Origin of the sequence: Brevibacterium aurantiacum (assembly GCF_007558825.1) — a bacterium.
Taxonomy (GTDB): domain Bacteria; phylum Actinomycetota; class Actinomycetes; order Actinomycetales; family Brevibacteriaceae; genus Brevibacterium; species Brevibacterium aurantiacum_A.
In genome coordinates, this window is the sequence record NZ_VLTK01000004.1 from 228068 (window position 1) to 284358 (window position 56291).

Consider the following 56291-nt stretch of genomic DNA (forward strand, 5'->3'; position numbering starts at 1 on the left):
ACGACTCTGACTGCGCCATAATTGGGGCCATGGCCTCTTCTGCTCTTCTCGACATCGTCACCGGATTCGGTGCCAGGGATGAACGGATCGTCCACGTGCGCGATATTCCACAGCGGTTCGAACATGAGTCGGACTGGCCGGAGTGGATAGATCAGGAGCTCAAACACGCCTGTCATGCCATCGGCGTCGATCGGCTGTGGGACCATCAGCGTGAGGCAGCACAGGCGGCGAGGGACGGTTCCGACGTCGTCATCGCCACTCCGACTGCTTCGGGGAAGTCCTTGGGGTTCTGGCTGCCGGTCCTCGAATCAATTCAGAGCACCCGTGCGAAGCTGCGCACCTCCTCGGCGATCTACATCGCACCGACCAAGGCTTTGGCCGCTGATCAGTTGGCGAATCTGGAGAAGCTCATCGTCCAGGGCATGCGGCCTGCGACCTACGACGGGGACACCTCCCAAGCGTCGAAGGACTGGGCCAGACGGCATGCGAACATCATCTTCACCAACCCGGACATGCTCCACCGCGGGATCCTGCCGCAGCACGAACGGTTCGCTCGGCTATTCAAGTCGCTGCGCTTCATCGTCATCGACGAGGCCCATCGCTACCGGGGAGTCTTCGGCTCCCACGTGGCACTGATCCTCCGTCGCCTGCTGCGCATCGCTGCGCATTATGGGGCTCACCCTGTGGTCATCGGAGCGTCGGCGACGATGGCGAACCCGGATGAGGCGTTCTCCAAGCTCACGGGACGCGAAGTGCACGCGGTGAGCCAGGATTCGTCTCCCCGCGCCTCGGGCAGCTTCGCTCTCTGGGAGCCACCGGTCTCACCCGGCGGCGAGCGCCGCAGCGGCCTTGTCGAAGCGGCAGATATCCTCACCGACGCAATGTGCGCGGGCTATCGTTCGATTGCGTTCATCGCCTCCCGCCGCGGCACAGAAGCATTGGCGTCGACCGTGCGTGACCAGGTCGGTCAGGTCGACGACTCGTTGAGGGACAAGGTCGCGGCCTATCGCGGCGGCTACCTTGCCGAGGAGCGCAGACTCCTCGAGTCGGCACTGCGATCAGGACGCCTATTGGCAGTGGCATCGACGAATGCCCTTGAGCTCGGGATCGATATCTCGGGCCTCGACCTCGTCATCATCTCCGGGTGGCCCGGAACCCTGGCATCGCTGTGGCAGCAGGCCGGTCGTGCGGGACGTGCAGGACAGCGGTGGATGGCCGTCTTCATCGCCCGTGATGACCCGCTGGACACCTATGTCGTGAACCATCCCGAGGTCATCTTCGATGCTCCCGTCGATGCTGGTGTCATCCATCCCGGCAATCCGCATGTTCTGGGCGGGCACCTGTGTGCCGCAGCCGCCGAGGTGCCGCTGACGAAGTCGGACCTCGTTCACTTCCCCGACAACTCCGCCGAGGTGCTCGCTGACCTGGTCGAACGAAAGCTCCTGCGCGCACGACCCACCGGGTGGTTCTGGGCGAAGGAATCGTCGGCGGCGGACATGTCCGACATCCGTGGCAGCGGGGGTGGACAATTCCGCCTCGTCGAGGCCAGCACGGGTGCGCTGTTGGGCACCGTCGACGAGTCCGGTGCTTTCACTGGAGCTCATCCCGGTGCGGTCTATACGCATCAGGGCGCCGACTTCATGGTCCTCGACCTTGATCTCGAGGATCATGTGGCGCTGGTCGAACGTGCCGAGGTCGACTACACGACGCAGGCCCGGTCCCAGACCGAGATCGACATTGTCGACACCGATCAGCAGCGGACTCTCTCCTCCGGTGTGTCCGTGCACAGCGGAACGGTCGATGTGAAGGACCATGTCATCGCCTACCGGATGCGGGCCAAGCGCGGTGGGGCGATCATCGCCGAACACGAGCTCGATCTGCCCGAACGCACCCTGCAGACCAAAGCCGTGTGGTGGACGATTCCGCAGACGCTGTTGGACGAAGCCGAGATCGTCCATGCCGACCTGCCCGGTGCCGTCCACGCAGCCGAGCATGCCTCGATCGGTCTTCTGCCGCTGTTCGCCGGCTGCGACCGGTGGGACATCGGCGGCGTCTCCACCGCCCTGCACGCTGACACCGGCATGGCCACGGTCTTCGTCTACGACGGACTCGCCGGTGGGGCCGGGTTCGCCGAGCGCGGCTACGAGGTCATCGAAGGATGGCTGGCAGCGACACGTGATGCGATCGCCGCGTGCGAATGCGTAGACGGCTGCCCTTCGTGCGTACAGTCACCAAAATGCGGCAACGGCAATGAACCGTTGGAGAAGGATGCGGCTCTGCGGTTGCTGCGCACCGTCCTGGACTGACAATCTCCGTCGATTCTGACCACTCCGTCTATTTCCCGGCCACGGCCTTTTCCTTCACCTTCGGCAGCGGGCCGGGGATGTCGACCTCGACTTGAACATATGCGCTCTGCTCCGACATTGAGGCTCGGCAGTCATTGACGACTGCGCCGTTGCGCTTCGCGACCTCCTTGGCAATGTCACAGGGATCGCCGGTGGCGAGTCCGCGAACGGCGTCGGCTGCCGCGAGCACCGAAAGGTCGGCGGCACTCTGCGCTGTGCTGTGGGCTGCGAAAGCTTGACTGAGGCCGCCGACAGCGGTGACGAGGACCAGGATCATCGAGCACAGCCCGACCACGATGGTCGTCACGACAGTCTGCCTGAATGGGGCTGGCCCAGGGCCTCGCCGGCAGTGGAGCGACTTCCCTCTGTTCGCGCCGTCGCTGCTGCTTCGACTTCGCTGAGGAAGATGATCGCTGCGGGGAGTTCGATGGTGACGGTCACCGTCGAATATCCTCCCTCGGAGCGGACCAACACCTCGGACGCATTTCCAGCGTGCTTCTTGGCTTCGGTGACGACCGCTGCCTGAGGTTCACCGCGGGCGATCTCTCGGGCGGCAGATCGGGCTGCGTCGAAGGCTCTCAACTGGGAGAAGCCGACGGCGGCTGCCCCTGTGACTACGATGATGAGAAGCACGATGGCGGGCATGACCACAGCGAATTCGGCGGTGGCCGTTCCCGCATCCCGGTGCTGCTTCTGTCTCCGTGGGTCACAGGAGCATCCGATCGCCATGTCAGGCTCCGAGCCCGAGGGCGGTCTGGATGACGCCGGTGACGAGTTCTTTGATCGGTTCCGATTTCAGGATGACGACCAGAAGCGCCGCGAATCCGCAGGCAGCAAGGGTGGTGATCGCATATTCTGCGGTCGTTGCCCCCGCGTCGGGACCCCAGGGTTCTGGAGTGCCATCCTCTCCCCGGAATTCTTCACCGTCGTTGGCACCTGCAGCAGCATCCGCATCGGTGCCGGTGCCGGTGTTCGACCAGGCGCCGGTGCCGTAGTACGGGCCTGTTCCGGCCCAATCGACATCGCTGATATCAACGCTTCGCGCCTGACCCCATTGCGGGTAGGGTGGCCCGTCACAGTCAGTCTGCTTTGTCTCTATGCTCATAGTCTCCTCCTCGTTGAAGCCCTCTTTCGCGGTCTGCGATGAGAGTTTCAGTGTTGGATGAGACGAGGATTCACGTCCAGAGTTCACAATCAGGCTGTGGAAACAGGTTCAGCGTCCACAGCCGAAACGCACACGAGTCGAGGCCGATTCCACAGGTTGAAGCACACGAGTCAGCCCCGGCCGGCCCACTCCTCTTTGAGTATTGCCATGAGGACCTCGTCGTGACGACGACCGTTGAAGAATACAGCCTCACGGCGACGTCCCTCTTCGACGAATCCGGCCTTCGTGTACGAAGCGATGCCGCGGGTGTTGAACGCCCATGTCTGCAGCTCGATACGATTGAGTCCCAGCTGCAGGAAGCCGTATTTGATGCCCAGACGCACGGCATCGGAGCCATAGCCGCGACCGTGGAACTCGGGCCCGAGGACGATGGCCAAGGTGGCGGACTGATTGATCGAATTCCGACCGAAGAGTGTCACGTGACCGACGAATTCCTCGGTCTCGAGCAGCTCGATGCTGAATCCGACCGCATCGGTGTCCTTGTTCGCGCTCCACAGTGCGAACTGTTCGGACACCCCGCCCTCGGGACGCGGCAGCACCGTGTGGTTCTGCAGGACCACGATCGAGGGATCAAACCACCACTGTTCGAGGTAGGGCAGATCCTCCTGCTGCAGCGGACGAAGCCTGACGTGCCGACCCGTGAAGAGCTTGTCGGCGTATTCTTCGGCTTGTTCGACGTTGGACAGTTGATTGAAGGGCGTAACCGGTGCCATCCCCCGACCTTACCAAGGCCAGCTGAACGGTCGGTCGACAATCACTCACGACAGTCAGTACGCGTGGTCGACCCATGGGTCAGAGGTGCTGTCAGAAGAAGACAGTTCTCAGGTCCGACAGCAGCGAAATGACCACGGGGACGACCGAGAGCAGCAGAAAGGCTGGGAGGATGCAGACCCCGAGCGGTACCACGAGTCTGACGCCCAGAGCGGCCGCCGCCTCCTGCCTGCGCCTGCGGGACGAGTCCCGCAGCTCCTTCGCCACGGACTCGATGAGTGGTGCGGGTCCGACGCCTGTGTGTTCGGAGAATTCGAAGACTTCCAGGACCGGGGTGAGTCGATCATCGTCGGACAGGTCTTGGCCCCCGATCGTCATGGACCGCGAGATTCGCCCAAGCCCAGACCTGTCGCCTGTCGCCTCGGCGGTCAATGCCAGAGCAACCGGGATCGGCAGGCCGGAGGTGAGGCAGATTGCCACGAGATCGAGGTCGAAGGCGAGCAGGTCATCGACCACCCGAGACTGGTCCTTCGAGTCCAGCTGCGAATCCCGCGGGGACGCCTCGACACCGCTTTGCCATCGTTCGCTCCGACCGTTCAGCAGGCGTCGCAGCCGCCCGTCGGATCTGCCCGACCACAACAGGACTCCCATCGCGATGAACACTCCCATCAGGACTGTGGTCATATCGATCAGCGCTCCGCCCGAGCCATCATTCGTCGCATCCACCAGCGCCCGACGAGATAGAGAGCGAGACCGCCGCCGATGCTCAGCCGGCCAGGAAGTCCTGAGATCAATTCACCGGGTTGGACGCCGATGAGCAACCCGAGACCGACCCCGATCAACGGCAGCCAACTGAGGACTCGGACTGTCGCTCGAGGCCCGGCCATCGCTATACGTCTCTCCCGATCAGCATCGAGGGCACTGCGCTGTGCCTTGGCATAGCGGAGAATCATGTCGGCCGCGGGTGCACCGGAACGCTCCGACACGGTCCACACCGATGACATTCCGGCGAACACTTCGGCGGCAGCAGGTGACAATGCTGCACCCCTTGTGGCAATGGCTCGTCCAGGTTCCTCGCCCAAGGAGATCGCACGAGAGATCGGTGCCAATTGCGCGTTCTGCCGACTCAGGGTCGCCATCACTGCCTGCGGAGTCATTCCCACCTTGAGCAGATGCGCACAGTTCTCCACGGCCGCGATGGCCCACAGCTTGTCGTGTTCGGGTTCATCTTTGGTCTGTCGTCCACCTCGGCGAGAGTCGTCCCTGAACGTTCGAGTGCGGAGCAGATCCTGCAGTCGCGATGCCGGGTCAAGCGGTGCGCTGAAGATGATGCTCACGGCCACCAGCACGGCGATGGCGGTGATCATCAGGCAGCCTTCTGCTCGAGCACTGCTTCGAATCGGCTCAGGGCTCGACGGTTGAAGGTGCCCTCGGACAGTGGGGCTGGTCGGCCCCAGACGGGTTCCATTGTCACTCCGCTGCTGCTCTCCCGGGTGGGAATGGCCAGTTCTGTGATTCCTCGGTCGGCTCCAATCCGGCGCAGGTGGATGACGAGGTCGATTGCCGTTGAGAACTGGGAGAACACGGCCTGTGGGCTCATGTTCGCCAATGCACCCAGTGCTGCCAGGCGGCTGGGAACGGCTTCGGCTGTGTTCGCGTGGATCGTGGCGCTGCCGCCCTCGTGGCCGGTGTTCAGCGCGGTGAGCATGTCCCTCACCTCGGCGCCTCGACACTCTCCGACGACGAGGCGATCGGGCCGCATCCGAAGGGCGTTTCGAACGAGGTCCGTCAGCGTCACTTCACCGCCGCCCTCGACATTGGCCTGACGTGCGGCGAGCTGGACCACGTGGGAGTGTCCGACGATGAGCTCTCGGGAGTCCTCGACGATGACGATGCGGTGCTCTGTATCGACAAGGCCCAGAAGCGCGCCGAGGAGGACCGTCTTTCCGGTTCCGGTGCCGCCGGAGATGAGGATGTTGGCTCGGGATCGGACCGCCGAGATGAGAAGTTCGTGCACTTCTTCGGGGATGAATCCGCCGGTGAGCAGCTGGTCGAAGGTGAAGCCGGCGTGCCGAGGAACTCGGAAGGAGATCGTCGTGTGCTCACCGGAGATCGGTGGAACGATCGCATTCATACGTACCCCGTCGGGCAGCCTGACGTCGACGAACGGACTCGAATCATCGAGACGGCGGCCGCCCAGAGCCGCCAAGCGCACAGCCAAAGACCGCACCTCGTCCTCAGAACCCAAGGACAGGTCGAGAAGGTGGGGTCCCGTTCCGGTGTCGGCGAAGATCTCACGTGGTCCGTTGACGAACACATCGGTGGTGTCAGCGACTTCGAGCACTGATTGGAGGGGGCCTGCTCCGGAGAGCTGCGCGGACAATCGGTTCACGAGTTCGAGGAGAGCGCTGGAGCCGAGCACCCGCCCGGTGCGTTGAACCGCCTCGGCGACGGCAGCTGTGGTCACCGGCCCCGGATTGTCGAGCAGGGTCTTGCGGACCTCTGCCACGAGTGAGGCGTCGAGCCATTCGCTCATTCCACCCACTCCCCCAGAAGCCGGTCGACGAGCTTTCCCAGTCGTGCCCCGCCGGGGATGCCCTCGCCCCGGTCGACGGCGGCGGACAGGCCACGATCGTCACGGATGCTGCCGGCGAGGTCGAGTCCGATGGATTCGGCGAGGAGCTCGGCGTCAAGACCTCCGGCGCCGGTGTCGCGAACGACAAGACGGACGTCGGGATGGGACTGGGACAGGCGTTTGGCGACTTGAGACGCTGCGACTGCGGACCGGACCCGTGCCGGGGAGACGAGCAGGACGTGATGGCAGCGACGAGTCCACTGTGGTGGGGCGTGGCGAGGCAAGTCGACGATGACGAGTTCGAACGCCTGTCCGGCAGCTGCCAGGAAGTCGTCGAATACGTCCGGGTCGAGGTCAAGGATGTCGTCGCGGCCCCACGACAGGATGGCCAGACCGTCGTGCCGGGGCAGCGCCTGACTCAGCGTCGAGGGTCGAAGCTGTCCCCGTGATGCGCTGAGATCGGCCCAACGCGGGCCCGGAACCTGTTCCGCCCCGAGCACCAGATCGAGTCCACCGCCCAGTGGATCGGCGTCGACGAGGACCGTGCTCACATCCGGTCCGGCACGGCGGGCGAGAGCGCAGGCAAGCACTGAGGCGCCCGCTCCTCCACACCCGGCGACGACACCGACAGTGACGCCGGGGGCCACCGGCGGTTCGACGGCTGCGATCATGCGTCCGCTCAGCCACTCCGCGGCCGAGGGCAGAACCGCCAACTGTTCGACGCCGAGGTGGGCCGCTCGTTTCCACGCCGAGCTGGGTTCGTCCCCGTCGAGGACGACGAGGATGCGGTTCGCATGGTCAGTGGCCGGAGCTTCACGAACATCCTCGCCGAGGAGAATGAGGGAGGCGTTCTGCCAGCCGCCAGAGTCCGGAGGCAGGACCTTGAGTGAAATGCCGATGCTTTCGGCGACTCGTGCGCATTCGTCGGTGATGGCGCCGAGGTCGGTGATGAGTGCTACCTGCATGGAGTCAGCGTGGACCGCAGCAGGTCCTGACGACAGGTCCACACGATGGGCTGTGGACAAAAGACGGAAGGGGCGGCTCCTGTGCACTCAAGTCACAGGAGCCGCCCCATCTCAGTCGACGTGAGCATCTCGCATGGTCAGAACCCTCTCGGGCACAGTCTGACAGCATCTGCCCAGGTGGTCAGACGAGGTGTGCTCGGACCGTCGTCCACAGCCCGAGCACACGAGTCGACCGTTTTGGTCTCAGCCCCGCTGGACACCTTCGGTGTTGCGCAGGAGTCCTTCGCGACCATCTGAATCGCGAACCTTGAACCACGAACCGTTGTCCTCGAGACCGAGGAACCAGTCTCCGGGGTAGATCGTGAACACCGGCATTCCGGTGGTCGCGTCCACGGCTTCGCGCGGTTCGGGAACGGCGAACCAGAACGCCTGGATCACGTTCTGGCCAGCGCCCTGATCGGACTCGTCCTGGTCGGCATCGTTCTGGCCATGACCCGAGCGGTCCTCACGATCGTCCAGACCCGTGGCCGGTTGAACTGCGCTTTGGACGACAGTTTCCTCTTCGTCGATAGCGAAGGAGTTCGACGAGCCGGTCGCTGCTCCGAACTGTGGAGCCGAAGGCGCGTCCCCGGCGTTATCTCCGCCGCGTCTTCTCGCCTCTCCGGTGTCCGAGCCGTTGTTGCCGTGTGCGTTGTTGCCATAGTCGGCCACCGGCACATACTGCGTCGGTTCGTCAGCTTCCGGGTGGGTGGTACGTTCCGCAGCCGATTCCGCACCACCAGTCGCACCTGTTGCAGCAGCGCCGGCAGCACCATCTGCGGGGGAACCGCTGACGACGGTGGCATCGTCGTCCGAAGCCCCTGTGCGCGGCTTCTCGGTGCCAGCCTCGCTTCCACGGGCCTCGTCGGCGGTCGTGCTTCTCTCGCTGCGTCCGGCGTTCGCCGAAGCGGTTGAGTCAGCTGATTCGCCCGAGACGGCCGAAGCGGTTGAGTCAGTTGAGTCGTCTTCCGGCTTCAGCGCAACCCCTTCGGAGGCACGAACGTTGGTGTCCGATTCGTGAGCGTTGACCTTCGAGGCGAACGAGCTGCTCTCCGCAGGAGACGCGGAGTCCCCCCTGTCGCTGACCGCTTCACGATCGGCGGTTTCGGTCCGGTCGGGGCCACCTTCTGAACGCTCGGCCTGACCATCGGCCCGTCCCTCAGCTGTTTCGGATTCACCAACCGAATTGGGCGCGGCATGGCGTCCGCGACGTCGTTCTGATTCCGACTTCGATTCAGATTCCGAGCTCGCTGAGGCTGCTCCGGCGACAGCGGTACCGACTCCGAGTGCGCCCGCGCCTGCGACGGCAGCGGTCGTGCCCGCTCCCGACGAGTCGTGGTCGGCGCTGTCGGATTTCGACTCGGTGGTGCCCCGGCTGTCCGCGCCGGAGCCTCTCTCGTCACGGGAGTCGCTTCGTTCATTAGAGTCGCCGGTGCTTGAGCCGTCTGCAGGCACGGGAGCCTGAACTGCTGTTTCGCCGTCGTTGCTCCACGGCGATTCCTCACGCTGAGCACCGAACCCGAAGGTCTGCGTCGGTTCGCTCTGCGTGTGCTGGGGATCCTGTGAGTCTTGGGCCCCCAGGTAGGTCTGGCCTGACCCTGTACTCTGAACCGCCTGGTCCGCCGAGCCATCGACAGCCGTTTCAGAATCGAAAGACGACTCCTGCGCTTGCTGCTCCGGCGGAGCATACGGGCTGTCCTGTTCTGCTCCGATGGGCTGACCGAACTGGTCCTGCCCATCGGGTCGACTGAACTGGTCCTGCCCAACAGGCTGGCCATTCTGTTCTGGCGCAGCGAAGTGGCCTGGCTGGTTTGGCTGGCCGTACTGGCCTGGCTGGCCGTACTGTCTGTGCTGGCTGTTCTGGTCCACTCCACCTGGCTGGCCTGGTCCAGCTTGCTGACCTGAGCCACCGAACTGGCTCTGTCCGCCGAACTGACCCGGTCCGCCTTGCTGACCTGGATGTAGGGGTGCCCCTGGCTGACCCTGCGAACCGATCGGCCCGTTGGGCTGACCGCCGTAGGGTGCGCCGAATCCGCCTGGGCCGTTGTGGGCGCCTGGCACGTTCGCCACAGGAGCTGGATGCGGTGCGCGCTTGCTCACGGGGCGTGCCTTCGGATGTGCGGGAACATCATCGCGAACCGCGAATTCCCTGCTGAAGAAGGGAAGCATGGTGAATACGCCCGCGAAGAAGGCGATCAGAGCTGCGAGGAAGGCAAGATACGCACCGACGTGCCAGAACTGGACCGACGTCAGCAGGTGGACGAAGGCAAAGGTGAACGCAGCGCCGGAGAGAACCGAGATTGCCTGATCAAGACTGAGTGAACCGACCTTGAGTCCACCGTTGCCGAATTTGCTGACGAAGACTGCCGCCACAATCAACCAGATTCCGAACACGTCGAATGTCAGGGTGCCCATAGCGTCGATGGTCCAATGCCACAGCGACACCGATACGAACCCATCGCCCTTGAACGGCACGAAGAGGACAACCAGTGAAAGGAGTCCTGCACAGAGCAGGAACAGATCGCGCAAGGTCAGCGGTCCGAGAAGACCCGGGCCGCTGCGCGGACTCTTCTGAGCTGCTGGACCTGCGGAACCGAACTGACCCGGCGCTGACCCCTGAGTGCCGGGAGCGGAACCATAGGGACCCGGTGCCGAACCATAAGGTCCTGGGCCTCCTGGCCCGTAAGGGCCTGGACCAGTGTTCTGCGGACCTGGAGCTGGGCCCGAACCGTATGGTCCCGGCACCGGCACTGAACCATAAGGGCCGGGGCCTGAGTTCTGTGGGCCTGGTCCCGAGCCATAGGGACCGGGCCCTCCCGAGCCATAGGGACCCGGTCCACCCGAGCCGGCAGGACCGCCGCCGTACCCACCGGGCCCGGAGGACTGAGATTCAGGTCCTGCACCGAAGGCAGGTCCCGATCCATGTGCCGCCCCTTGGCCGAACTGTGGTTGGCTGTTCGGGCCGGGGTTCTGCGCGTGCGGATCATGCCACTGCTGTGGTCCTGATCCAGTGGGGTGCTGCGGCGAACTCATCGATTGCTCCAGTCGCTCTTGGGGACAGGGTCGTCAAACTTCATGTGTCTGTCTGGTTTCCATCCTGACAGACTCCTACCCCATCCTTGCAGAACAGGAACCCCTGCGCACTCCTTCTCTGCCGCCTGTCCGGCACAGTCGAATCTCCGCATCCGTCTCCCCCGGGTACCGCTCGGCGCCAGAAGTGTGTCATATAGCACAGCCTCTGAGTGATTGCTACCCCCGGACACCACCGTTCATCGCACGGACGACGGTGCCCCTGGGCCCCGCCTCGGGTATACAGTGCAACTAGAATTTTCGATCCATCAAAGAAGCCGGAGGGAAAAATGACCGACAGCACAGCAGAATCCGAAACTTTTGCCCCACCTGAAGAGTTCGTTGCTGCCGCCAATGTCAAGGCCGACGAATACGAGCGTGCCGATGCCGACTACCTGAGCTTCTGGGCCGAGCAGTCTCGTGACCTCGTCGACTGGAATGAGGACTTCGGAGAAGTACTCGACTGGACCAACCCGCCATTCGCGAAGTGGTTCATCGGCGGCAGAATCAACGTGGCCTACAACTGCCTCGATCGCCATGTCATCGCCGGCAACGGTGAGCGCATCGCCATCAACTTCGAAGGGGAACCCGGCGACTCCCGCTCCTTCACCTACGCGGAGCTGCTCGCCGAAGTGTCCAAGGCAGCCAACACTCTCGCCGACCTCGGGATCAAAGCCGGAGATCGTGTGGCCATCTACCTGCCTATGATTCCCGAAGCGATGATCTCCATGTTGGCCTGTGCCCGCCTCGGCGCCGCCCATTCAGTGGTCTTCGGCGGCTTCTCCGCTGATGCGCTGCGCTCACGCATCATCGATGCCGAAGCACGTGTGGTCATCACCGCCGACGGCAGCTACCGTCGTGCCAAGGCCACCAGCCTCAAACCGGCAGTGGACGACGCCCTGTCACACGGTGACACCCCCGTCGAGACTGTTCTCGTGGTGCGCCGCACGGGTCAGGACGTCGAGATGGTCGAAAGTCGGGACCAGTGGTGGCACGAGACGGTGGAAACCGCGAGTCCTGTGCACGAGTGCGAATTCTTCGACTCCGAGAACCCGCTGTTCATCCTCTACACCTCCGGAACCACAGGTAAGCCGAAGGGCATCCTGCACACTTCGGGCGGCTACCTCACCCAGGTTCTGTACTCGATGAAGGCCGTCTTCGACATCAAGCCCGAATCCGATGTGTTCTGGTGCACAGCCGACGTCGGCTGGGTCACCGGACACTCATATGTCACCTACGGACCGTTGGCAGCCGGCGCCACCCAGATAGTCTACGAGGGCACTCCTGACACGCCCCACCAGGGACGCTGGTGGGAGATCATCGAGAAGTACAAGGCAACGATCCTCTATGCCGCTCCAACGGCGATCCGCACATGCATGAAGTGGGGTGAGGAGATTCCAGCGAAGTACGATCTCTCCAGCCTGCGTCTGCTCGGCAGCGTCGGCGAACCGATCAATCCTGAGGCTTGGCGCTGGTACCACCGCGTCATCGGCGGTGAGCGCTGCCCAATCGTCGACACCTGGTGGCAGACGGAGACGGGCTCGCACATGATCGCTCCGCTTCCCGGCGTGATGTCGACGAAGCCAGGCTCTTCGCAGCGTCCTATCCCGGGCATCTCCGTCGATGTTGTCGACGATGAGGGCAACAGCCCAGCTGGTCCGGAGGGTGGGCTCCTCGTCATCCGCCAGCCATGGCCGTCGATGCTGCGCGGTATTTGGAAAGATCCCGAGCGTTTCAAAGAGACCTACTGGTCACGGTTCGAGAACACCTATTTCGCGGGCGATGGCGCCAGGCGCGATGAGGACGGGGACATCTGGTTCCTCGGCCGTGTCGATGACGTGATGAACGTATCCGGGCACCGTCTGTCGACGGCCGAGATCGAGTCATCCTTGGTTGCTCACCCCTATGTCGCCGAGGCGGCGGTGGTCGGAGCAGCGGACGATACGTCCGGTCAGGCTGTCGTTGCCTTCGTCATCGTGGGCAACGATGTCGAGGACTCCCCAGAGATCTCCGAAGAGCTGCGTCAACATGTCGGAAAGGACATCGGGCCGATCGCGAAGCCGAAGAAGGTCCATGTCGTATCCGAACTGCCGAAGACCCGCTCCGGCAAGATCATGCGCCGCCTGCTCAAGGACGTCGCCGAACACCGCAAGGTGGGAGACTCCTCGACCCTGGCCGACTCATCGGTCATGGACCTGATCGAAGAATCGGTGGCGAAGAACTGACCGTGCCCTGAGACGAACCCGCCGGTGAGAACGGATGATCGCACAGAGCCGTTCCGTATTCATCCGGCGGGTTTTTCTCGTTTTACTGGCCGCATTTCTTTGGTCACCACGCGCGTTCAGACTACTCTTAAGAAAGATTGTCCAAGTTTTTGTCGATAGGAGCACTCATGGCTGAGAGGTCGATCAGCGAACTGATCAAAGGCATCGGCGACGATTCCAAAGCGATCGCCGAGGAAGAAATTGCGCTGGCCAAGGCTGAAGCCACAGCCGGTGCGAAGAACTTGGGCATCGGCTCGGCACTTGCCGTCGTCGCCCTGTTCTTCCTGTTCTTGTCATCGTTCATGGTGATTTTCGCCGGGGCCGCCGCATTCCACGAGGGCCTGGGATGGCCATGGTGGGGCAGCTTCCTCATTGTCTTCGGCATCCTTGCGGTGCTCGCCATCATCCTCGTGCTGATTGCTCTGCCGTTGTTCAAGAAGGGCAACCCGGTTCCGGGTACGGCGATCGGTTCGGCCAAGTCGTTGCTCGCGTCGGTCAAGCGTGCGGTGAAGAATCCCTCCGGACCGCGATACTGACAGATCTCGCAACTGAGAACTGCGGAATAGTTCCACACTCGGTGGCGTCGGGCTCAGCCCGACGCCACCGCTGCATTCACGCCCGGGGCCAATCACCCTCGACCGCTTCACCACTGGTCTCAACGCCTTTTGGCGATCCGCTCCTTCGCTTCTCTCAGAGTCTGACGCTCCCGCTTACGCGCCTCGGCAAGCACCTTTTGCGCTTGCCTGACGGCTTTCTGTGATTCGCGGTACTTCTTATCGGCCGCAACTTCTGGATCATCGTCGGTCACGACCGACTGCTCGACTCCTGAGGTCTCCTCAACAGGCAACGTCGCCCCAGAAACCGAAGATTCACCTGCCTCCGAGGCGGTCTCCGCAATCATCCCTGCCGCAGCTGAAGGTCCATCGCCTCGCTCGCGGCTGACTCTGTCAATGTATTCGGCCAAGCCATCGAGCCCACACTCGAAACCGAAAGCAAATGGATCAGCTTCGGAGGTGAAGACACCTGCGTCGATGGCACGGCGCAGCGAGGGGTACCCATCATCGGTGATGACAGCATCGAAGAGCTGAGATTCCTGTTGCGCAAGCTCGGAATCATTCAGACCAGTGGCGCGCTTCTGATCCTCGTACCCTGCGAACACGGTGCCCTTCCACCGGGCCGCGCCGGTGACGAAGATCGAGACGGCAATGCGTTCGTCCTGTGTGAGTGGAGTGTCGTGAAGAGCCTCAAGGCTCGCGTCCAACCACGCAGAGCTGTTGGGTGTGATGGGACTGCCCATGATCGACAGCGACAGTAACCACGGCTGCGTCAGGTAGACCTGTGACTGGGCTTCGTAGAGTTCTTCCAGTCGGGTGCGCCAATTCTCCACCCCTTCTGACTCCGGTGGCAGCCCTGTCGCTTCCTCCTGCATGAGAAGCAGCAGATCGTCCTTGGCGCTGACATACCGATAGAGCGACATCGGCGTGTAACCAAGGCGTTTCGCGACCGCCGACATCGACACCGCCTGGATGCCGTCGTTATCGGCGATCTCGATGGCAGCATCGACTATTCGCTCGACACTCATCTCGCGCTTAGGCCCACGCTGTGGTGTTGCGGCCACGCCCCAGGCCAGTGCGATTCCGCGTGGAAGCTGCTCGATCGGGTCTTCTGTACTCATCTGCCCAGCTTATATTGTGTACGGCATATATTGCGTGTTACTGTCATATACAGTTGCGCACGTACACAGTCAGCTCCACTCAGGACCTCCGAGAGGCACAACATGAAACGCACAATGACGTCAGCCGGCCCGGGCGCCGAAGCGACAGCTTCCGCAGCGCCCGCCACAGCTATCGAGTTCTCTGGTGTTCGCAAAGGCTTCGGCAAGAACCCGGTGCTCCAGGGGCTGGATCTCCAAATCAGCCAGGGTGAAGTCTTCGCCTTGCTTGGCGCGAACGGGGCTGGAAAGACCACATCGATCAACATCCTCACCACTCTGATACGTCCGGATTCGGGCACGGTCCTCGTCGGGGGGATCGATGTGGCCGACGAGCCGAATGAGGCAAAACGGCGTTTCGCTGTCACTGGGCAGTCGGCGGCTGTCGACGAATATCTCTCGACACGGGAGAACCTCATCCTGTTAGCACGCCTGTCGGGGCTCTCGCGCCGGGAGGCGAAGGTCAGAGCCTCACGGCTGGCCGAGCGTTTGAGCCTGACCTCATTCATCGATACGAGAGTTGCCGCACTCTCCGGTGGCATGAGGCGCAGGCTCGATCTGGCGCTGAGCCTGGTGGTGCAGGTCGATGTGCTGATCCTTGACGAACCGACAACTGGATTGGACACTCGTTCGCGTCGCGAGCTGTGGGACGAGGTGAAGGAGCTGGCAAAGGGCGGCACGACCGTCTTTCTCACCACTCAGTACCTTGAGGAAGCCGATGCCTTGGCCGATCGAATCGGCCTACTCGATCGCGGTCGTCTGGCTGGGCTGGGCACGCCGACAGAACTCAAGGCGAAGGTCGGTCAGGGAATGGTGGCCGTCCACGACAATCGTGGCACGACCGTCTCACAGTTGCCGACCACCGGAACCGTACGCGATATCTCTTCCGTCTTGGCAACAATCGAGCCAGAGTTCGCCGAGTCCTCGGTCAGCCTCCGCCACCCCAGCCTTGACGACGTCTTCCTCTCGCTCACCGCCCCCGGCCCATCCGCCGAACCTTCACAGACAGGAGAATGATCATGACCGATATTGCAGAAGCGTCACTGACAACGAAGTACCCGTCGCCTGCTCGACGACGAACCCCTCCTCGAGGCATCAATACTGAGTTGGCGCTCATCGGTCGCAGTCTTCGTCATGCCACTCGGGACGTCGAATCCATGCTCATGGCAGTCGCACTGCCGGTGATGCTCATGCTGATGTTCACCTTCGTCTTCGGTGGAGCTATCGACCCGAGCGGAGACTACGTCAACTACATCGTTCCCGGAATCATTCTCACGTGCGCAGGGTTCGGCGCGGCTTCAACGTCACTGTCCGTGGCCAACGACATGACTTCAGGTTTCATCGACCGACTCAGAACGATGCCAGTCCGATCAAGTGGGGTGATCACGGGACATGTGGTGGCGAGCGTGGTGAAGAATCTGCTCGCCACTGGCATCGTCTTCTCAGTAGCAGTGTCGATCGGTTTTCGCCCATCGGCTGACGTGGCGGAATGGGTGGCCGTCATCGCCCTCATCACTCTCTACATCTTCACCATCACATATCTGTTCGCGGCGATCGGCCTGGCCGCCAAATCAGCGGAGTCGGCGAACGGCTACGGATTCGTTCTGCTGTTCCTGCCATATGTCTCGAGCGCATTCGTCCCGGTTGAAACGATGCCCGGATGGCTGACCTGGTTTGCCGACAACCAACCGATCACCCCGATCATCGATGCACTGCGAAGCCTGCTCGTCGGTACCAGCATGGGCAACTCAGCCCTGCTTTCGGTCGTCTGGTGCCTGGCCATCCTGGCAATCTCCATCGTGTGGACGGCTCAGCTGTTCAAGATCAAAGCCGGTCGACGCTGACAGCTGCACGCATCGATGGCGTCGGGCTCAGCCCGCCCTCGGGGCGAGAAGCAACGGCCTCAGAAGTCGATGTCTATGTGTGCGTCACGATCCCAGTCCCCGGCCCAGCCGAGGTGGTCGAGAGCGAAGTCGAGGATTCCTGCGGTGAAGCCCCACACCTTGAGCACTCCGACGTCGAAGGCCGGTGTCGTGATCTTCAGGTCCGGCCGGGAGAACGTCCCTCGATTGGCCGGTGCCACCAGATCGGCAGCAGAGACCCGGTAGACCGAGTACGACTCCGCCTCGTCCATCACCCGCACGACTCCGGGCTGCGCCCAGTACCCGATGACAGGCGTGACCTGGAACCTGCTGACGGGAATGTAGAGCGGATCCATCTGACCGAGAACATCGACCGTCGACGGCACGATGCCGGCCTCCTCCTGAGCTTCACGCAGGGCTGCGGAGACCAGGGAATCGTCTTCGGGGTCTCGTCCGCCTCCGGGAAACGCCACCTGTCCGGGATGATTGCGCAGGGTGCTCGCCCTCTGCAGCAGAACGATGTCGACGTCGTCGACTCCGAAATCCGCCAGACGTGATGATTCGGCACGGCCGGCATCTGTGCGCGGCTGACCGCCCCTGCCGAAGAGCATGAGGACGGCCGCGTCACGCACCGATTCGTCACCCGGCATCGGTGCCCGCCTGAGCCACTCGGGCGAACCATTCGATGCCGCGAGATTCTCCAGCTGCGTGCGCAGGGTCTCATCGTGCGAAACGGAGTCCTGCCCGGTCGACGCCTGCACCGCAGCGCCTGGCCCCACCGGGGGATGCTCACATGCTTCGGCGCTCATGCCTGGGGCGCCATTTCGAATCTGAGCATCGCCCGCGCCTTCTCCGGATCGAGTTCCCCGACCCCGAACGAGGGGCACAATGCCATCAACGGGCACACTCCGCAGGCTGGTCTGCGCGAGTGGCAGATCCGTCGTCCGTGGAAGATGACTCGATGGGAGAGCAGAGTGAGTTCCTTCTTCGGGAACAGCGCCGCGATGTCGTGCTCCGCCTTGACCGGGTCTTCCTCCTCGGTCCATCCGAGTCGGCGTGCCAACCGTCCCATGTGCGTGTCGACGGTCAGGCCCGGGGTGTCGAAGGCGTTGCCGAGGACCACATTCGCGGTCTTCCGTCCGACTCCTGCAAGCTTGACGAGTCTGTCCAATGAGTTGGGGACCTCACCGTCATAGGTGTCGACGAGTTCATTGGCGAGTTTGACGATGTTACGGGCCTTCGCTCGGTAGAAACCGGTCGAGTGGATGAGTTCCTCGACCTCGATCAGGTTGGCCACCGCGAGGCTGTGAGCATCAGGGAAGACGGAGAACAGCCCCGGTGTCACCGCGTTGACCCGGATGTCTGTGGTCTGTGCAGACAGGACGGTCGCAATCAGGAGCTGGAATGGGGTCTCGAAGTCGAGCTCGCATTTCGCGTTCGGGTACACCTCGGCGAGGATCCGATGAATCTTCCTTGCGCGTCGGGTCTTGCCCAATGAGGTTTCCTTGGCGAACTTCCGCGCGCTCTTCTCTGCCACCGTCAACACGACTCACCATCTTAATCCGTGCCCTGCGTTTCCGCAGTGGCGCCCCTCACATCGCCGAGGTAGCTCTGCAGTCGCCCGTCGAACGGGGTCGTCCGTACGCAACCGTGGCCCACCTCGGCGAGGGTGGAGGAAACGCCAGCAAAACCCCTTGTTTTGCACTAATGCCGCAAACTCCCGCGCCTTTGCTGGTATCAGCACCGTTGACCAGGTAGATTTATCTGTGATTACCACGACAAGGAGGACACAGTGGATATTGAAGTTGTGCGGGGCGCCACGCTCTTCGCAGGTTTGGACGATGAAGCCACAAGCGCATTGATGAAGTTCATGAACCCGCGGAGCCTCCGTCGGGGAACCGTGCTCTTTCACGAGGGTGATGCCGGTGACGAACTCTATATCGTCTCCAGCGGCAAGCTCAAGATCGGCCGCGAGTCCTCCGACGGCCGCGAGAATCTGCTCTCGGTTATCGGGCCGGGCGAGATCATCGGTGAGCTCAGCCTCTTTGATCCGGGCCCACGTTCCACCTCCGTCACTGCTGTCTCTCAGTCCGAGCTGCTCAGCCTCAAGCATGAGGACCTCACGACGTGGCTCGATGAACGCCCGCGGGCCGCAATGAACCTGCTCAAGGCTCTGGCACAGCGACTGCGCCGCACGAACGAGACCGTGGGCGACCTCGTGTTCTCCGATGTTCCCGGTCGCGTCGCCAAGGCACTGCTGGACCTCGCATCTCGCTTCTCGAAGCCGGCACCGGACGGTGTCCTCGTCGCGCACGACCTGACGCAGGAAGAGCTCGCGCAGCTCGTCGGCGCCTCACGTGAGACCGTGAACAAGGCCCTGGCCGACTTCGCAGCTCGTGGCTTCATCCGCCTCGAGGCTCGTTCCGTCGTCATCCTCGACATGGAGCGCATGCGCAACCGCGCCCGCTGATCGGAATGTCAGGCGGCTGATGCCGGACCACTGAATTCTCAGTCATCGAACGCCCAGGCACACATCGTTGCCTGGGCGTTCGTGCGTCTGGCGTTGTGCGCCCTGCCTACGAGTGGTCGGGTCGAGTCACGACTGATCGTCGGGAGCGAGGACTCCGAGGTAGGCCAACTGGGCGCGCACGATCTGCTCGGCGGCACCGCGGACGCTCGGATCAACGTCGTGATAGACGATGTCGCAGACGTCTGTGGCGCTCGTGGCTCCCTGCGCCAGTGCCGCTCTGACCTGCTCGATGCGTTCGAGTCGGTGGCTGCGGTAGTACTCGAGCACCTGGGCAGGGGATTCGATGCTGGGACCGTGTGCGGGCTCGAAGATCGAATATGCCCCCTCATCGAGCAGCTGAAGGAGCCGGTCCAGGGAATTGAGGTAGTCGCGCAGAGAGCCTTCCGGGTGGGTGACGATGGTCGTCCCCTCCCCCAGGACCGTATCGCCGCTGTAGAGCACGTGGCCGTGGATGAGACAGATGCTGTCCATCGTGTGCCCCGGAGTCGCGATGACCTCCATGACATCGGCTGTGTCAGTGCCGAATGCGATCATGTCACCATCGGCCACAGGAGGTGTCAGACGGCCGAACTTCTCGAGGACCGCGTACACGGGCACCTCGGGTGCCCACTGTTCCACACTGCCGAGCATCTCCGAGTGATCGGCATGCTGATGAGTGAGGATGATGGCCGACAGCTTCCTGTCGCCGAGCTCAGCGAGGAATTTCTCACGGTGTTGCGTAAGTTCGGGGCCAGGATCGATGAGCGCTGCTGTGGTGTCGTCCGCCGAGGTGATGACATAGGTGTTGGTGCCCGTCAGCGTCATCGGGGATGGGTTGTTCGCGCGGATCCTCATGATTCGTCGGTCTCCTCTTCGCCGCTTTCGGCGTTGTTGTCATCGTCACTCAGCGTCAGGAATCCTGGGCTCTGGTCGTTCTCGTCGTCACCGACGGCTATCGCGTAGTCACGTAGAGTGCCCTTGCGGTAGAGGTCGCGTCCGGGGTGGATGACGACGCGCCATTCGCCGTCTTCATTGGTGACCTCTGGTCGCAGCGGATGCAGGTCGCGGACCTGGGCCATGGCCGCTCCCACGCTTGGGACATCTATCAGACTCTCAGCGATGATGCGAGTGCTCGCACTGATCTTGTCGGGATCTCCTGCTGCCTCAGCGAGGATCTCCTTGGGCCGTTTCCACCCTCCCGAGGTCTCATTCGGCGAGAGGAAGTCGACGTTCTGCCCGAAGGGCACTGCGGCCACAAAATAGGTGGTGTCGAAACGGTGCAGCTGAGTCGCCGTGTTGATCCAACGCAGCCAGGGTTTGCAGAGGTCCGGACGCAGCTTGAGATCACGTTCGCGCAGGATCTGGGACCAGGAGATCTCATTGGAGAACAGCCGTGCCCGTGTTCCGCGCCAATCCGTCTGGGGCGCGGCGACGATGTCACGATCGACGTCTTCGGCCAGCAGGACACCGGTCGCAGCGAACGAGATGCGTGCCGCGGCCGAGAAATGGTGCAGCGCCCGTGACTTGTTCTCGATGCTCAGAGTCCTTGCGCAGCGCGCCGAGTTCCATCCGGCCAGAGGCAGATTGCGCAGGTCGCCGGGGCGCAGGTTGCTGACCGGGTAGGACAGGCGGTTGCGGTCGTCGATTCCCCGAGCATCGAGCTGCCTGGTGATGAAGGTTTCCAAACCTTCCAGGGAGTCCCTGATCAACACGATCGCCGAGGCGGGGCGTGGAGCCTCTGGGACCGGGAACCGCCCGTCGGACTGCCATTGGTCCAAGAACCAATGCAGCTCCGACGAGACGGGCAGAGAGCGTCCGCTAAGCGGCATCGTCCTCAACCTCGACGATGACCTCGACCTCGACTGGAGTGCCGAGAGGAAGAGTGTTCACTCCCACTGCACTGCGCGTGTGCTGGCCGCGGTCGCCGAAGATCTCACCGTAGAGTTCGGAGACTCCGTTGATAACCGATGGCTGCTGTGTGAAGTCATCTGCCGAGTTCACGAACCCGGTCACCTTGACGACGCGCACGATCTTGTCCAGGTCCCCGATGACGCCGGCAATTGCGGCGAGAGCATTGAGCCCTGCAGTCCGTGCCAGGTCGTAGCCGGTCTCGAGGTCGACGTCGGAGCCGATGTGGCCGGTCGCCGGGAGTTTCCCGTCGACGACGGGCAGCTGGCCCGAGGTGTAGACGTAGTTGCCGGTGCGAAGCGCCGGGACATAGACGCCAGCGGGAACGGCGACAGCGGGCAGGGTGAGACCGAGTTCAGCGATGCGGTCTAGGGTCTTCGACATGGTTGGTCCTTCGACGAGGGTATTGCAGGTCAGGTGAGAGCCCATACTCTGATGCGTCAGGCTTGTGGTACTTCAGGGCACTGTTGTGTCAGGCTTTGGGACGCTTGAGGTAGGCAACGAGTCCATTGTTATCGGGGCCCGGGACAACTTGGACAAGCTCGTAGCCGTCTTCGCCCCACTGGTCGAGGATCTGCTTCGTTGCGTGAACGATGAGCGGCACGGTGACGTATTCCCACTTAGTCATGATTCTCCTTGAGTCTCTGTGTGCCCGAGTCCCCGATGCGTCATCGGAACGAGCGTCTGCATGAACCGACAGCCGATCGTTCTGCAGGAGTGCGACCGGCTAATCACTGTCGTTGCCAACCCTAGCCGAGAACCCGTGCACCTACCGCCAGCCATGCCACAGTGTGAACATCGCTGACAGACGAGAATGGGGTGGGGCGATCATGATGATCGTCCCACCCCGCTGTCTCTCAGGCTCTGTCTGACGTCCGGTGCTCAGTTGCCGCCGAGGCCCGGCGCTTCGCCGCCGCCGTTGCCGCCGCCGTTGTTTCCGCCACCGTTGCCGCCGCCGGTGCCGCCGCCGGTGCCGCCGCCGGTGCCGTTGTTTCCGCCGCCGGTGCCGCCTCCACCACCGGTGCCTCCACCGCCGTTGCCGCCGCCGGTGCCGTTGCCACCACCGCCGGTGCCGCCACCACCGGTACCGCCTCCGCCACCGGTGCCACCGCCGCCCATGTACTTGCTGCCCGGCTTAGGGAATCCGGTGTTGCCCTTCGTCTCCTTGACCGCGTCATTCATATAGGCCTGCCAGGTCTTACCGGAGATCGTGGCACCGTAGACGTGTCCGCGGACAACTCCCTCGCTGTTGTTTCGCCAGTCACGTGTTCCTGCCGGGTCACCGGTCCAGACCGCAGTCGACAGTGTCTTCGTGAACCCGAGCAACCAGGTGTGGCCGACGTCGAAGTTCGTCGTACCGGTCTTTGCACCTGCTGGTGCTCCGATCTTCAACTGGGTTGTGGTACCGCCGTTGAACGTCTGTGTCAGAGCGTAGGCGACGCCCTTGGCCACCTCTTTGTCGAGGACTCGCTTACAGCCCTCTCCCGGCACGTCGATGTTCTTGCCTGAGCGGTCCTTGATGGAGACGATCGGCTTCGGGCCGCAGAACTCGCCCTCGTTCGCGAAGGTCGCGAATGCCGCGGCCATTGCAATCGGAGTTGTCTCCGTCGTGCCCAGAATCGAGGATGGCGACAGGGCCTGGATGAAGCCCGCCTCGTTCTTGAAGTCGAGCTTCTCGCCGCTGCCGTAGCGAATTCCAAGGTCCATAGCGGTGTCCATGACCTTGCACATATTGAGCTGGTTGCCCATAGCCGCATAGCCGGTGTTCACGGACTTCTTCGTGGCTTCCAGCGCGGTCATCGAGCCCTTGCCTTCACCGTCGCCGGCGTTGTTCGGGTCCCAGTCACCGCCCATGTTCGGACAGCCGTCATACTTCCAAGAATTTGCAGGGAAGTTGCGCTTGGTAGCGTTGACCGTGGCGTTGAGCCCGCGACCGGATTTCAGCCACGTGGCCAGCACGAAGGGCTTCCATGTCGAACCGACCTGGAACCCGCCACCGCCGTTGTGCTTCCTATCGACCGTGTAATTGATGCTGGTCTTCTTGTTCTTTTCGTTCTTTTTGACCTCGCCGACCGTGTATTCACGGTTCTCAGCCATGGCGATGACCTCGCCCGTGCCCGGTTCGATCGTGACCAGGGCGTGTCCGGCGCCGGATGGATCGCCCACAGGAACACGCTTTTTGATCTCCTTGTCAGCGATCTTCTGAATGTCTGGGTTGAGGCTGGTCTTGATCGTCAGCCCGCCCCGCTGCAGGAAGGCGAGGCGCTCGTCGACGGTCTCGCCGAAGGTATCATCATTCTTGATGACGTTTTCGACGTAGTCGCAGAAGAATTCTGCGTTGCTCTTGGCCGAGGTGCAGCCGTTCGGTGTCTCATGCAGATCGAGGTCGAGGTCGGTCTTCACCGCCTTGTCGTATTCCTTCTGAGTGATGTGCTTGTATTTGAGCATCTGCCCCAGCACGGTGTTGCGGCGCTTCTTCACCTGATCGGGGAAACGCTGCGGGTTGAAGGCCGAAGGGTTCTGCACAATGCCGGCGAGCATCGCCGACTGCTCGATATTCAGGTCCTTCGCGTCGATGCCCCAATACTTATGAGCGGCGGCCTGCACGCCGTAGGCGTTGGGCGAACCGGAGTAGTTGTTGATGTTCATGTAACGGTTGAGAATGTCCTTCTTGTCGTACTTCTTCTCAACTGCCACTGCGAGTTTGGCTTCGCGGAGCTTACGCGCATAGCCGGCCGTGCCTTCCGACTCCTTGGCCGCTGACACGCCCTCCTTGTCCGCTTCGGCATGGGCGTTCTCCGCCAGTACGTTCTTCACGTACTGCTGGGTCAGTGTGGATCCGCCCTGCGTTGTCGAGGACACCATATTGTGCACCGCTGCACGCGCGATGCCCTCGATATCGACGCCGCCGTGTTCGAAGTACCTGTAGTCCTCGACCGCGATCGTCGCGTCCTGCATATGATCTGAGATCTCGTCGAGAGGCACCTCGACTCGGTTCTGCCAGTAGAACTCCGCAATCTCCGAACCATCGGAGGCGAGCATCGTCGACTTCTCTCCCAGGTCCTGGATCTCCAGGGTCGCGGGGAGCGAATTGAAGATCTCGACGGCACTGTTTGCACTGGCAGTAGCTACACCGACTCCGGGGATGGCAAGACCTGCGGCGACGATTCCCGCCACCGCGCTCACGGCGACGAATTGGAGAAACGCGCCTGTCTTGGTCGGATTCGGATTTGACTCAGGAGACACCATGAAACCAAGTTTAGCTAATCCGACTTGTGCAAATTCTCAAAAATCGTTGAGAACGTCAGACTCCAGGGACGAGAGTCAACAGGCTGACCTCGGGACGGCAGGCGAAACGCACCGGTGAGAAGGGCGAGAAACCCAATCCTGCGGAGATTTCGACGAGAGATTTTCGATAGGGAAACAGGCCCCTCGCGCGTGTCCGATCGAGGTCGCAGTTCGTCACCGGCGCGCCCCAGAAGGGCACCCGGATCTGTCCCCCGTGAGTATGCCCAGTCATGATGAGGTCAGCACCCGCCGAGGTGAACGCCTCCAGCGTCCGCGAATAGGGCGCATGAGTGACGCCGACTTTCACCCCAGCTTCAGAATCGAACCGAGGGTAGTCGAAGGCATCAGGGCCGCGGCCCTGACCGTCGCTGGGCTGGATCCGGTCACGGTCGATGTGGGAGTCCCCCAGGCCGCAGAAGTCGATGCGCGTCCCACGGATCATCAGAGTCGCCTCGGCGTTATCGAGGAAACGCCATCCGCGGGTGCTGCTGGGCGTGTCACCAGTCGACGTGAAGCTGACTGTCTCGTCTCTGGCCTCGAACCCGCGGATCAGGGCCTTCACGTCGAGGTCGGGCTGCGTGCGGTGCTTCACCTCGGAGGGAGACCGCAGGTAGCTGGCTGGGTTCTTCGCCTTGGGTGAGAAGAAGTCGTTGGATCCGAGGACGAAGACGCCGGGTACATCGAGTAGTCCATCGAAGACGTCGAGGACAGTGGGCACGATGTCTGCAGAGAGGTTGTCCCCGGTGTTGATCACGACGTCCGGTTCCAGTCGTGTCAGCGCCTTGACCCAAGCGGCTCGGTGCTTCTGCCAGGGTGCCAGATGCAGATCGGAGACGTGCAGCATTCGGATGCTCTGTGCACCGGCCGGCAGGATCGGCAAAGTGTGGCGGCGGACGGCGAAGAGGTGCGGTTCGATGACCGCGCCCCAGATTCCAGCCGCCGCGGGGACTGCAAGGGCGCCGGCGAATAGTGCACGTTTCTTCATTCGTCCAACTCTAGTCGGCCTCGGAGTCCCGGCCTGGACCCGGCCCCGCAGTGCCGTCAAAGCACCTCAGGCAGGGAACGCGACCGGCTTGTCGTGTTCATCGGCGGCACGGGCCGTGCGGCGACGATGCAGATGCTTCATCCGGCGCCGCCCCACGAGCCGGCAGACGAGGTAGATGAGGAAGGAGATCGTCGTGACGAATGGGCTGATCGGCACCACCGGCGAGCCCAGTGCGATGAGGATGCCGCCGACTGAGGCGGTGACCGCGAAGATGACGCTGAACACCGGCACCCACACCGGGGAGGCCGAGAGCTGGGTGGCCGCCGCGGCCGGAGTGATGAGCAGAGCCAGCACCAGAAGGACGCCCACGACCTGCACGCTCAGTGCCACGGCCAGGCCGAGGACGAGCATGAAAACGATCGTCAGACCGGACACCGGCACCCCTTTGGCACGTGCCACCTCGGGGTCGAGGCTGGCGAACATGAGCGGTCGCCAGATGACGGCGAGCACGAGGAGCACGATCAGCGAGCACACGACGAGCGTCATGATCTGGCCCGGGGTGATGGCCACGATCTGCCCGGTCAACAGGCCGAATTTGCTGGCGGCACGCCCGTCGTAGAGGGCGAGGAACAGAATAGCTAGGCCCAGCCCGAAGGGCATGAGCACACCGATGATGGCGTTCTTCTCCGAGGCTTTGGCCCCGCCGATGCCGATGATGAGCGCGGCGATGATTGAGCCGATGATGGACCCGCCAACCACGTCGAATCCGATGAGCAGGGCAAAGGCGGCACCGGCAAACGAGAGCTCGGAGACACCGTGTACGGCGAAGGGAATGTCGCGGGCCATGACGAAGACGCTGATGAGGCCGCCGACGACACCGAGCAGTCCGGCGGCGATGAGCGAGTTGGTCAGCAGCGTCACCAGTTCGCCGTAGTCCTCGAAGGTGAACAGGCTGCCGAAGATCTCCTGAGCCGACATCAGATCGCGCCTCGTTCCATGCTCATCTCGTCCTCGTGGACGTGGTGGTCCACGCATTCGGCTTCGCCGCCGACCACGATGAGCCGACCGCCGACCCGGACCACTTCGACCGGGGAACCATAGAGCCGGGTCAGCGATTGGGTGGTCATGACTTCGGCGGGGGTGCCGACGAGGAAGTGGCCGCCGACGATGTAGAGGACGCGGTCGACGTAGGGCAGGATCGGGTTGATCTCGTGGGTGACGAAGACGACTGAGGTGTTGCGTTTGACTCGCTGCTCATGAAGCAGGTTGGCAACGACCTTCTGGTGGTGGATGTCCAGAGACAGCAGCGGCTCGTCACAGAGAAGCACCGAGGGGTCGTTGGCCAGGGCCTGAGCTACGCGCAGACGCTGCAGCTCACCGCCGGACAGGGTCCCGGCTGGAGCGTCCGCGTAATCTCGAGCGCCGACGGATTCGAGGAGTTCATCGACCTGCTGACGGCGGCGCTTCAGAAACCGCCCGGGTCCCCAACGGTGTCCGTCGATGCCCATCCGAACCAGATCGCGACCCCGCATCGGGGTGTGTTGGTCGATTCCGCGTTGCTGGGGGATATAGCCGATGGCCGAGTTCCCTGAGTGGACATTCCGACCATTGATCTCCGCCGAGCCGGTGGACAGCGCATGCTGGCCCAGCAGCACCTTGAGCAGCGAAGTCTTTCCTGTCCCGTTCGGGCCCAGCACCGCCACGAACTCCCCCGGGGCGACGTCGAGGTCGAGGTCGTGCCAGAGCACACGCTCTCCGAATCGCAGCTCGGCATCGCGCAGACGGATCACCGGAAGGTGATCGGCGGATGCGGTCTGCCCGGGAGAAACGTCGGAATCAGTGGCCATTCTCAGTGTTCATGTCCTTCGAGCGCAGTGGAGATTTCGGTGATGTATTCGCCCATCCAATCCGCGTAGTGCGCATCGGCCGGCATCGTCTCGCCGAGGTCGACGACCGGAACATCGGATTTCTCAGCCGTGGATTTCAGCTGCTCTGCCTGTGGACCTGCCGCTTGAGTATTGTACCCAAGCAGCACCGCCTCGCCCGAGGAGATCTGCTCCTCGGCCTTCTTCAGCACCAGAGGCGGCACGTCATTGCCCTCTTCCACCGCTTCGAGGAACTCATCGGAGGTGATGTTCTTCAGTCCCATATCCTCGAACAGCCACAGCGGCACGGGTTCGGTCGCAGCGACCTCATCACCTTCATGCTTTGACTTGGCGTCATCGATCTGCGAACGCAGCTCCTCGAGCGTCTTCTTGTATTCGTCTGCGTTGGCTGCGAAGTCATCCTTGTGTTCGGGCGCAGCCTCGCCGAGGTGGTTCGCAACCTCGTCGACGAGCTTCGTCATTGTGGGGACGGAGTACCAGAGGTGCTCGTTGAACTCCCCATGTTCGTGATCATGGCCCGCTTCTTCGCCATGATCGTGACCTTCGTCGTCGTGCTCATGGCTGTGGGCCTCTTCATTGCCGTGCTCGTCGACGTGGCCGCCACCGTGGGCCTCTTCCTCTCCATGGTCATGAGGCTCGTTGCCGACGTCCTCGGATCCAGGCAGACCTGAGATCGAAACTGTGTCGATGGTGTCGACCTCGGCGTCCGAGGCTTCAAGCATCGTCGTCATGAACGAGTCGTATCCCCCGCCGTTCTGGACGACCAGATCGGCCTTCGACAGTTTCAATCGGTCCTGGGTCGTTGCCTCGTAGGAATGCGGGTCCTGATTCGGGTCGTCGATGACCGCCGTGACCTTTGCGAAGTCTCCTGCCACCTGGGACACGATGTCGGAGTAGACATTGGTCGACGTCACAACTGAGAGATCGGCGTTCTCGGAGTCCGCACCGGACGCACCACCCCCACATGCGCTCAATGCGAGAACAACAGTGAGGGCAGCAGCACCGGAGGCAATGCCGAGTCGCGAAGAACGCATGGTGGGCCTTTCAGAGAGTGGTCGGTGATCAATGAATCAACCACGGTCACGATACTCAGCCTTAGCTTCGGCCACTAATATAAATATTTATATATAGCAACGTGTTTATGTGTCCCCGTCACGCTCGCTCCACTCCGAGTTCGAAGACCTTCCGGCAACGCCGAACGCCCGAGAGCAAGGCTCTCGGGCGTTCGGTTCGGCTATCCGACTGCTCAGGCCGCCTGTGACTCGACCTTCTTCGCCAGCAGCGCGGCGATCTGCACCGTGTTCAGGGCAGCGCCCTTGCGCAGGTTGTCGTTGGACACGAACAGGACGAGTCCCTTGCCTGTCGGGGCAGACTGGTCGGCGCGGATGCGGCCCACGAAGCTTGCATCCTTGCCTGCCGCCTTCAGCGGTGTGGGCACGTCATCAAGTTCGACGCCGGGTGCCTCAGCGAGCACCTCGGTGGCCTTGGCCGGGGTGATCTCGGAGTCGAACTCTGCGTGGATGCTCAGGCTGTGCCCGGTGAACACGGGAACGCGCACGCAGGTGCCGGCGACGAGGAGATCCGGCTTACCGAGAATCTTGCGGCTCTCGTTGCGCAGCTTCTTCTCTTCGTCGGTCTCGAGCTCACCGTCGTCGACGATAGACCCTGCCATCGGCAGGACGTTGAATGCGATGGGCTCGACGTAGTTGTCCGGCGCAGGCAGGGTCACGGCGCTGCCGTCGCGAGCCAGCTTGCGGGAATCTGCAACCCCGGCTTCGAGCTGACCGGCGAGTTCCTCGACGCCGCTCAGGCCCGATCCTGACACTGCCTGGTAGGTGCTGACGATGAGCCGCTTGAGTCCTGCGGCGTTGTCGAGCGCCTTGAGGACCGGCATAGCGGCCATCGTTGTGCAGTTCGGGTTGGCGATGATGCCCTTGGCCACCGCGTCGATGGCCTCAGGGTTGACCTCGCTGACGACGAGTGGAACCTCAGGGTCGGATCTCCAGGCCGAGGAATTGTCGACCACGGTGACTCCGGCCGCGGCGAAGCGCTCCGCCTGCGCCCGGGAGGTGGCTCCACCGGCAGAGAACAAGGCGATGTCGAGTCCGCTGGGGTCCGCCTCGGCGGCGTCTTCGACGGTGATCTCCTCACCGTTGAACGTGATGGTCTTACCCGCGGACCGCGCCGAAGCGAAGAGCCTCAGACTGTTGATCTCGAATCCTGGGTTGTCTGCCAGCAGGTCGAGCATGACGCCGCCCACCTGACCTGTTGCTCCGACTACTCCGATATTGACGCTCATCGTCCGGTACCTCCGTAAACCACTGCTTCGTCGTCTTCACTGTCGAGTCCGTACGCGGCATGCGCGGCGCGGACTGCGTCGTCGAGAACGTCTGCCCTCGTGACGACGCTGATGCGGATCTCCGAGGTGGAGATCATGTCGATGTTGACCTGGGCTTCGCTCAGCGCTTCGAACAGGATGGCGGTCACCCCGGGGTGAGAGCGCATGCCCGCACCGACGACTGAGAGTTTGCCGATCTGGTCGTCGTAGCGAACCTGGTCGAAGCCGATCGAGGCCTTCACCGCGTCGAGGGCCTCGAGCGCCTTAGCACCATCGTCCATCGGCAGGGTGAACGAGATGTCGGTCTTGGCCGGTTCTCGTGTGGAGATATTCTGCACGATCATGTCGATGTTGATCTCTGTCGCAGCCATGGTGTTGAAGATCTCGGCGGCTTTGCCAGGAACGTCGGGAACGCCGACGATCGTGACCTTGGCCTCCGAGCGATCATGGGCGACTCCGGAAATGATTGCCTGTTCCATGTTGGACTCCGTTTCTGATTCCGCTGCCGGGGCCTTCGCTCCCCGTGTCGGCCGGAAGGCTTCAGGAATGGGTGAGTCAGTCACCCAGGTGCCTTGCTTACGTGAGAATGAGGACCGCACGTGCACCGGCACGTTGTAGCGGCGGGCGTATTCGACGCACCGGAGCATGAGGACCTTGGCGCCCGAGGCCGCCATCTCCATCATCTCCTCGTAGCCGATCTCATCAATCTTGTGCGCGGTCGGCACGATGCGAGGATCGGCGGTGAAGACACCGTCGACGTCGGTGTAGATCTCGCACACGTCAGCATCCAGTGCTGCTGCGAGGGCTACCGCGGTAGTATCCGATCCGCCGCGTCCCAGTGTGGTGATGTTCTTCGCTGTCTGGCTGACTCCCTGGAATCCAGCCACAATGGCCACGTATCCCTGGTCAAGTGCCGAGCGGATTCGGCCTGGCGTGACGTCGATGATGCGCGCCTTGCCGAACTGCTCGTCGGTGATGACACCGGCTTGGGAGCCTGTGAATGACTGTGCTTCCTCGCCGAGGTTGGCGATCGCCATGGCAAGAACCGCCATGGAGATGCGCTCACCGGCAGTGAGAAGCATGTCGAGCTCACGGGCTGGGGGCATCGGAGAGACCTGTTGGGCCAAGTCGATGAGATCGTCGGTGCTGTCTCCCATGGCCGACACCACGACAACAACTTCGTGACCGGCCTGACGGTTTTCGACAATTCGCTTGGCCACCCGCTTCACCGATTCCGCATCGGCTACCGAGGACCCGCCAAACTTCTGGACGACTATGCTCACTGCAGTCTCTTCCTTATCGCTGATAAGTTCCGTGCCGGGCGATCGATTCCATGCTTCCAAACATGGTTGTCTCGTGCTTGCATCGATCAGAATTTCAGCCGTGTCGGCTCCCCGGCACCTCGACCATTGTATGAGGTCGGCCGTTTCACTTCACCTTCGCCCGTCATTCAGACACTGCTCAGGTTCCCGGGCTTTGCTTCGTGGATCCGCTGAGATCCCCGAGCTGTTGACGATCTCGACCCCTCAAGCGACGACGTGCTCTGCTCGTCTCAGTCGGGTCGAACGTTGACGGTGAACAGGTCCCCGGGCTGGCAGTCCAGAACCTGGCAGAGTGCGATGAGTGTTGAGTATCTGATGGCCTTGGCCCGGTTGTTCTTGAGAACTGAGAGGTTCGCCAAGGACACATCAACAAGCTTCGAGAGCTCAGTCAGACTCAGACCCCGCTGAGTCAGCAGCGAGTCAAGGTGACAGACGACGTGTAGTGATTCGAATTCCTCGACCATCAGACGAGACCGTCCAGCTCTTCCTGGGCCTTCTGTCCCGACTTGTAGCACCTGCGCAGCAGCTCGATCCCTCCGACGACGCCCAACAGTGTGAACGCCAGTACGGTCGTCACACCGGGACCGACATCATCGGCGATATCGAGGTCTCGTGAGACCATGTTGCTGCCCAGCACCATGGCGCCGAAGTACACCAGGCACCCGACAGCGATGAAACTCTCGAGCACTCCGAGCGCTGTGATCGAACGGCCGGTGAACGGGTCACCTTTGGCGATGTCTCTGATGATGGGAACGATCGATATCGCTGCAACTATGAAGGTGAGGATCAGAGTGATCTTCGCAATGAGAAGGAGCACCAACGTCGCGGTGGCCAGATCTGTGGTCGCCACCGTTATCTGTGTCAGACCGCTCAGCGTGGCATCCGCCCCCGGAAAGTCGAGCGTGGCCACAGCCTCCGACTCGAACTCCAGCGGCAGCGTGATCTTCTCGTGGACGAGGTCGGTGATCAGCTCCGTCACGGCATAGATGACGTAGAATCCGATCGCCAGTCCGACCCAGAGTTCGTATCCAGTGCCGAATGCCTTCCGCTTGGCAGCCTCGTCGGGCAGTTCACCCTGCCTGTTTCCCTGTGTCATGATTCTGCCTTCCTTCTTCGGCGAACCTCTCAGAACCGTCAAGCAGTAGACTTCGAATTCGCCGTCTCGACCTGCGACTTCTTATCGTTTCTCGATATATCGATAAACAATATACTTCACGATAATCGATAAGGTGTCAATAGGACGGTCGATACTTTCTCCCGCAGCAGGAGAAGCTCGGCAGAGACAGTTCAGTCCATTGCGCGGCGACCGGAGAAGGCCCGTCCGAGAGTGACCTCGTCGGCGTATTCAAGGTCCCCTCCGACGGGCAGTCCCGAGGCCAGCCTGGTCACGGTGACTCCCAAAGAGTTGAGCAGCCGCACGAGGTAGGTGGCTGTGGCTTCACCCTCGAGGTTGGGGTCGGTGGCGATGACACATTCCTTGACCTCACCGTCCTGCAGACGCGGCATCAGCTCTTTGATGCGCAGATTGTCGGGACCGACTCCTGCCATGGGATCGATCGCGCCGCCGAGGACGTGATAGAGGCCCCTGTATTCGCGGGTGCGTTCGATGGCGACGACATCCTTCGGCTCCTCGACGACGCAGATCATCGAACGATCACGACGCGGATCCTGACAGACGGTGCACTCTGCCTCCTCAGAGACATTGCCGCAGATATCGCAGAAGCGCACGCGCTTCTTCACTTCGGTCAGGGCCTGAGCCAGGGCGCTGACGTCGGCGGATTCAGATTGGAGAATGTGGAACGCCAGCCGCTGCGCGGACTTCGGGCCGATGCCCGGAAGCTTGCCGAATTCTTCGACCAGGTCCTGCAGGGCACCTTCGTAAACCGCGCTCATACTTCTCTTTCATCAATGATTTCGCCGCCGAGGACGCGTGCGATCACGGCCACGCCGATCTGTGGAGCTTCCGAGACGTCGAGGTCCGTCTCCGGATCATATTCGTCTTCGTCGGCTCCGGGGCGTTGGGGCTGATCATCTGCGCTTTCGTCCACCGCACCGTTTCCGGGCAATGAGCCGTTCGCATCCTGCGGGTACGCGTTTGCTCCGGTCTGGGCCGGCTGCGGTGGGGTGGCGCCTCCGTGCTTCTCGGCCAGAGCAGCGAAACGGGATTTGAATGGCTTCGTGCCCCCATGTCCCTGAGGTCGCGAGGACTGTGCCGATTGAGCCTGCGACTGCGAAGTTGGCTGTGCCGCAGAATCCGACAGTCCCATATCCCCTTCCGCGTAGTCACCGAGGAAGTCGAGATCATCATCCTCTGGCGGAGGCACCACCAGCGCTCCGACTTCCACAGCTCCCGAACCCGCGCTCGTGGACTCGTCGATTGAATCGTTCGACGAACCCTTGCCGCCTGGGGAACCACCGAGGTTCGGGTCGCCAGCGCTCGGCCCATCGTGCCAGGCCGGCTCCTCCCACCGTGGCTGCACATACTCCATCGGTGCGTCCGGTGTCGCCGGTGCTGTGGTGTGCGCCAGTGGATCCATTTCGGATTGCTGATCAGACGCGTTGTCGGAAGGGCCGCTGAAGAAGTCATCGTCCGAGAGATCGGGCACGACGATATCCGAATCCGCCGCTGGCTCGTCTGGCTTCGGTGCCTCCACAGCTGGCTCTTCGATCATCGGCTCATCGGACTCCGATGGTCCCTGGGATTGTGTTGATTCCTCTGGATCTTCGGACGCCGTCGGCTCGTCGACCAGTTGCGCTTGATCAGCCGACCCGGCGAGGCCGTCCGGGCCGGGTTCTCCTTCTGGTCCGGCGTGGCTGCCCGAATCGTCGTAGGCCTGATGGTCGACATCCGTTGGGGCGTCGGGCTCGGAATCAGTCGGTGATTGTGGAGCTTCGTCTGACGCCGGCTGTTCTCCCTCCTCGTCGTCGTCGGACCAAGGACCTTGAGGAGAGCCGCTGGTCTCCCAGAATTTCTCGTGATCAACCTGCGGTTTGTCGACCTCGCGAGTGCCGACGACCGCGGCGACTTCCTGAGGGCTGGGTCGCCTCTGCGCGGGAGCCTGCCCCCGGTTGCCGGCGGCCTCATTCGCCACCGGTGCCGAGGCGCCCTTGCCGCCGGTTCCGCGCCCGGCATCCGCCTGACTCGAATTTCCACCTATACGACCGACGTCGCCGATATCGATGCAAGCTTGGATGCCGAGGACATCATTGATCGCCATCGCCAGCTTCGCTGCGTGGTCTCTCTGCTGGAAGCCCTGGACGGAACCGGCGTTGTTGAATCCGAGATAGACGACACCCTCCGAGTACGACTGCGGGATCGCATTCGCAGCAATGATCGCCCTGGTCAGGCGACTGCGCTTCTCGACTGCTGCGAGGATGCTCGGCCAGGCTCGTCGAATAGCTTCGATCTCGCCGCCGATGTTGCCGGCACCGGCCACGGCGCCGCTTTCCGGAGCAGAGCCAGCATCCGGGGCTGATTCCTGCGGTGGTGCACCGACTTCCGGTTCGCGCTGCACTCGGGGTTCCTGTGCAGCTCGGGCCTGCTCCGCCTGAACAGGAGACGCCGGAGCCTGGTTCTGCGGTGCTGGTTCGACCGCGGGCTCTTGGGAAAGTTCTGTTTCTGCGGCTGCGTTCGCTGACGGTGATGGATCTGGAGTCGAGCGCGGCGGCTCGTTGAGCATGGATTCCGCGGCGACAGCCATTTCGGCGAGGTCGTCGAAATCATCATGTGGTGCTTGGCTTGAGGGCTGCGCTGCAGGCGCCTGCGCAGACTGTGCCGAAGCTGCCTGCGCCGAACTCGACGGAGCAGCTTCTCGCTGCTGGGCACCGGCAACCGGCTGGGCGGTGTTGTCCTGCACTCCATCCTGCGGGGCGGGCGGAATGTTTGCGGCCGTTCCCGATGCGGACATGCCGATCCGGCGTTCTATCCGTTCGACACGGCTGAGCACGGCATCGCGGCTGCGGCCCGAACCGGGCAGAAGAATACGCGCACAGATCAGCTCGAGCTGCAGCCTCGGTGAGGTTGCTCCTGACATTTCGGTCAGACCCTGGTTGAGAAGGTCGGCGGCACGCGAAAGTTCGCCCTGGCCGAACCCTCTGGCCTGCAGAGTCAGTCGTTCGAGGCGGTCGGGAGGGGCCTCCGGCAGGAAGGCGTGAGCGGCTTCAGGAGCAGCATTGATGACGATGAGGTCTCGCGTGCGCTCGAGCAGGTCCTCGACGAAGCGACGCGGATCCTGACCGGACTCGATGACACGTTCGACGGCCCGGTACACCCCGCCGCCGTCACCGGCGGAGAACGCATCGACGATGTCGCTGAGCAGGGAGTCAGGGGTGTAGCCCAAGAGTGCGATGGCTCCGGCGTAGTCGACACCGTCGGGACCCGAACCGGCAATGAGCTGGTCGAGGACGGACAGTGTGTCACGCACGGAACCGCCGCCGGCGCGCACGACGAGCGGCAGCACACCCTTGGCGACCTGCACACCTTCGCGGTTGCACAGATCTTCCATGTAGTTGCCCAGTGCCTCGGGCGGAACCAACCTGAACGGGTAATGATGGGTCCGCGAGCGGATCGTGCCGATGACCTTCTCAGGCTCGGTCGTCGCGAAGATGAACTTGATGTGAGGCGGCGGCTCTTCGACGATCTTGAGCAGAGCGTTGAAGCCCTGCGAGGTCACCATGTGAGCCTCATCGAGGATGAAGACCTTATACCGGTCGCGAGCCGGGGCATAGATTGCACGCTCACGCAGGTCACGGGCATCGTCGACACCGTTGTGGCTGGCCGCGTCGATCTCCACGACGTCGAGGGATCCCGGACCGCCGTTGGCCAGGTCCTCACAGCTCGGGCACTCACCGCAGGGCACAGGAGTCGGGCCCTTGGCACAGTTGAGGCACCTCGCCAGGATCCGAGCCGAGGTGGTCTTGCCGCAGCCTCGGGGGCCGGAGAACAGATAGGCATGGTTGATGCGGCCACGTTCGATCGCGGCCTTCAGCGGATCGGTCACATGCTCTTGACCGATGACCTCATCGAAGGTCTCTGGGCGGTATCTTCTGTACAGTGCGGTGGACACTCTCCTAGCCTAATGCCAACGGCTGACACGACACACGGACCGCTCCTCGACGCCAGGGTGACCTGCAGCCCATCGCCGCGCCCGATGCCCGGTGCAGTCCGTTGTAAGCGGCGGTGTGATCGGGCACGATAGAGGCTATGAGCCACTCCACCCCCGATTCCCCCGACAACTTCCCTGCCGAAAACGACCCTGCGAAGACCTACCGCATCGGACACAAAGAGCGCGACGAAGCGATTGAAGTCCTGCGCGAAGCCGCCGGCGACGGCCGGATCACGGTTGAGGAACTCGACGAGCGCATGGAGAAGGTCCATGCCGCCCGGTTCCCGATCGATCTCGACGAGGTCCTCGCCGACCTCACCACCGATCTGCCCTCTGATCGCTTCCGTCCCGGCTCATCTCTCACTCGATCGACTCCCGCAGGGCAGGCCATCGAGGCAGGAGAGCCATTGGTCATCAAGGCCGGCTGGGAGAACGAGGTCCGCCGCGCCAAATGGCAGGTTCCTCCCTATATTCGGTGTCACCCGACAGGGGCGAACATCGAACTGAACTTCCTCGAGGTCGAGACCGGCCTCGCGGTCATCGATGTCGAAGTCGTCGCCGGCATGGGGTCTGTGATCGTCGTCGTCCCCGATGACTGGGCCGTCAACATCGACTCTCTGTCGAAGTCCTGGGGTTCGGTGAAGTCCGTGGTCAACGCCGTCCCAGAGGGACGCAAGCCGATCATCCGAGTCACCGGTTCGATCGGCATGGGTTCCTTCCGCGCCCGTTTCGCGAATTTCCTTGACCGTCGTCGAATGGCCAAGTGATGGAACCCGGTCTCGGCGCGGTCATCTTCCTCATCCTGTCCATCATAGTGATCGTCAGTGTGGGGGCTTTCCTCGTCTACCGGGTGATGAATCGTTCCGATGCGCACATCGGCTCGCGCCTTCCCAAAGACGAACCCACCGGTGAGGCGGGACCTGAGGACGGCAGGGACTCGCACCGGAATCCTTGAAATCCGTGTCGGGCCATGGTCGACTCGTGACATGGTCGATGTCCGGATCACCTGCATCGAGCCCGACGATGTCGGCGGGCTCACGCGTTGGCACGACCTCATGCGCGCGGCCTACACTGCTGATCGAACCGCACCCTGGTGGCAGAGTCTCGAATCCACCCTCACCCAGTTCGCCCACCCACGTTCGGACAAGGTGGACATCGCACTCCTGGCCCACCTCGGCGAGGAGGCCATCGGCGGAGCGGAGATCAACATCGTCACCGATGCTCCCGCCGATGTCGAGATCGGAGTTGTGCCCGCCCGCCGGCGCCGAGGCCACGGCACCTCGATAGCCGGAGCCGTCGAGGAGCTGCTGCGCGGGCGCGCGGACCTCGTCCAGACCGAGACCTACTGCCCGGAAGGCGTGGCCTTCGCTCAAACCCAGGGCCTGCGCATAGGCAACCAGGAACATCGCCTCCTACTCGACCTGCCGGCCTACCTGCACGAGGATGCGAACCGCTACAAGAACCCGGATGCGAAGTCGCGTCTGACCGCAGCGCCCGATCCTTCCATGTCGATCACCTCGTGGATCGGCGGCTGCCCGGACGAAGCGGTCGAGGATTGGGTGGGGCTGCAGGAACAGATGGACGAGGATGTCCCCGTCGGCGAACTGACTCGCACTCTCAAACATGCCGGTGCGAGCGCGATTCGCACCCATGAGGAGCGGATGGCGCAGCAGGGCTGGATCCTCGTCAGCTCGATCGCGCACATCGACGACGACTTCACCGGCCCCGCCCCTGTCGGCTATACGGAGATCATGGTCTCGGGCCACGAACCGGACATCGTCATCCAGGAGGACACCTTCGTCGACGGTGCGTATCGCGGTCGCGGCATCGGACGCGGACTCAAGGTCGCAAACATGCGCCAGCTCCACGACATCCCGGAGGCCGCCCAGGCTTCATGGGTCCAGACCTACACAGCCACGAGCAACGCGCCGATGCACGCGCTCAACCGGGATCTCGGTTTCTTCCCTGCGGATTCCATGACCGCGCTCGAGGGACGTTTCGACTACAGTTGAGTGTGAAAGTTCCGGCTAACTGAGTGAAGCAGGCACCCGTGTCGTCCAACATCCTCATCACCGTATTGGTATTCATCGTCGTCATCATCATCACGGTGATCATCGTCCGCAGGCGCGCCGCGAGCCGCCGCAAGTTCGACGAGAATGCGGCCGCACCCCGCCGACCGCAGGATCCGTTCGCCCCCGAACAGAACACCGGCGGGGATCCGGAGACGATCAAGGCCGGCGACCTGCTCGAATTCGGCAATGAGAAGTTCTTCGTCCGCGGGACCCTGCGCATCTCCGAGGGCGGCTACGACTGGGCCGAGCACTTCTTCCAGGCAGACCAGTCCGCCACCCGCCTGTGGCTGACCGTCGAGAAGGATCCGGACCTGCAGGTCTCCCGGTGGAGTGATCGCCCCGAGCTCGACATCGAGCCCAAGGCGAAGACCATCACGATCGAGGGCACCGAGTACAAACTCGTCGAGCACGGGACCGCCTCCTACCGCTCCGAGGGCACCACCGGCCTCAATGAGAAGGGCGGCGTGGACTATGTCGACTACGAGTCCGATGACCACAAGCTGCTCGCCTTCGAACGCTTCGACCACGGCCGTTGGGAAGTGAGCACCGGCGAATCGATCCCGGTCGGCTCCTTCACCATCTATTCGGGCAGCTGATGACGCTCACTCCCCCATTGACCGGTCCGGTGGTGACCCAGCACGTGAGCGTCGACGTGGCATTCGCCGATACGTCTGCCCAGGCGCTGACCTTCAGCCTCGACCACGGCCGCATCACCCCTCTGGCCTCAGACTTCATCGAGCTGCCGTCGGCGAATAGGCAGGACCGCTCGCGTCTCGAACTCCACGTCATCGGCTCATCCCACCAGGTGATCCTGAGCGAGAACGACACCGACTCATTCATCGAAACCTTCGCCTGCCTCGGCGAGGATGAGCGTCCCGCCTGGGACACGACTCGCACCACCGCTGGAACCTGGTCGAGTTTCACCCGACATCAGTTCCGGTGTGAACTCACGGATGTGGCCGGCAGCTTCAGCGATGCCGCCGCCGAGGTGGTGGCCCGTTCGAGTGCCCATGACCGTCATCTCGTCGTCGACTTCCCCGGTGAACCGGGTGCGCTCACAGCATTGGCGCTCACTGACATGACGTCGGAGCAGGTCTCTTGGCAGAGCTGGCACTGCTATCCGCAGCACCGACAGATCGTGCACAGCCAGAGTCAGCTGAGGAGGAGATCATGAGTCACGATCCCAACGTCTCCATGGGCGGAGGCTCCTTCAACTTCGATGCCGAGAACGGGCGCGCATCCGGCGGTGGAGACCGCGGGTCCGGAGGCAATCGCGGCTCCGGGCCCTCGAACAACAACTCCGGCGGCCCGAAGAAGCGCTCCGGCTGCGGCACCGTCGTCATCCTCATCGTCATCGTCCTGATCCTCGGCAACATCATGAATGGCTGCACGGATGACTCGGACGGCTCGGGTGGCGGTGGAGGATTCTTCTTCCTGCCTTTCTTCGGCGGCAGCTCCAGCAGCACCGGATCGAACTACGGCGACGGCTCAGGGTTCCGGGGCGGCGGACCCGGCACCGGCAAATGACAGCACCGACAGCACTCTGAAAGGCAATCATGTTGGCAGAACTCTTCCTTGAGATCGGGATCGTCCTCTCCTACGCTGTGAGCGGCCTCGCGCTCATGCTCATCGGCTACTTCGTCGTCGACCTCCTCACTCCCGGAAAACTGCACGTCATCCTCTGGGAGCAGAAGTCGCGGAACGCCGCGGTCCTCGTCGCATCCGACCTCGCCGGAGTCGCAATCATCGTCATCGCCGCGATCCGGGCCAGCTCCGATGACTTCCTCTTCGGCATCATCTCCACCCTGGTCTTCGGCCTCGTCGGCATCATCCTCATGGCCCTGAGCTTCCTGCTCATCGACGCCTTCACCCCCGGCAAGCTCGGCGACATCGTCAATGCCGATCAGCTTCACCCTGAAGTCTGGGTCAATGCCACGGCTCATGTGGGCATCGCGGGCATCATGGCCGCAGCACTCCTTTGAGTTCATCGACCGAAACCGGTGACGCCGATTCGATCAGCGGCAGCAGACCGATCACGCTGCCGCTGAAGCCAGGACCTGCCCGCTTCTTCGTACTCCTGGCCGTCTTCATCTGCGCCAGCTGCGGCATGGTCTACGAGCTCGCGCTCGTCGCTCTGGGCTCCTACCTACTGGGCGACACGATCGTCCAGGCCTCGATCGTCCTCTCCGTCATGGTCTTCGCGATGGGCATCGGGTCCCTGGCCACGAAGCGCCTGACCGAATTCGCCGCCGTCGCCTTCGCCCTCATCGAGGCGGCCCTGGGCATCATCGGCGGTCTCTCGGTCATCCTGCTCTACCTCGCATTCGCCTTCGCCGACGTCTACACCGTGGCGATGGTCGCCCTCGCCTTCGTCATCGGTGCGCTCATCGGCGCGGAGATCCCTCTGCTCATGGAGCTCGTCCAACGCATCCGTGCGCAGAAGGCCTCCAGCGCCGTGGCCGATCTCTTCGCCGCGGACTACGTCGGCGGGCTGGTCGGGGGTCTCGCCTTCCCGTTCATCCTGCTTCCGGTCTTCGGTCTGCCCAGAGGCGCTCTGGCTGTGGGGATCACGAACGCCGTCGTCGGCATCCTCATCGTCCTCTGGCTCTTCCGCACTGAGATCCGCACCCGAACGCAGGTGATCCTGGCGGGTCTGCTCGTCCTCATCGTCGGCGGGCTCACCGTCGTCTGGGTGTTCACCGACGACATCGAGATGACCACCCGCCAGCGTCTCTACCGCGACCCGATCGTGTACTCCCAGCGCACGGACTATCAGGAGATCGTGCTCACCGAGTCGCAGAAGACCGGGGACACAAGGCTCTATCTCAATGGGGACCTGCAGTTCGCCTCGGCCGACGAATACCGTTATCACGAGTCCCTGGTCCATCCGCTCATGGACGGCCCCAAGCGAAACGTCCTCGTCCTCGGCGGCGGGGACGGCCTGGCCGTGCGGGAGATCCTCAAGTACCCGGACGTCGAATCGGTGACGCTCGTCGACCTCGACCCACGCGTCCTCGAACTCGCGAGGACCTCGGACCACTTCACCGACTTCAACGAAGACTCCCTTGACGATCCCCGAGTGAGAACCATCGCCGCGGACGCCTTCACTTGGCTTCGTGAAGCCAAGCACACCGCTTACGATGCGGTCATCGCCGATCTGCCCGACCCCGACGATGTGGCCACCTCGAAGCTCTACAGCATCGAGTTCTACGGTCTGATCAAGCAGGTGATGTCCCCCGAGGCCCGCCTCGTCGTCCAGGCCGGCTCCCCGTACTTCGCGCCGGAAGCGTACTGGGGCATCGGAGAGGCCGTCGCCGAGGCGGGCCTGACCACCACGCCCTATCACGTCGATGTTCCCAGCTTCGGTGACTGGGGGTATTTCCTCGCCGATGTCTCTGAACACGACGGGACCAGCCAGAAGGGTCCGGACGTGACAATCCCCCGGGACGCGCCCGAGGGATTGAAATTCGCGACTCCTGAGGTGCTCGCTTCTTCCACCACGTTCCCGCCCGACCGTGATCGGGCCTCCGTCGGCGACGTTGAGGCTTCGACCCTGCTCCACCCTCGCGTGCTCGATCAGGAGCGCGGAGCCTGGGTTGGGTACTGAGTCTCAGTCTGTCTGAGGCTCAGGCTCCCAGCAGGCCGGCGAGTCCGGCGAAGCCTGCGATGGACAGGCCGAGCAGTCCGCCCAGTGCTGCCACCGAGATGAACACGATGCCGAGGATGAAGCCCCATTTGCCCATCTCGTTGTCGGCGAAGCCTGCGCCGCGTGAGTTCTTGCGTGCCATGTGACCGGTGATGATACCGATGATCGGGCCGAGGAAATTGAAACCGAGGAACGTCGACAGGGTCGCGACCAGGGAGATGATCCCGAGGACCTTACCCGGATCCTCCTCGGTTCGAGGACGGTATGACTGCGGCGGCTGCGGCTGCGCGCCTGTGCCGTAGTTCTCGGTAGGGTCGTAGTAGCCCCGGCTGCCGGAGTGCTGGCTGCTGTCGAGGTTGGGGGTGTAGTTGGTGTCCATGATTCTGCCTCTGCTCGTCTCTGTGCTGTTGGTACCAGCTTAGGAACTCTGCGCGGCGGGGTGAATGATATAAACCGTTGCGCTGCTCGGGGGTTTTCCCCCGTTTCGCTGAAGCAGCCGTTTCACTTTACGTCGACGAGGGCACGCCGCTCACGCCCCATGAGGTAGAGCAGGATCTCCACGGGTTCGCCCGTGATGGTGATTCCGTCGGCCTTCCCGTTGCTTCCGCGGGTTTGCCTGCCGGCACTGCGCTGGCCGAAGCCGGGACTGGAGATCTCCACACGACCTTCGGCCTTGGCTGCGAAGGGCAGGAGTGCGGTTCGGCACGCGGCCCACACCGCACGGTTCTCCGGCAGCGACAGCCTGCGTGGGATCCACTCGATCGCAGCACGGCGGATGTCCTCATGGTGGACGACGTATTCGGCGGTGTTCATCACCGATTCGACGCCGGGCCACCCGCCAGGAGTCCACCTCGGCGGGGATGCCACCAGACCCAGCAGATGCGAATACGGCATCGAGGCATACGCCTGCTCCTGATCCTCGCGCTTGCCCTCGAATTTCGGCATGAAGATGCCGAGGGCTGCAGCGGGATGACGCTCGCGAATCACGAGGTGTGTGGCCAGGTCACGTGTCGTCCAGCCCTCGCACAGAGTCGGGGCGTCTTCACCGGCCCTGTGAGCTGTATCGACGAGGCGGAGGCGTTCGGTTCGCGCAAGATTGGTCATGCCTGAAGCTTGTCATCATCGCCTTGGATTCCTCTGAGTGCCCAGTCCTGCACGAAATCGGCAACGCGGGAGATCGAGCGGTAGTCGGCTAGCTCATCGCCCCTGGTGGGACCGTCGGTGACGATGACGACCGGCTTCGATTCCTTAGCGGCCGTCCGTACGAATCGCAGCCCGGAAAGCACCGCGAGTGAGGATCCGAGGACGACGATTCCGCTCGCCTCATCGCAGATGCGATTCGCTTCCTGCAGCCGTGCCGACGGCACGGAATCACCGAAGTACACGACGTCTGGCTTGAGCAATCCGCCGCAGCGGGGGCAATCGGCCACGATGAAGTCCGCCGTCTCCTCCAGATCCACGTCACCGTCGGGCGCCGTCTCAACATCGATCGGATCGATTCCCACAAGTTTCGCGAAGTCGGGGTTGAGCTCACTGAGCCTGGTCTGGACCCAGTCGCGGTCGAACATGTGCCCCTGGTCAAGGCAGATGACACGATCAAGGCTGCCGTGCAGGTCGATGACCGGACTGTCGCTGCCCATCTGCCTCGCCGAGGCCTGGTGGAGTCCGTCGACGTTCTGCGTGACTACTCCGGCAACGGGCAGCGCCGCGAGTCCCAGATGACCTGCGTTCGGACGCGCTGAGCGCATGCGCGGCCAGCCCACCCAGGAGCGCGCCCAGTAGCGGGCCCGCTGATCGGGGTGGGACAGGAAGGTCTGGATCGTCATCGGCTGCCGTGGCACCGCGTTGGGCCCCCGATAGTCGGGAACTCCCGAGTCCGTGCTCATCCCGGCCCCGGTCAGCACCGCCCACCCGGAGGTATCGACTCCCACGGTCTCATCAACGCCGGTGAGCACGTCGATGATCTCCTCATCACTGTGGCTGGCCGCGGGCCGCGTCCGCTCTCGAAGCGGATCAAAGATGACTGCCACGAATCCTCCCTCGTCGAACTGCTGCAGGGTTAGTCTGGTCCCATGGTCAGCATATTGCTCGTTCATCATTCTCCGTCACAGGCAACGGCTGAAATCGCCGAGGCGGCGTTGTCCGGACTGCGCATGCCGGAGCTGGGTGCCGTCGACGTGACGGCCCGTCCGGCACTGGAGGCGACGTCCGCGGACGTGCTCGCCGCCGATGGATTCGTCCTCGGCACGACGGCGAATTTCGGCTACATCTCCGGTGCCCTCAAACACTTCTTCGACACCACATACGACGAAGTCAGGTTGCCGACCGCCGGCCGCCCGTTCTCCTATTGGATTCACGGAGGCTATGACACGACCGGGGCGGAGACCGCGATGACGCAGATCACCACGGGCCTTGGCTGGAAACTCGCCTTCGACCCTCTCATCGTCACCGGCGAAGTCACCGATGACCATCTCGCCAGTGCGACCGAACTCGCGGCCACCGTGGCGGCCGCGGCCATGTGAGCGCAGGGCAGCACCGGCAATTTCCGACGCTCACGTCCAAGCCCTGCGAGAACTTGCCGGTGGTGGATCTGACCAGCAGTGATTTTCCGGACTTTCCCCGATAGCATGAGGAAAACCGATGCAAGGAGGCGTCCATGGCCAGCAGCACACCCGCGGCGAACAGCGGACTCGAGTTCCGCGAACTGCACGAAGTATCGGAACTCATCAGGTCCGGGCGACTGAGCTCCAGAGACGCCACGCAGGGCATGTTCGATCGGATCGCCGAGCTCGACTCCCATCTTCTGTCCTTCGTCACCCTGATGCGGGAATCGGCACTGGCCGAAGCCGATGTCCTCGATGCGCGTCTGGCTCGCGGGGACTGGCTGGGACCGCTGCACGGCGTGCCGCTGGCGATCAAGGATCTGGCCTACACTCACGACGCACCAACGGGCGCGGGCACCACGATCCACGCCGACTTCCGGCCAGACTACGATGCCACCGTCGTCGCTCGACTGCGGGCTGCCGGGGCCGTGATCCTCGGGAAGCTGCGACTGACCGAAGGTGCGTTCACCGGCCACCACCCCGACCTGCCGACTCCGGTCAATCCCTGGGAGCCGAACACCTGGTCGGGAGCCTCCTCGTCCGGTTCGGGCGTCGCGACCGCCGCCGGACTCTGCTACGGCTCCCTGGGTTCGGACACGGGCGGATCGATCCGACTGCCTTCCTCGGCGAATGGGGTCACCGGACTCAAACCCACGTGGGGCCGGGTCTCGCGCAACGGCATCTTCCCACTGGCGCCGAGTCTCGACCACATCGGCCCGATGACGCGCAGCGCCCGGGACGCCGCCATCATCCTCGAGGCCATCGCCGGGCATGATCCCAACGACCCGACCTCTGCCCTCGAACCGGTCCCCCGCTACAGCCAGCAGCTCGAACTCGACCACGCTCCGGTCGTCGGCTTCGACCGCGAACTGGCCGCCGAGCATTTCGATGACGTGACCAATGAGATGCTGGAGTCCACGATCGAGGTGCTCATCGACCTCGGTTGGCGCGTCCTCGACGTACGCACCCCCGGGTTTCCCGAAGCGGCACAGGAATGGACGGCGCTGTGCGGAATCGAGACCGCGGGCGTTCATGCTGAGAACTACCCGTCGAGATCGGCCGAGTACGGACCCGATCTCGCCGGACTCATCGAGGTGGGGCGCCGACTGAGCGCCGTCGACTACCACGAACTGCTCGAATCCAGGCGGGCATTCACCGGTCGCATGCGCGGGCTCATGGCCGACATCGACCTGCTCCTGCTTCCGGGCATCGGAGCCGCCTCACCGACGATCACGCAGATGGAGAACCTCGGCTCGGATGCCGAGCTGTTTGCCGCGGTGACGGTTCCGACGGCTCCCATCGACAACTGCGGTATGCCCTCGATCACCCTGCCCGCCGGATTCTCCGAGCGCGGCACCCCGCTGGCCGCTCAGTTCGTCGCCGGTGACTTTCAGGAGAGTCTGCTGTTGGCCGCGGGGCATGCGTTCCAACAGGCCACCGATTTCCACCGACAGCACCCGCACATCGTGGCTGTCTAGACGACGCTTACTGCGCCTCTCGGCGGGCCACGATCTCTGTGATCCAGGTCGGCGCGAAAGGGGAGGTGCAGTTCGGAGGGGTCGGATAGTCCTTGAGGACGCCGAGGCGGTCGCCGATGGCGATGGCACGTGGCCGCAGCTGTTCGTTCTCGATGCCGATGTAGGACAGGGTTTCATTCATCGCCCACTGCAGGCGGTCTTCGGCGCCGAGCATCCGCGCCTCGATGATGTCGAGGAGACCGGGCAGGTCAAGGCCTTCGGGCGACTTGTTCACACGCTCACTGGTCAATGCCCACCCGGCTGAGGCCACGACCGGGTCGGGGTCGATCATCCAACTCAGGCGCAGTGTTTCGGCATGCTTCGACTTCTTGACGATGTAGTTGACCAGCCAGGCGTGGACCTTCGGCACACGTGCATCGCGCAGCATGGCATCGAGGCCCTCCGCATCATAGCTGCGGGGGCGCATGATGAGGATCGCGACGAGACGCGCCGCGGTATCCCCGGTGTCCCACAGTTCGACGGCGAGGTCGTCGTTCTTCTTCAGCTCCTTGGCCACGGCCCGCAGCTTCGTCAGATTCACACCGTGATCGTCGCCGTGCTTCTCGTTGACGGCACGGGCCTTGGGATCCTCCAATGTCGCCAGTGTCTCCATGACGCTGTGCATGCTTGCCTCAACCATGCGATCAGACTACCGCGAGTTCGGCGCTCAGTCTTCAGCGTTCGGAGTTCAGCCGGGCCGCCTGACGCATGAGGTGGTCGCGCTCGGCGAGGTTGCCGGCCTTGGCGGCGGCCTTGACGTAGAGCTTCGCCGCCGCCTCGACTTCTCCCGCCCGTTCTCGCAGGTGGGCTTCGACGGCGAAGTAGCGCGGCAGAGTCTCATCGAGTCTGTCCAGTTGGGCCAGTCCGGCCGCCGGCCCCTCGGCTTCACCGATCGCGACGGCCCGGTTGAGGGATGCGATCGGGCTGTCGTGGAATTTGAGCAGTTCGTCGTACCATTCGACGATCTGCGGCCAGTCGGTGTCCTCGACACGTTGTGCATCGGCGTGGAGAGCGCCGATGGCGGCCTGGACCTGGAATTCGCCGAGTTCCTCGCGGGCGAGCGCGGTCTGCAGAATGGCGATGCCCTCGGCGATCAGTTCGGTCTCCCACAGGGATCGGTCCTGGTCGGCGAGGGCGATCAGGGCCCCTTCGGCGGTGAACCGGGCTCGACGGCGGGCATGGTGGATGAGCATGAGGGCCAGCAGCCCGGAGACCTCTGGGTGTTCGATCGATGCGGCCAGCGCCCGGGCGAGACGGATGGCTTCTGCGGCGAGGTCGACGTCACCCGAGTAGCCCTCGTTGAAGACGAGATAGAGGACCGTGAGGACCGCGGAGACGTTTCCCGGGCGGTTGAGTCTGCGTCCGGACAGGGTGCGCTTGGCCCGAGAGATGCGCTGAGCCATCGTCGCCTCCGGTACCAGGTAGGCCTCGGCGATCTGTCGAGTCGTCAGCCCGCCGACGGCCCGCAGAGTCAGTGCCACCGCCGAGGCTGGGCTGAGGTCCGGATGGGCGCACAGGAAATAGAGATCGACGGTGTCATCGGCCGAGGTCGTCGCCGCATCCGTGTCCAGCACAAAGGCGTGTTCCTCCCGCGCAGTGCGCGCGGACTCCGCACGGATGCGGTCGAGGAACTTGCGCCAGGCGACCGTGATCAGCCACCCCTTTTTGTCCCGGGGTTCGTTCTCCGGCCACGTGCGAAACGCCTCGATCAGGGCATCCTGAACGGCATCCTCGGCGGTGGCGAAGTCTGCTCCCCTCCGCTCGAGGATGCCGATCACGATGGGAACGAGCTCCCTCAGTCCGTCGTAGACGGGGTCACTCCCATGAACGGACGGAGTTCGAGCCACTCCCGGATCGGCTCGCCGCCGGCACCCGGTGCCGCCGAGAGTTCGCCCGCGAGTTCGAGCGCCCGATCGTAGGACTCGACGTCGATGACCATCCAGCCGGCGATGAGATCCTTGGTCTCGGGGAAGGGGCCGTCGGTGACCGGTGGCTTGCCCTCTCCGTCGAAACGCACGAAGGTCCCTTCGGGCGACAGGGCCTGGGAGTCGACGAATTCGCCGCTGACCTTCAACCTCGCCGCGAAATCGTTCATGTAGCCGATGTGCGCGTCGACTTCGCCCGGCGTCCACTCTTCCATCGGGGTGTACTGCATGTATTCGGGGGCCATCTTGTAGTGCTTGAGCATCAGGTACTTAGCCATGATCTTCTCCTCTTATCATCTGCTCGTCGCGAACTTCGCTGACATCCCTGGGACGGAGCCACATGCGCATTCTCGACATCCTCGGCGAGATATCCTTCGATTCTTCCACGGATAGTCGCCGATGTCCGGTTGTAACCGACCTGGAACACAAGTCTCCGAATGCGAACACACACGCCTCCACCTCGGCGGATTCAGTTGACAGAGTGGACTCATACACACCACCTTCACCTCATCAGGAGTTCACCATGAAGACTAAGAAGATCATTCGGTCCATCACCGTCGCCGGCGCTGTTGCGGCGGCACTGTCGCTGTCTGCCTGCGATATGAACATCTCCTTCGGCACTCCCGAGCAGGAGCAGACGCGGGCCCAGGAGGGTGACGAGACGTCGGCGAATCCTGACGAGCAGCAAGAGGCCGTAACTCCTGCAGAGGAAGCGCCGGAGGAGTCTGAGTCGAACGCCGCCACCGAGGACTCCCCCGATTCCTCGTCGAGTCAGGGCTCATCATCAGGTGGCGGCTATGGCACCTCGTCCTCCGATTCAGCCTCGTCAGCGACGTCGGATGCTGCGTCATCATCGTCGGGCACATCCACCTCGGCGGGTGAAGAATCATCGAGTTCGAGCGGCGAACATGCCAGCGCCGATGACCCCGGATTCGAAATCGATGAGCAGGGCAACGGCACCATTCCCGCCTCCCTCCTCGAGAAGGACATTGAGAAGGCGTACTCCAAGCAGGGGACGACCGTCGACGAGGTCGAATGCCTCAACGACCTGATGGTCATCTCCAAGAGAGGTTCGGCCTCCTGCAACGTCACCGCCTACGGCGAGAAGCGCTACGGAACGGTCAAGGTCACATCGGTCTCAGGCAGCTACGTCGGCTACAAACTCGACTTCCCCAGCTTCAACTGAGCATAGCCGCGGCCGGCACCGCTGGTGTCGGGCAGGCTGCGGAACAACTCACGACCGCAGATGGTTATGGCAGGTGCACACTTTCACAGGTCGTGCACCTGCCACATCGACCAGCGAGGAGCATTCCCATCATGCGCAGTGTCCAGTACACCCAGAACGGCGACATCGACCAGCTCCACATCGCCGAGGCGAACGCCCCCTCAGTCGGGCCAGGTGAGGTTCGTGTCGCTGTCCGCTATGCCGGACTCAACCCCGTCGATCTCGCCGTCATCGGTGGAGCCTTCGGGCAGGCCACCGGCACGAAGGGCAACGGCGCTGACTTCTCGGGAGTCATCGACGAGGTTGGTGAAGGTGTCACCGACTTCTCCCCCGGCGATCTCGTCTTCGGGGGACGGCCACATCGCACGCAGACGACTCATCTGCTCATCCGGGACCCGGCAGAACGACTCGACAAGATACCTCGCGGTCTCGGCATCGATACAGCCGGAGGCCTCTACATAGCCGGGCGCACCGCCATCGCGGGCATCCGTGCCCTGGCGATCACCGAAGGTGAGACCGTCCTCGTCACCGGCGCCTCGGGCGGAGTCGGAATCATCGCAGGCCAATTGGCGGTCAATCTGGGCGCCCGCGTCATCGGCACGGCCAGCGAAGCCAACCATGATGCTCTGCGCAATCTCGGCATCGAACCCATCTCCTATGGTGAAGGGCTCGATGCCCGCCTGCGGGAGACGGCCCCCGAAGGCATCGCTGCCGCGTTCTCGACCCAGGACGAGGCCGAGATCAAGCAGCTGCTGAGGCTCGACATACCCGCCGGACGCATCAATTCGATCGGAGCGGGACCACAGGTCGCCGACACGTACGGGGTGAGCATCGCAGGCGAGACTGCGGCTGAGCGCGGTGACCTCGCGTGGCTTGCCAAAGCGATCGCCTACGGACATGTGCACGTGCCCGTCGCCGGGGTCTTCTCGCTCGACGAGGTTCAGAACGCCTACCGTTTCCTCAAGGGCTCGCACCCTGCCGGCAAGGTGGTCCTCCGCGTCGACGCCGATCCCCTCACCAACGATCAGCGCGAGTTCCTCAGCAGCTGATCCGAGTTCGCATCCGATGGTGGGCGGTCAGGAATACTGTGCCCGGGTCGGCGCGTTCTCCTTGACGACACCGACGAACAGCACCCGGTGCTGAGAGATCGCATATGACGATGTCAGATCGTCTGCGGCGCGTCGGATCCGCCAACTGACTAGGAGTAAGCATCATGGCAATCTCAGACAAGAAGGTCGCATTCCTCCTCACCCGCGGAGTCGAGCAGGTCGAGCTCACCAGCCCCCGCGGAGCACTTGACGAGGCAGGAGCCACGACGGTCATCGTCTCGCCGTCCGAAGGCACATTGCAGGCGATGAATGGCGACTGGGACCATGCCGATGAGTTCACCGTCGACGTCCCCGTCTCTGCAGCCAAAGTTGAGGACTTCGATGCGCTCGTGCTTCCAGGCGGTACCCTCAATGCCGATGCCCTGCGCCTCGATGAGGACGCGGTGGCACTGGTGAAAGCATTCTTCGCGGCTGACAAGCCAGTGGCCGCGATCTGCCACGCACCATGGATCCTCGCCGAATCAGGCGTGGCCAAGGGCCGGAAGCTGACCTCATTCGTCTCGACGAAGACCGATCTGGTCAACGCCGGAGCAGAGTGGGAGGATTCCGAGGTCGTCGTCGATGGCAACCTCATCACATCGCGCAACCCCGGAGACCTCGACGCGTTCAACGCAGCCATCGCGAACGCGCTGGGCTGAGGCTGAGGCACTGAAGCAGGCTGATGCGCCTGTACACAGCGCACGAAGAAGGCTCCCATCCGAGAACATTCGGATGGGAGCCTTCTTCTCTCTGCGGAGGATAGGGGATTCGAACCCCTGAGGGCGTTAACCCAACCCGCGTTCCAGGCGAGCGCCATAGGCCACTAGGCGAATCCTCCGCGAGCCAGCCTATCCGAGTCGTGTCGACAATGCGAAATCCTGACGGCCGAGTGTGAACCATCACACTAAGTGCAGGTGAAATCGCTTCTCAGCTGCCTTTGCCCTTGCCTGCCTGACCCAGGTCCTGCTCAGTCTGGACTTCGACCGTGGTGCTCTGTACCTGTTGCGGGTGGCCAGACGGTGAGCGCCTCATACCAGGTCGACCCAGTCGAGGGCGATTGAAATGGGCGCAGAAACCTTCCCGCCGTGTGTCGATGCGGCATAAACTTATTCGACGTAGTGCATGAGAGGGTCTCGACCGAGACTCTCTGAAACATTGCTGACTAAGGAGTCATCATGAAGTTCATGCTCATCATGCGCGCAGTCGACCAAGCCGCCGTGGACGCCTTCGAAGCCGCCGATTTCGAGAAGATCATCGCCGACATGGGCGCCTACAACGAATCCATGGTCAACGCCGGCGTCATGGCCGACGGCGCCGGACTCTCCGATGCCTCCGAAGGGGCAGTCGTCGATTTCAGTGAAGACGATCCCGTCGTCACTGACGGCCCCTATGGAGAATTGCGGGAGCTGTTCAACGGCTTCTGGATGGTCGAGGTCTCCTCACAGGAGGAAGCGATCGAGTGGGCCAAGCGGGCCCCTTTGGGCACCGGATCCCAGATCGAGGTGCGACGCGTCAATGGACCGGAGGACTTCCCTCAGGACAACGAGTGGATCCAGAAGGAACAGGAATGGATCGCCGAAGGGAAACTGGCCGGCAGTTGACCAGTGCCCCAGCCGATGACACCGATGCGGTTCACCGGGCCATCGCCGCGACGTGGCGGATCGAGGCAGCGAAGATCATCGCGGCTCTGACCCGCTACGTCGGCGATTTCGGGGTCGCCGAGGATCTCGCCCAGGAAGCAGTGACCGATGCGCTGTCCCAGTGGCCGAAATCCGGAGTTCCGGCTAACCCGGCCGCGTGGCTGACCACGGTAGCCAAACGTCGGGCAATCGATTCGTGGCGAAGGCGAGAGCGACTCGACGATCGTCTGGCGAAGCTTGCCGGGGAGCTCGAAAGCCGTCAGGACGCGGACGTGGGTGGTCTCCCCTGGGATCCGGACGACATCGAGGACGATGTACTCCGTCTCGTCTTCATCGCCTGTCATCCAGTACTCGGTCGCAGCGCCCAGCTCGCGCTCACCCTGCGGGTTGTGGGCGGCCTCTCCAGCGAACAGATCGCCCGGGCGTTCCTCATTCCAGTCTCGACAGTGCAGCAGCGCATCGTCCGGGCGAAACGGGCCCTGGCAGATGCCCAGGTTCCCTTCGAGCTTCCAGCGGCCGACGAGCAGCCGGAGCGGCTGAAGGGAGTGCTCGGGGTCCTCTATCTCATGTTCGCAGAGGGACACGTGACAACCTCCGGACCCGACTGGATGCGTCCAGAACTGGCGATGGAGGCTCTCCGCCTGACCCGTGTGACTGCCGGTCTGCTCCCACACGATCCGGAGGTCCACGGTCTCGTCGCCCTCATGGCCTTCACCGCGGCCAGATTCCCTGCCCGCCTGGGGGCAGATGGTGAGCCGATCCTGCTAGCCGATCAGGACCGATCGAAATGGGATCGCTCGCTCATACGCCTCGGCTCTCGCAGTCTTGGGACCGCACAGGGTCTCCGCACTGCACTCGGCCCCTATACGCTCCAAGCCATGATCGCTTGGTGCCATGCCGAAGCCAGAAGCATTGAGGCCACCGATTGGGTGCGCATTGCGTCCCTCTATGACATGCTCAATCGAGCCGTCCCCTCACCTGTCACTCAACTCAACCAGGCGATCGCGATCGCCGAAGCGCATGGCCCAGCACGCGCTCTCAGCCTCGTCGATGACATCGACTCCACCGGAGCACTTGGGAAATTTCACCTTGTTCCCAGCGTGCGCGGTGAGCTCCTGTCGCGCCTCGGCAGGGATCAGGAGGCGCGAGGCGAATTCGAACGCGCGGCGTCCCTGACGGCCAATGACCGAGAACGCGAGGTCCTCCTCGCCAAGATTCGCAGAATTGAGGACCGGCCGGCTGAGAGCACCGACAAAGCCGATCGTGGACGTCGACGAAGCACTGGCAACTGATCCAGCCACCTCGTTTTGTGCCTCGAGGTTGCTCTCGTCTAGACTGTTCGTTGGCTCCCCGTGCGGCGTCATCTTGTGAACTCCCCCAGGGCCGGAAGGCAGCAAGGGTAAGCGAGCTCTGGCGGGTGCACGGGGAGTCCTTCGTTTCTCAATGTCACAATTCCACAACTCCCCCTCCCCTGTGTCAGTCCAGGTCAGGGCCACTTTCAACGGCGAGAGATGGGCAATACACGAGGATTTCAGGCAGTGCTTTAATACTTTCGTGATTTGGCTTCACTAACATGGTCGGCAGCTCTCATCCCCTTTGCCCGAACGAGGATCCCTGTTTTGTCACCCAAGAAGATTCACGGGGCGGTTGCTGCCCTATCGGCAATCGCTCTGCTCACAGCCTGTACCCCCTCGGGCTCCGACCCTGACGCCACCCGCGATGCTGAGAAATCGGCTGAGACCGCTGCCGAACCCATCTTCCGAGTCGGCACCGTCTCCGAGGACGAGGCAGCCAAGTCCTCTGCGCAGGGATCTTCAGCGAAGACTTCCGGCTCCACCTCATCGGCCGAGCCGACCGGCACCCAGTCACCCGCCCCGGGACAGACCGGCGAAGTCGTCGAATCCGGAGCAGACTCCACAGCCGCGCCGGGCGAGCGCGTCAGTCTCAGCGTCGAGGACGCGACGCTGAGCGACATTTCGCTCATCGAGTCCGAACACCCCAGAATCACATCTGACCCCGGTGTCTTCTTCGACACCACTGGGGCCGAACTCGAACTCAAGGCAGCCGATCAGAGCCAGAAGTCCTCCGATGAGGCGGGCACCTCGTCGCCGAGCGAAAGCGCAGCAACCGAGGCCGCTGCGAAGAAGGACTCTGCCAAGGACAAACACTCCGTCATCGCTCCCGACGACGCTGCGGCCTGGGTTTCGGTCTACGACCTGGTCGCTGACAGCACCTACGAGTTATCGGCCACAGCCACCACGGCGGATGGAGAGGAGCACGACTTCACGTCAACGGTCAACGTCTCAGCCGGCGACGCCTCGCCGATGTCCGTGCGCACGACCCTCTCCGATGACCAGACCGTGGGCGTCGGCGCCCCGATCATCCTCAGCTTCGGCTCCACCGTGAGCAAGCAGTACCGTGACGATGTCGAGCGCCGTCTGACGGTCGATGTCACCGACAACGACGGCAAGAAGCGCAAGGTCGAGGGGTCATGGGCTTGGCTGCCCGATGACCCGCAGTCCCGTCTGCACTTCCGCCCCAAGGACTTCTGGCCCGCGCATTCGAAGATCTCCGTCGACGCGCCCCTGAAGAACGTCCCCACCACGGCGAAGTCGATGGGCCAGAACGACCTCACACTCGACTTCGACATCGGCCGCAAGCAGATCGTCACGGCCGATGCCAAGTCTCACCGCATGGTCGTCACCCGCGATGGCAAAGAGGTGATGAACTTCCCCGCCTCACTCGGTGCGGCGAAGTCTCCCTCCTACAACGGAACCCATGTGGTCATGTCGAAGTCGGCAGACTACACGATGACCTCCGAGCAGTGGGACTACGAAACCGACGTGCGCTGGGCCGTGCGCATCCACAACAATGGAGAATTCGTCCACGCCGCCCCCTGGTCGACAGGGGTCCAAGGATCGGCGAATGTCTCCCACGGCTGCATCAACTTGTCGACAGCGCGCGCCAAGCAGTACTACGACTCTGCGATCTTCGGCGATCCGGTCGAGATCACAGGTTCGAATGTCAGCCTGTCCACCGCCGCCAGCGACATCTCCGACTGGGTCTACGACTGGGACGACTGGAAGAAGATGAGCGCACTCGACTGATTGTCTGCAGTGCGCCCACCCGGTGTCCCCGTGTGACGCTGCACCTATTGACGTTCTACTTCTTGACCTTCTTCGCCGCCTTGTCGATCATTGGCACGTAGCGCTCGAGCGCCCAGGGAACGGTGAGCGGGTTGATGATCGACGAAGCGGTGACGAAGGCCTGTTCCTCGGGAGCGACTACCGCACCGGACTTGATTGCCGGAATGTTGGAGTACACGCTCTGTGACTCGATCTCCTTCTTGCTCTTCTCATCGGAGTAGAAGGTGAAGATGAGGTCAGAGTCGTCGAGCTTGTCGGCGTTCTCGAGTCCGATGAGAGCCGAGTCCGTGCCCGGAGCATCATAGTTCTTCTTGAGCTTGTTGATGATGGGATCGGGGGTCAGACCCAGCGCCGAGACCATCGCCACCCGCTGCTCATCGGGGTAGAAGACTCCGAGGGTGCCCGGTCCGTCATTGTAGATGTAGGAGAATGTCAGCCCCTCGTATTCGGACCGCTTGGCTTCGGAGAGCTGCGTCTTGATGTCGTCGACGAGCCCCTCGGACTCCTTCTCCTGACCCAGCGCCTTGCCGATGGTGGTGATCTGCTCATCCCATTCGATGGTCCACGGCTGCTTGGGGTAGGCAACCGTGGGTGCGATGGCGTCGAGCTGCTTGTACTGATCGGCGGTGACGCCGGACCACGGCGCGAGGATCACATCAGGTTCGAGCTCGGCGACAGCTTCGACGTCCAGCTCCGTATCTCCCTGGAACTGTGTGGGAAGCTTGTCCCCCTTCTCCTTCACCGCCTCATGGATCCACGGCATATAGCCGGTGTCATCGCTGCCCCAGGCGTATTCCTCCATGCCGACGGGTGTCTTGCCCAAAGCAATGGCTGTCTCGGTCGAGCCCTGACCGAGGGTCACGACGCGCTTCGGTTCGGCCTCGATGACGGCCTTGCCCAGCGCATGTTCGATCGTGACGGTCTGGAAGTCGCTTGAGGCCGACTTCTCCGCATCCGCCGGTCCCTGGCTGCAGGCGCTCGCGCTGAAGGCGAGTGTGACGATGGTGCCTATGGCCATGGCCCGGCGAGAGAGATGAGCTGACATTCCTGCCCTTTCGACTGTGGGGATCGCGGTCGACCCCTCGACATGAACATAGGACAGCCTAACTTAACCTTGTGGTGTTGGTGCAACTCGACTGGCTCAGCGGCAGTTCGTCTGCTCAGAGCAGAAACCCGTGCCACCGCAGCCGAACGCTCCTAAGATCGCATCATGGAACCACTTCGAGTCACGGACGGACAAGGCGATCAGGCCCCGGCACTGCTGTGGCGCGAGACTCTCGGACGGGTGCTGCGGTTGCGCCGCACCGAGCTGGCCCTGACCTTGGCACAGGTGTCGCGACGCTCGGGAGTGTCAACCCAATACCTGTCCGAGGTCGAGCGCG

The 56291-nt window shown here is 63.0% G+C and carries 57 protein-coding genes, 1 tRNA gene and 1 other RNA gene (1 of these 59 cut by a window edge); 24 read left to right on the top strand and 35 right to left on the bottom strand.

Annotation, left to right across the window (positions count from 1 at the left end; translation table 11 throughout):
- The first annotated feature begins 29 nt into the window (after positions 1-29).
- Positions 30-2306 (top strand): DEAD/DEAH box helicase, encoded by a 2277-nt coding sequence (locus FO013_RS08415; RefSeq protein WP_143922096.1) that lies wholly within the window; start codon positions 30-32, stop codon positions 2304-2306.
- Between the two features lie 28 nt (positions 2307-2334).
- On the opposite strand, the gene FO013_RS08420 is transcribed toward FO013_RS08415, so the two are convergent.
- From FO013_RS08420 to FO013_RS08460, 9 genes are all read right to left on the bottom strand, one after another.
- Complete coding sequence (locus tag FO013_RS08420; RefSeq protein WP_143922097.1) at positions 2335-2652, bottom strand: Rv3654c family TadE-like protein; 318 nt, start codon at positions 2650-2652, stop codon at positions 2335-2337.
- Positions 2649-3074, bottom strand: a complete 426-nt coding sequence (locus FO013_RS08425; protein WP_143922098.1) for a TadE family protein — start codon at positions 3072-3074, stop codon at positions 2649-2651. Before FO013_RS08425 ends, FO013_RS08420 begins: the two co-directional genes overlap by 4 nt.
- A 1-nt stretch (position 3075) precedes the next feature.
- Positions 3076-3450 (bottom strand): DUF4244 domain-containing protein, encoded by a 375-nt coding sequence (locus FO013_RS08430; RefSeq protein WP_143922099.1) that lies wholly within the window; start codon positions 3448-3450, stop codon positions 3076-3078.
- A gap of 170 nt (positions 3451-3620) precedes the next feature.
- Positions 3621-4223 (bottom strand): GNAT family N-acetyltransferase, encoded by a 603-nt coding sequence (locus tag FO013_RS08435; protein WP_143922100.1) that lies wholly within the window; start codon positions 4221-4223, stop codon positions 3621-3623.
- A gap of 91 nt (positions 4224-4314) precedes the next feature.
- A complete protein-coding gene (locus FO013_RS08440) occupies positions 4315-4905 on the bottom strand; it encodes a type II secretion system F family protein (RefSeq protein ID WP_143922101.1) in 591 nt (196 codons plus the stop codon).
- 5 nt (positions 4906-4910) lie between these two features.
- Positions 4911-5588, bottom strand: a complete 678-nt coding sequence (locus FO013_RS08445) for a type II secretion system F family protein (protein WP_143922102.1) — start codon at positions 5586-5588, stop codon at positions 4911-4913.
- Positions 5588-6757 (bottom strand): TadA family conjugal transfer-associated ATPase, encoded by a 1170-nt coding sequence (locus FO013_RS08450; RefSeq protein WP_143922103.1) that lies wholly within the window; start codon positions 6755-6757, stop codon positions 5588-5590. Before FO013_RS08450 ends, FO013_RS08445 begins: the two co-directional genes overlap by 1 nt.
- Positions 6754-7761, bottom strand: coding sequence for a septum site-determining protein Ssd (gene ssd / locus FO013_RS08455; RefSeq protein WP_143922104.1), 1008 nt, complete (start codon positions 7759-7761; stop codon positions 6754-6756). Before ssd ends, FO013_RS08450 begins: the two co-directional genes overlap by 4 nt.
- Positions 7762-8004: 243 nt before the next feature.
- Complete coding sequence (locus tag FO013_RS08460) at positions 8005-10833, bottom strand: hypothetical protein (RefSeq protein WP_143922105.1); 2829 nt, start codon at positions 10831-10833, stop codon at positions 8005-8007.
- A gap of 326 nt (positions 10834-11159) precedes the next feature.
- On the opposite strand from FO013_RS08460, the gene acs reads away from it, so the two are divergent.
- On the top strand, positions 11160-13094 hold the full coding sequence (gene acs / locus FO013_RS08465; protein ID WP_143922106.1) for an acetate--CoA ligase: 1935 nt from the start codon (positions 11160-11162) through the stop codon (positions 13092-13094).
- 167 nt (positions 13095-13261) lie between these two features.
- Positions 13262-13669, top strand: coding sequence for a phage holin family protein (locus FO013_RS08470; RefSeq protein ID WP_143922107.1), 408 nt, complete (start codon positions 13262-13264; stop codon positions 13667-13669).
- A gap of 119 nt (positions 13670-13788) precedes the next feature.
- Here FO013_RS08470 and FO013_RS08475 read toward each other — a convergent pair whose 3' ends face one another.
- Positions 13789-14808, bottom strand: a complete 1020-nt coding sequence (locus FO013_RS08475) for a TetR/AcrR family transcriptional regulator (protein ID WP_143922108.1) — start codon at positions 14806-14808, stop codon at positions 13789-13791.
- Positions 14809-14910: 102 nt separating this feature from the next.
- Here FO013_RS08475 and FO013_RS08480 point away from each other — a divergent pair, with 102 nt between their 5' ends.
- Both FO013_RS08480 and FO013_RS08485 read left to right on the top strand, forming a co-directional pair.
- Entirely contained in the window at positions 14911-15861 is a 951-nt protein-coding gene (locus FO013_RS08480; RefSeq protein ID WP_260848064.1) for an ABC transporter ATP-binding protein, read from the top strand.
- A 2-nt stretch (positions 15862-15863) separates the two neighbouring features.
- A complete protein-coding gene (locus FO013_RS08485) occupies positions 15864-16688 on the top strand; it encodes an ABC transporter permease (RefSeq protein ID WP_143922109.1) in 825 nt (274 codons plus the stop codon).
- A gap of 59 nt (positions 16689-16747) precedes the next feature.
- On the opposite strand, the gene FO013_RS08490 is transcribed toward FO013_RS08485, so the two are convergent.
- A complete protein-coding gene (locus tag FO013_RS08490) occupies positions 16748-17515 on the bottom strand; it encodes an NUDIX hydrolase (protein WP_143922110.1) in 768 nt (255 codons plus the stop codon).
- On the bottom strand, positions 17512-18252 hold the full coding sequence (nth, locus tag FO013_RS08495; protein ID WP_143922111.1) for an endonuclease III: 741 nt from the start codon (positions 18250-18252) through the stop codon (positions 17512-17514). Before nth ends, FO013_RS08490 begins: the two co-directional genes overlap by 4 nt.
- Positions 18253-18498: 246 nt before the next feature.
- On the opposite strand from nth, the gene FO013_RS08500 reads away from it, so the two are divergent.
- On the top strand, positions 18499-19176 hold the full coding sequence (locus FO013_RS08500; RefSeq protein ID WP_069599638.1) for a Crp/Fnr family transcriptional regulator: 678 nt from the start codon (positions 18499-18501) through the stop codon (positions 19174-19176).
- 126 nt (positions 19177-19302) lie between these two features.
- On the opposite strand, the gene FO013_RS08505 is transcribed toward FO013_RS08500, so the two are convergent.
- The 15 genes from FO013_RS08505 to FO013_RS08570 all read right to left on the bottom strand — a co-directional run bounded on the left by FO013_RS08505 (position 19303) and on the right by FO013_RS08570 (position 36008).
- Positions 19303-20070 (bottom strand): MBL fold metallo-hydrolase, encoded by a 768-nt coding sequence (locus tag FO013_RS08505; protein ID WP_143922112.1) that lies wholly within the window; start codon positions 20068-20070, stop codon positions 19303-19305.
- The gene (locus tag FO013_RS08510; RefSeq protein WP_260848065.1) at positions 20067-20993 is read right to left on the bottom strand and encodes an NUDIX hydrolase; all 927 of its coding nucleotides are present in this window, start codon (positions 20991-20993) and stop codon (positions 20067-20069) included. The genes FO013_RS08505 and FO013_RS08510 overlap by 4 nt, the downstream gene beginning before the upstream one ends.
- 40 nt (positions 20994-21033) lie before the next feature.
- Entirely contained in the window at positions 21034-21507 is a 474-nt protein-coding gene (locus FO013_RS08515) for a RidA family protein (protein WP_143922114.1), read from the bottom strand.
- Positions 21508-21595: 88 nt separating this feature from the next.
- Positions 21596-21751 (bottom strand): Sp36 family protein, encoded by a 156-nt coding sequence (locus tag FO013_RS22330; RefSeq protein ID WP_096158366.1) that lies wholly within the window; start codon positions 21749-21751, stop codon positions 21596-21598.
- A gap of 254 nt (positions 21752-22005) precedes the next feature.
- Entirely contained in the window at positions 22006-24372 is a 2367-nt protein-coding gene (locus FO013_RS08520) for a transglycosylase domain-containing protein (protein WP_143922115.1), read from the bottom strand.
- 55 nt (positions 24373-24427) lie between these two features.
- Entirely contained in the window at positions 24428-25396 is a 969-nt protein-coding gene (locus FO013_RS08525; RefSeq protein WP_143922116.1) for a metallophosphoesterase, read from the bottom strand.
- A 66-nt stretch (positions 25397-25462) separates the two neighbouring features.
- Positions 25463-26374 carry a metal ABC transporter permease gene (locus tag FO013_RS08530; protein ID WP_143922117.1) on the bottom strand — a complete coding sequence of 304 codons (912 nt, stop codon included), beginning with the start codon at positions 26372-26374 and terminating at the stop codon, positions 25463-25465.
- Complete coding sequence (locus FO013_RS08535; RefSeq protein ID WP_143922118.1) at positions 26374-27243, bottom strand: metal ABC transporter ATP-binding protein; 870 nt, start codon at positions 27241-27243, stop codon at positions 26374-26376. Before FO013_RS08535 ends, FO013_RS08530 begins: the two co-directional genes overlap by 1 nt.
- A gap of 2 nt (positions 27244-27245) precedes the next feature.
- Positions 27246-28316 carry a metal ABC transporter solute-binding protein, Zn/Mn family gene (locus FO013_RS08540; protein ID WP_143922119.1) on the bottom strand — a complete coding sequence of 357 codons (1071 nt, stop codon included), beginning with the start codon at positions 28314-28316 and terminating at the stop codon, positions 27246-27248.
- Between the two features lie 212 nt (positions 28317-28528).
- Complete coding sequence (locus tag FO013_RS08545) at positions 28529-29581, bottom strand: aspartate-semialdehyde dehydrogenase (RefSeq protein ID WP_143922120.1); 1053 nt, start codon at positions 29579-29581, stop codon at positions 28529-28531.
- Complete coding sequence (locus tag FO013_RS08550) at positions 29578-30903, bottom strand: aspartate kinase (RefSeq protein ID WP_143922121.1); 1326 nt, start codon at positions 30901-30903, stop codon at positions 29578-29580. Before FO013_RS08550 ends, FO013_RS08545 begins: the two co-directional genes overlap by 4 nt.
- Before the next feature lie 269 nt (positions 30904-31172).
- Positions 31173-31406 (bottom strand): helix-turn-helix domain-containing protein, encoded by a 234-nt coding sequence (locus FO013_RS08555; protein WP_009883155.1) that lies wholly within the window; start codon positions 31404-31406, stop codon positions 31173-31175.
- Positions 31406-32038: a DUF2975 domain-containing protein gene (locus FO013_RS08560; protein ID WP_143922122.1), complete on the bottom strand. Its 633-nt coding sequence runs from the start codon at positions 32036-32038 to the stop codon at positions 31406-31408. The genes FO013_RS08555 and FO013_RS08560 overlap by 1 nt, the downstream gene beginning before the upstream one ends.
- 191 nt (positions 32039-32229) lie before the next feature.
- Entirely contained in the window at positions 32230-32835 is a 606-nt protein-coding gene (gene recR, locus FO013_RS08565) for a recombination mediator RecR (RefSeq protein WP_143922123.1), read from the bottom strand.
- Positions 32832-36008, bottom strand: a complete 3177-nt coding sequence (locus tag FO013_RS08570) for a DNA polymerase III subunit gamma and tau (RefSeq protein ID WP_143922124.1) — start codon at positions 36006-36008, stop codon at positions 32832-32834. The genes recR and FO013_RS08570 overlap by 4 nt, the downstream gene beginning before the upstream one ends.
- A gap of 137 nt (positions 36009-36145) precedes the next feature.
- Here FO013_RS08570 and FO013_RS08575 point away from each other — a divergent pair, with 137 nt between their 5' ends.
- From FO013_RS08575 to FO013_RS08610, 8 genes are read left to right on the top strand one after another with little or no spacing between them, the layout of a single operon-like run.
- Positions 36146-36814, top strand: coding sequence for a DUF1707 SHOCT-like domain-containing protein (locus tag FO013_RS08575; RefSeq protein WP_143922125.1), 669 nt, complete (start codon positions 36146-36148; stop codon positions 36812-36814).
- Positions 36811-37002 (top strand): hypothetical protein, encoded by a 192-nt coding sequence (locus FO013_RS08580; RefSeq protein ID WP_143922126.1) that lies wholly within the window; start codon positions 36811-36813, stop codon positions 37000-37002. The genes FO013_RS08575 and FO013_RS08580 overlap by 4 nt, the downstream gene beginning before the upstream one ends.
- 31 nt (positions 37003-37033) lie before the next feature.
- Complete coding sequence (locus FO013_RS08585) at positions 37034-38059, top strand: GNAT family N-acetyltransferase (RefSeq protein WP_143922127.1); 1026 nt, start codon at positions 37034-37036, stop codon at positions 38057-38059.
- A 38-nt stretch (positions 38060-38097) separates the two neighbouring features.
- Entirely contained in the window at positions 38098-38715 is a 618-nt protein-coding gene (locus tag FO013_RS08590) for a DUF4178 domain-containing protein (RefSeq protein ID WP_143922346.1), read from the top strand.
- Entirely contained in the window at positions 38715-39293 is a 579-nt protein-coding gene (locus FO013_RS08595) for a DUF2617 family protein (RefSeq protein ID WP_143922128.1), read from the top strand. Before FO013_RS08590 ends, FO013_RS08595 begins: the two co-directional genes overlap by 1 nt.
- Positions 39290-39646 (top strand): hypothetical protein, encoded by a 357-nt coding sequence (locus FO013_RS08600; RefSeq protein ID WP_143922129.1) that lies wholly within the window; start codon positions 39290-39292, stop codon positions 39644-39646. Before FO013_RS08595 ends, FO013_RS08600 begins: the two co-directional genes overlap by 4 nt.
- A 29-nt stretch (positions 39647-39675) precedes the next feature.
- A complete protein-coding gene (locus FO013_RS08605; protein ID WP_143922130.1) occupies positions 39676-40101 on the top strand; it encodes a DUF350 domain-containing protein in 426 nt (141 codons plus the stop codon).
- Positions 40098-41726: a polyamine aminopropyltransferase gene (locus tag FO013_RS08610; RefSeq protein ID WP_143922131.1), complete on the top strand. Its 1629-nt coding sequence runs from the start codon at positions 40098-40100 to the stop codon at positions 41724-41726. The genes FO013_RS08605 and FO013_RS08610 overlap by 4 nt, the downstream gene beginning before the upstream one ends.
- 19 nt (positions 41727-41745) lie before the next feature.
- Here FO013_RS08610 and FO013_RS08615 read toward each other — a convergent pair whose 3' ends face one another.
- The 3 genes from FO013_RS08615 to FO013_RS08625 all read right to left on the bottom strand — a co-directional run bounded on the left by FO013_RS08615 (position 41746) and on the right by FO013_RS08625 (position 43795).
- Entirely contained in the window at positions 41746-42144 is a 399-nt protein-coding gene (locus FO013_RS08615) for a DUF4190 domain-containing protein (RefSeq protein ID WP_143922132.1), read from the bottom strand.
- A 122-nt stretch (positions 42145-42266) separates the two neighbouring features.
- Positions 42267-42869, bottom strand: a complete 603-nt coding sequence (locus FO013_RS08620) for a TIGR03085 family metal-binding protein (RefSeq protein WP_143922133.1) — start codon at positions 42867-42869, stop codon at positions 42267-42269.
- On the bottom strand, positions 42866-43795 hold the full coding sequence (locus FO013_RS08625; RefSeq protein WP_143922134.1) for a Sir2 family NAD-dependent protein deacetylase: 930 nt from the start codon (positions 43793-43795) through the stop codon (positions 42866-42868). Before FO013_RS08625 ends, FO013_RS08620 begins: the two co-directional genes overlap by 4 nt.
- A 42-nt stretch (positions 43796-43837) precedes the next feature.
- On the opposite strand from FO013_RS08625, the gene FO013_RS08630 reads away from it, so the two are divergent.
- Together FO013_RS08630 and FO013_RS08635 are read left to right on the top strand one after the other, a co-directional pair.
- Complete coding sequence (locus FO013_RS08630; RefSeq protein ID WP_143922135.1) at positions 43838-44287, top strand: flavodoxin family protein; 450 nt, start codon at positions 43838-43840, stop codon at positions 44285-44287.
- A 134-nt stretch (positions 44288-44421) separates the two neighbouring features.
- Positions 44422-45846 carry an amidase gene (locus FO013_RS08635; protein WP_143922136.1) on the top strand — a complete coding sequence of 475 codons (1425 nt, stop codon included), beginning with the start codon at positions 44422-44424 and terminating at the stop codon, positions 45844-45846.
- A 7-nt stretch (positions 45847-45853) separates the two neighbouring features.
- On the opposite strand, the gene FO013_RS08640 is transcribed toward FO013_RS08635, so the two are convergent.
- The 3 genes from FO013_RS08640 to FO013_RS08650 are packed head-to-tail and all read right to left on the bottom strand — an operon-like array spanning position 45854 to position 48088.
- Complete coding sequence (locus FO013_RS08640; protein WP_143922137.1) at positions 45854-46525, bottom strand: DNA alkylation repair protein; 672 nt, start codon at positions 46523-46525, stop codon at positions 45854-45856.
- Positions 46526-46559: 34 nt separating this feature from the next.
- A complete protein-coding gene (locus FO013_RS08645) occupies positions 46560-47732 on the bottom strand; it encodes an RNA polymerase sigma factor (RefSeq protein WP_222103591.1) in 1173 nt (390 codons plus the stop codon).
- On the bottom strand, positions 47681-48088 hold the full coding sequence (locus FO013_RS08650) for a YciI family protein (protein ID WP_143922138.1): 408 nt from the start codon (positions 48086-48088) through the stop codon (positions 47681-47683). Before FO013_RS08650 ends, FO013_RS08645 begins: the two co-directional genes overlap by 52 nt.
- A 245-nt stretch (positions 48089-48333) precedes the next feature.
- Here FO013_RS08650 and FO013_RS22335 point away from each other — a divergent pair, with 245 nt between their 5' ends.
- The 3 genes from FO013_RS22335 (at position 48334) to FO013_RS08660 (ending at position 50782) form a co-directional block, all read left to right on the top strand.
- A complete protein-coding gene (locus FO013_RS22335) occupies positions 48334-48996 on the top strand; it encodes a hypothetical protein (RefSeq protein ID WP_186293025.1) in 663 nt (220 codons plus the stop codon).
- A gap of 131 nt (positions 48997-49127) precedes the next feature.
- Entirely contained in the window at positions 49128-50084 is a 957-nt protein-coding gene (locus FO013_RS08655) for an NADP-dependent oxidoreductase (RefSeq protein WP_186293026.1), read from the top strand.
- Between the two features lie 164 nt (positions 50085-50248).
- Entirely contained in the window at positions 50249-50782 is a 534-nt protein-coding gene (locus FO013_RS08660; RefSeq protein ID WP_143922140.1) for a type 1 glutamine amidotransferase domain-containing protein, read from the top strand.
- Positions 50783-50876: 94 nt separating this feature from the next.
- Here the strand turns inward: FO013_RS08660 and FO013_RS08665 are convergent.
- Positions 50877-50961: transfer RNA gene (locus FO013_RS08665), tRNA-Ser, on the bottom strand.
- A gap of 337 nt (positions 50962-51298) precedes the next feature.
- Between FO013_RS08665 and FO013_RS08670 the strand changes: the two genes are divergently transcribed.
- The 4 genes from FO013_RS08670 to FO013_RS08685 all read left to right on the top strand — a co-directional run bounded on the left by FO013_RS08670 (position 51299) and on the right by FO013_RS08685 (position 54870).
- Positions 51299-51724 carry a YciI family protein gene (locus FO013_RS08670; protein ID WP_143922141.1) on the top strand — a complete coding sequence of 142 codons (426 nt, stop codon included), beginning with the start codon at positions 51299-51301 and terminating at the stop codon, positions 51722-51724.
- Positions 51691-53055, top strand: a complete 1365-nt coding sequence (locus tag FO013_RS08675) for an RNA polymerase sigma factor (RefSeq protein ID WP_143922142.1) — start codon at positions 51691-51693, stop codon at positions 53053-53055. The genes FO013_RS08670 and FO013_RS08675 overlap by 34 nt, the downstream gene beginning before the upstream one ends.
- A 49-nt stretch (positions 53056-53104) precedes the next feature.
- An RNA gene (gene ffs, locus FO013_RS08680) (signal recognition particle sRNA small type) lies at positions 53105-53200 on the top strand.
- A gap of 182 nt (positions 53201-53382) precedes the next feature.
- Positions 53383-54870, top strand: coding sequence for a L,D-transpeptidase (locus FO013_RS08685; protein ID WP_143922143.1), 1488 nt, complete (start codon positions 53383-53385; stop codon positions 54868-54870).
- Positions 54871-54925: 55 nt separating this feature from the next.
- Here the strand turns inward: FO013_RS08685 and FO013_RS08690 are convergent, their stop codons facing one another.
- Positions 54926-55954: an iron-siderophore ABC transporter substrate-binding protein gene (locus tag FO013_RS08690; RefSeq protein WP_143922144.1), complete on the bottom strand. Its 1029-nt coding sequence runs from the start codon at positions 55952-55954 to the stop codon at positions 54926-54928.
- A gap of 165 nt (positions 55955-56119) precedes the next feature.
- Here FO013_RS08690 and FO013_RS08695 point away from each other — a divergent pair, with 165 nt between their 5' ends.
- Positions 56120-56291 carry the 5' end (the start) of a helix-turn-helix domain-containing protein gene (locus tag FO013_RS08695; protein ID WP_143922145.1) on the top strand. The gene runs 179 nt beyond the window's last position, so the window shows 172 of its 351 coding nt (coding positions 1-172); its start codon is at positions 56120-56122; the stop codon falls past the right edge of the window.

Coding starts and splice junctions, on each gene's coding strand:
- FO013_RS08425 (WP_143922098.1), bottom strand. CDS start 3,074: ATGGCGATCGGATGCTCCTGTGACCCACGGAGACAGAAGCAGCACCGG.
- recR (WP_143922123.1), bottom strand. CDS start 32,835: ATGAGCGCGGTTTACGAAGGTGCCCTGCAGGACCTGGTCGAAGAATTC.
- FO013_RS08630 (WP_143922135.1), top strand. CDS start 43,838: ATGGTCAGCATATTGCTCGTTCATCATTCTCCGTCACAGGCAACGGCT.
- FO013_RS08585 (WP_143922127.1), top strand. CDS start 37,034: ATGGTCGATGTCCGGATCACCTGCATCGAGCCCGACGATGTCGGCGGG.
- FO013_RS08635 (WP_143922136.1), top strand. CDS start 44,422: ATGGCCAGCAGCACACCCGCGGCGAACAGCGGACTCGAGTTCCGCGAA.
- FO013_RS08490 (WP_143922110.1), bottom strand. CDS start 17,515: ATGAGCGCCGAAGCATGTGAGCATCCCCCGGTGGGGCCAGGCGCTGCG.
- FO013_RS08655 (WP_186293026.1), top strand. CDS start 49,128: ATGCGCAGTGTCCAGTACACCCAGAACGGCGACATCGACCAGCTCCAC.
- FO013_RS08595 (WP_143922128.1), top strand. CDS start 38,715: ATGACGCTCACTCCCCCATTGACCGGTCCGGTGGTGACCCAGCACGTG.
- FO013_RS08675 (WP_143922142.1), top strand. CDS start 51,691: ATGGATCGCCGAAGGGAAACTGGCCGGCAGTTGACCAGTGCCCCAGCC.
- FO013_RS08435 (WP_143922100.1), bottom strand. CDS start 4,223: ATGGCACCGGTTACGCCCTTCAATCAACTGTCCAACGTCGAACAAGCC.
- FO013_RS08615 (WP_143922132.1), bottom strand. CDS start 42,144: ATGGACACCAACTACACCCCCAACCTCGACAGCAGCCAGCACTCCGGC.
- FO013_RS08605 (WP_143922130.1), top strand. CDS start 39,676: ATGTTGGCAGAACTCTTCCTTGAGATCGGGATCGTCCTCTCCTACGCT.
- FO013_RS08450 (WP_143922103.1), bottom strand. CDS start 6,757: ATGAGCGAATGGCTCGACGCCTCACTCGTGGCAGAGGTCCGCAAGACC.
- FO013_RS08670 (WP_143922141.1), top strand. CDS start 51,299: ATGAAGTTCATGCTCATCATGCGCGCAGTCGACCAAGCCGCCGTGGAC.
- FO013_RS08530 (WP_143922117.1), bottom strand. CDS start 26,374: ATGTCGGCTCAGGAGATCTTCGGCAGCCTGTTCACCTTCGAGGACTAC.
- FO013_RS08620 (WP_143922133.1), bottom strand. CDS start 42,869: ATGACCAATCTTGCGCGAACCGAACGCCTCCGCCTCGTCGATACAGCT.
- FO013_RS22335 (WP_186293025.1), top strand. CDS start 48,334: ATGAAGACTAAGAAGATCATTCGGTCCATCACCGTCGCCGGCGCTGTT.
- FO013_RS08555 (WP_009883155.1), bottom strand. CDS start 31,406: ATGGTCGAGGAATTCGAATCACTACACGTCGTCTGTCACCTTGACTCG.
- FO013_RS08505 (WP_143922112.1), bottom strand. CDS start 20,070: ATGAGGATCCGCGCGAACAACCCATCCCCGATGACGCTGACGGGCACC.
- FO013_RS08660 (WP_143922140.1), top strand. CDS start 50,249: ATGGCAATCTCAGACAAGAAGGTCGCATTCCTCCTCACCCGCGGAGTC.
- FO013_RS08440 (WP_143922101.1), bottom strand. CDS start 4,905: ATGACCACAGTCCTGATGGGAGTGTTCATCGCGATGGGAGTCCTGTTG.
- FO013_RS08600 (WP_143922129.1), top strand. CDS start 39,290: ATGAGTCACGATCCCAACGTCTCCATGGGCGGAGGCTCCTTCAACTTC.
- FO013_RS22330 (WP_096158366.1), bottom strand. CDS start 21,751: ATGACTAAGTGGGAATACGTCACCGTGCCGCTCATCGTTCACGCAACG.
- FO013_RS08470 (WP_143922107.1), top strand. CDS start 13,262: ATGGCTGAGAGGTCGATCAGCGAACTGATCAAAGGCATCGGCGACGAT.
- FO013_RS08575 (WP_143922125.1), top strand. CDS start 36,146: ATGAGCCACTCCACCCCCGATTCCCCCGACAACTTCCCTGCCGAAAAC.
- FO013_RS08480 (WP_260848064.1), top strand. CDS start 14,911: ATGAAACGCACAATGACGTCAGCCGGCCCGGGCGCCGAAGCGACAGCT.
- FO013_RS08520 (WP_143922115.1), bottom strand. CDS start 24,372: ATGGTGTCTCCTGAGTCAAATCCGAATCCGACCAAGACAGGCGCGTTT.
- FO013_RS08415 (WP_143922096.1), top strand. CDS start 30: ATGGCCTCTTCTGCTCTTCTCGACATCGTCACCGGATTCGGTGCCAGG.
- FO013_RS08540 (WP_143922119.1), bottom strand. CDS start 28,316: ATGCGTTCTTCGCGACTCGGCATTGCCTCCGGTGCTGCTGCCCTCACT.
- FO013_RS08475 (WP_143922108.1), bottom strand. CDS start 14,808: ATGAGTACAGAAGACCCGATCGAGCAGCTTCCACGCGGAATCGCACTG.
- FO013_RS08690 (WP_143922144.1), bottom strand. CDS start 55,954: ATGTCAGCTCATCTCTCTCGCCGGGCCATGGCCATAGGCACCATCGTC.
- FO013_RS08525 (WP_143922116.1), bottom strand. CDS start 25,396: ATGAAGAAACGTGCACTATTCGCCGGCGCCCTTGCAGTCCCCGCGGCG.
- FO013_RS08545 (WP_143922120.1), bottom strand. CDS start 29,581: ATGAGCGTCAATATCGGAGTAGTCGGAGCAACAGGTCAGGTGGGCGGC.
- FO013_RS08650 (WP_143922138.1), bottom strand. CDS start 48,088: ATGGCTAAGTACCTGATGCTCAAGCACTACAAGATGGCCCCCGAATAC.
- FO013_RS08640 (WP_143922137.1), bottom strand. CDS start 46,525: ATGGTTGAGGCAAGCATGCACAGCGTCATGGAGACACTGGCGACATTG.
- ssd (WP_143922104.1), bottom strand. CDS start 7,761: ATGCAGGTAGCACTCATCACCGACCTCGGCGCCATCACCGACGAATGC.
- FO013_RS08560 (WP_143922122.1), bottom strand. CDS start 32,038: ATGACACAGGGAAACAGGCAGGGTGAACTGCCCGACGAGGCTGCCAAG.
- FO013_RS08485 (WP_143922109.1), top strand. CDS start 15,864: ATGACCGATATTGCAGAAGCGTCACTGACAACGAAGTACCCGTCGCCT.
- FO013_RS08445 (WP_143922102.1), bottom strand. CDS start 5,588: ATGATCACCGCCATCGCCGTGCTGGTGGCCGTGAGCATCATCTTCAGC.
- FO013_RS08460 (WP_143922105.1), bottom strand. CDS start 10,833: ATGAGTTCGCCGCAGCACCCCACTGGATCAGGACCACAGCAGTGGCAT.
- FO013_RS08430 (WP_143922099.1), bottom strand. CDS start 3,450: ATGAGCATAGAGACAAAGCAGACTGACTGTGACGGGCCACCCTACCCG.
- FO013_RS08515 (WP_143922114.1), bottom strand. CDS start 21,507: ATGTCGAAGACCCTAGACCGCATCGCTGAACTCGGTCTCACCCTGCCC.
- FO013_RS08535 (WP_143922118.1), bottom strand. CDS start 27,243: ATGGCCACTGATTCCGACGTTTCTCCCGGGCAGACCGCATCCGCCGAT.
- acs (WP_143922106.1), top strand. CDS start 11,160: ATGACCGACAGCACAGCAGAATCCGAAACTTTTGCCCCACCTGAAGAG.